The organism is Rhizobium leucaenae USDA 9039 (assembly GCF_000426285.1).
GTDB classification, from domain to species: Bacteria; Pseudomonadota; Alphaproteobacteria; order Rhizobiales; family Rhizobiaceae; genus Rhizobium; species Rhizobium leucaenae.
The window spans coordinates 114648-172318 of the sequence record NZ_AUFB01000001.1; the positions used below are offsets into that span (position 1 = coordinate 114648).

The 57671-nt window shown below is 59.8% G+C and carries 37 protein-coding genes and 1 pseudogene (1 of these 38 only partly in view); 18 read left to right on the forward strand and 20 right to left on the reverse strand.

Annotation, left to right across the window (positions count from 1 at the left end; all coding sequences use genetic code 11):
- Positions 1-126: 126 nt before the first annotated feature.
- Together K290_RS0100545 and K290_RS0100550 are read right to left on the reverse strand one after the other, a co-directional pair.
- On the reverse strand, positions 127-1146 hold the full coding sequence (locus K290_RS0100545) for an aldo/keto reductase (RefSeq protein WP_028750066.1): 1020 nt from the start codon (positions 1144-1146) through the stop codon (positions 127-129).
- Between the two features lie 33 nt (positions 1147-1179).
- Positions 1180-2685, reverse strand: coding sequence for a UxaA family hydrolase (locus K290_RS0100550; protein ID WP_028750067.1), 1506 nt, complete (start codon positions 2683-2685; stop codon positions 1180-1182).
- Between the two features lie 241 nt (positions 2686-2926).
- On the opposite strand from K290_RS0100550, the gene K290_RS0100555 reads away from it, so the two are divergent.
- On the forward strand, positions 2927-3853 hold the full coding sequence (locus K290_RS0100555; RefSeq protein WP_028750068.1) for a GntR family transcriptional regulator: 927 nt from the start codon (positions 2927-2929) through the stop codon (positions 3851-3853).
- 62 nt (positions 3854-3915) lie between these two features.
- On the opposite strand, the gene K290_RS0100560 is transcribed toward K290_RS0100555, so the two are convergent.
- From K290_RS0100560 to K290_RS33570, 4 genes are all read right to left on the reverse strand, one after another.
- A complete protein-coding gene (locus tag K290_RS0100560; RefSeq protein ID WP_028750069.1) occupies positions 3916-4683 on the reverse strand; it encodes a response regulator transcription factor in 768 nt (255 codons plus the stop codon).
- A gap of 279 nt (positions 4684-4962) precedes the next feature.
- A complete protein-coding gene (locus tag K290_RS0100565; protein WP_028750070.1) occupies positions 4963-5670 on the reverse strand; it encodes a Crp/Fnr family transcriptional regulator in 708 nt (235 codons plus the stop codon).
- Positions 5671-5902: 232 nt separating this feature from the next.
- On the reverse strand, positions 5903-7165 hold the full coding sequence (locus tag K290_RS33565) for a polysaccharide pyruvyl transferase family protein (RefSeq protein WP_051263897.1): 1263 nt from the start codon (positions 7163-7165) through the stop codon (positions 5903-5905).
- Positions 7162-8598, reverse strand: coding sequence for an O-antigen ligase family protein (locus tag K290_RS33570; RefSeq protein ID WP_065091422.1), 1437 nt, complete (start codon positions 8596-8598; stop codon positions 7162-7164). The genes K290_RS33565 and K290_RS33570 overlap by 4 nt, the downstream gene beginning before the upstream one ends.
- 156 nt (positions 8599-8754) lie before the next feature.
- Here K290_RS33570 and K290_RS33575 point away from each other — a divergent pair, with 156 nt between their 5' ends.
- The 5 genes from K290_RS33575 (at position 8755) to K290_RS0100600 (ending at position 24076) form a co-directional block, all read left to right on the forward strand.
- Positions 8755-9597: a glycoside hydrolase family 16 protein gene (locus tag K290_RS33575; protein ID WP_081670153.1), complete on the forward strand. Its 843-nt coding sequence runs from the start codon at positions 8755-8757 to the stop codon at positions 9595-9597.
- A 336-nt stretch (positions 9598-9933) separates the two neighbouring features.
- On the forward strand, positions 9934-11844 hold the full coding sequence (locus tag K290_RS0100585) for a non-ribosomal peptide synthetase (RefSeq protein WP_028750071.1): 1911 nt from the start codon (positions 9934-9936) through the stop codon (positions 11842-11844).
- Positions 11841-19952: a hybrid non-ribosomal peptide synthetase/type I polyketide synthase gene (locus K290_RS0100590; protein ID WP_028750072.1), complete on the forward strand. Its 8112-nt coding sequence runs from the start codon at positions 11841-11843 to the stop codon at positions 19950-19952. The genes K290_RS0100585 and K290_RS0100590 overlap by 4 nt, the downstream gene beginning before the upstream one ends.
- Positions 19949-22426, forward strand: a complete 2478-nt coding sequence (locus K290_RS0100595; protein ID WP_028750073.1) for a condensation domain-containing protein — start codon at positions 19949-19951, stop codon at positions 22424-22426. Before K290_RS0100590 ends, K290_RS0100595 begins: the two co-directional genes overlap by 4 nt.
- 48 nt (positions 22427-22474) lie before the next feature.
- Positions 22475-24076: a glucosamine inositolphosphorylceramide transferase family protein gene (locus K290_RS0100600; RefSeq protein WP_028750074.1), complete on the forward strand. Its 1602-nt coding sequence runs from the start codon at positions 22475-22477 to the stop codon at positions 24074-24076.
- Positions 24077-24136: 60 nt separating this feature from the next.
- Here the strand turns inward: K290_RS0100600 and K290_RS33580 are convergent, their stop codons facing one another.
- The 8 genes from K290_RS33580 to K290_RS0100660 form a co-directional block, all read right to left on the reverse strand.
- Positions 24137-24907 (reverse strand): 4'-phosphopantetheinyl transferase family protein, encoded by a 771-nt coding sequence (locus K290_RS33580; protein WP_051263898.1) that lies wholly within the window; start codon positions 24905-24907, stop codon positions 24137-24139.
- Positions 24894-26078 (reverse strand): DegT/DnrJ/EryC1/StrS family aminotransferase, encoded by a 1185-nt coding sequence (locus K290_RS0100610; RefSeq protein WP_028750075.1) that lies wholly within the window; start codon positions 26076-26078, stop codon positions 24894-24896. Before K290_RS0100610 ends, K290_RS33580 begins: the two co-directional genes overlap by 14 nt.
- A gap of 336 nt (positions 26079-26414) precedes the next feature.
- A complete protein-coding gene (locus K290_RS0100625) occupies positions 26415-27236 on the reverse strand; it encodes a methyltransferase, TIGR04325 family (RefSeq protein WP_028750076.1) in 822 nt (273 codons plus the stop codon).
- Between the two features lie 51 nt (positions 27237-27287).
- Entirely contained in the window at positions 27288-28706 is a 1419-nt protein-coding gene (locus K290_RS33585; RefSeq protein WP_161631233.1) for an oligosaccharide flippase family protein, read from the reverse strand.
- 538 nt (positions 28707-29244) lie between these two features.
- Complete coding sequence (locus K290_RS0100640) at positions 29245-29937, reverse strand: sugar transferase (RefSeq protein ID WP_028750077.1); 693 nt, start codon at positions 29935-29937, stop codon at positions 29245-29247.
- A 148-nt stretch (positions 29938-30085) separates the two neighbouring features.
- Positions 30086-31372, reverse strand: a complete 1287-nt coding sequence (locus tag K290_RS33590) for a glycosyltransferase family 4 protein (protein WP_065091421.1) — start codon at positions 31370-31372, stop codon at positions 30086-30088.
- Positions 31373-31376: 4 nt separating this feature from the next.
- Positions 31377-34643: a nucleotide-binding protein gene (locus K290_RS33595; protein ID WP_245276442.1), complete on the reverse strand. Its 3267-nt coding sequence runs from the start codon at positions 34641-34643 to the stop codon at positions 31377-31379.
- Between the two features lie 32 nt (positions 34644-34675).
- A complete protein-coding gene (locus K290_RS0100660) occupies positions 34676-36019 on the reverse strand; it encodes a polysaccharide biosynthesis/export family protein (RefSeq protein WP_081670156.1) in 1344 nt (447 codons plus the stop codon).
- 317 nt (positions 36020-36336) lie between these two features.
- On the opposite strand from K290_RS0100660, the gene K290_RS33600 reads away from it, so the two are divergent.
- The 3 genes from K290_RS33600 to K290_RS0100675 all read left to right on the forward strand — a co-directional run bounded on the left by K290_RS33600 (position 36337) and on the right by K290_RS0100675 (position 38877).
- Positions 36337-37566 carry a glycosyltransferase gene (locus K290_RS33600; protein ID WP_081670158.1) on the forward strand — a complete coding sequence of 410 codons (1230 nt, stop codon included), beginning with the start codon at positions 36337-36339 and terminating at the stop codon, positions 37564-37566.
- 69 nt (positions 37567-37635) lie between these two features.
- Entirely contained in the window at positions 37636-37944 is a 309-nt protein-coding gene (locus K290_RS0100670) for a type II toxin-antitoxin system RelB/DinJ family antitoxin (RefSeq protein WP_028750079.1), read from the forward strand.
- 123 nt (positions 37945-38067) lie between these two features.
- Positions 38068-38877, forward strand: coding sequence for a phosphate/phosphite/phosphonate ABC transporter substrate-binding protein (locus K290_RS0100675; RefSeq protein WP_028750080.1), 810 nt, complete (start codon positions 38068-38070; stop codon positions 38875-38877).
- A 17-nt stretch (positions 38878-38894) separates the two neighbouring features.
- On the opposite strand, the gene K290_RS0100680 is transcribed toward K290_RS0100675, so the two are convergent.
- Positions 38895-41138, reverse strand: coding sequence for a glycoside hydrolase family 2 protein (locus tag K290_RS0100680; protein WP_028750081.1), 2244 nt, complete (start codon positions 41136-41138; stop codon positions 38895-38897).
- 225 nt (positions 41139-41363) lie between these two features.
- Between K290_RS0100680 and K290_RS0100685 the strand changes: the two genes are divergently transcribed.
- On the forward strand, positions 41364-42770 hold the full coding sequence (locus K290_RS0100685) for an aminotransferase-like domain-containing protein (protein ID WP_028750082.1): 1407 nt from the start codon (positions 41364-41366) through the stop codon (positions 42768-42770).
- A gap of 223 nt (positions 42771-42993) precedes the next feature.
- The gene (locus K290_RS0100695; RefSeq protein WP_028750083.1) at positions 42994-43413 is read left to right on the forward strand and encodes a DUF983 domain-containing protein; all 420 of its coding nucleotides are present in this window, start codon (positions 42994-42996) and stop codon (positions 43411-43413) included.
- Between the two features lie 6 nt (positions 43414-43419).
- Here the strand turns inward: K290_RS0100695 and K290_RS0100700 are convergent, their stop codons facing one another.
- Positions 43420-44289 (reverse strand): AraC family transcriptional regulator, encoded by an 870-nt coding sequence (locus tag K290_RS0100700; RefSeq protein WP_210311403.1) that lies wholly within the window; start codon positions 44287-44289, stop codon positions 43420-43422.
- A 246-nt stretch (positions 44290-44535) separates the two neighbouring features.
- Between K290_RS0100700 and melA (K290_RS0100705) the strand changes: the two genes are divergently transcribed.
- From melA (K290_RS0100705) to K290_RS0100735, 7 genes are all read left to right on the forward strand, one after another.
- Entirely contained in the window at positions 44536-46002 is a 1467-nt protein-coding gene (melA, locus tag K290_RS0100705) for an alpha-glucosidase/alpha-galactosidase (RefSeq protein ID WP_028750085.1), read from the forward strand.
- A gap of 134 nt (positions 46003-46136) precedes the next feature.
- Positions 46137-48224 (forward strand): ABC transporter substrate-binding protein, encoded by a 2088-nt coding sequence (locus tag K290_RS0100710; RefSeq protein ID WP_028750086.1) that lies wholly within the window; start codon positions 46137-46139, stop codon positions 48222-48224.
- Positions 48225-48378: 154 nt separating this feature from the next.
- Positions 48379-49389 (forward strand): ABC transporter permease, encoded by a 1011-nt coding sequence (locus K290_RS0100715; protein WP_028750087.1) that lies wholly within the window; start codon positions 48379-48381, stop codon positions 49387-49389.
- Positions 49389-50519: an ABC transporter permease gene (locus K290_RS0100720; RefSeq protein ID WP_028750088.1), complete on the forward strand. Its 1131-nt coding sequence runs from the start codon at positions 49389-49391 to the stop codon at positions 50517-50519. Before K290_RS0100715 ends, K290_RS0100720 begins: the two co-directional genes overlap by 1 nt.
- 13 nt (positions 50520-50532) lie before the next feature.
- Entirely contained in the window at positions 50533-52203 is a 1671-nt protein-coding gene (locus K290_RS0100725; protein ID WP_028750089.1) for an ABC transporter ATP-binding protein, read from the forward strand.
- A gap of 19 nt (positions 52204-52222) precedes the next feature.
- Entirely contained in the window at positions 52223-53593 is a 1371-nt protein-coding gene (melA, locus tag K290_RS0100730) for an alpha-glucosidase/alpha-galactosidase (protein ID WP_028750090.1), read from the forward strand.
- 177 nt (positions 53594-53770) lie between these two features.
- Positions 53771-54916, forward strand: a complete 1146-nt coding sequence (locus tag K290_RS0100735; RefSeq protein WP_028750091.1) for a fumarylacetoacetate hydrolase family protein — start codon at positions 53771-53773, stop codon at positions 54914-54916.
- A 37-nt stretch (positions 54917-54953) separates the two neighbouring features.
- Here K290_RS0100735 and K290_RS38910 read toward each other — a convergent pair whose 3' ends face one another.
- The 4 genes and pseudogenes from K290_RS38910 to K290_RS0100755 form a co-directional block, all read right to left on the reverse strand.
- On the reverse strand, positions 54954-55412 hold the full coding sequence (locus tag K290_RS38910) for a P-loop nucleotide/nucleoside kinase family protein (protein WP_028750092.1): 459 nt from the start codon (positions 55410-55412) through the stop codon (positions 54954-54956).
- Positions 55413-55419: 7 nt separating this feature from the next.
- Positions 55420-55548: pseudogene (locus K290_RS37130) on the reverse strand (IS3 family transposase); the annotation flags it as partial.
- Between the two features lie 202 nt (positions 55549-55750).
- Entirely contained in the window at positions 55751-56227 is a 477-nt protein-coding gene (locus tag K290_RS0100750; RefSeq protein WP_028750093.1) for a cyclic nucleotide-binding domain-containing protein, read from the reverse strand.
- Between the two features lie 52 nt (positions 56228-56279).
- A protein-coding gene (locus tag K290_RS0100755) for an ABC transporter ATP-binding protein (RefSeq protein WP_028750094.1) crosses the window boundary here: on the reverse strand, positions 56280-57671 show its 3' portion. 1323 nt of this gene lie beyond the right edge of the window; 1392 of the gene's 2715 nt are visible here — the last part of the coding sequence; its start codon lies off the right edge, out of view; the stop codon is at positions 56280-56282.

Here is a 57671-nt window from a genome sequence, read left to right on the forward strand (position 1 = left end):
CGCATGATCTTATCCGAAACGTTTCACTTGCGTTTCGGGATCATGCCGTAACATCCACGCCAAAACAGGCTTTCCTCCTCTTCGAAGCCGCCTTTCGCGACAGCCCGATAGCTCCTTATTTTCTGTTCAAACCCGGACGGCGTCATCACCCAAGGGCGGCGCGACCAGGGTCAATCCTTCGAATTCTGCGTAAAGGCTGGCCGGAAGCTCAGGCTCCACGAGCTGCATATTGCGGATGAGACTTTCCGGTTTCGCCGTGCCGATCAGCACCGAAGCCACGGCCGAATGGCGAAGCGGAAACTGCATAGCCGGTGCGGCGAGCGGCAGGTCGTGGCGGCGGGCGATATCCTCCATCGCCTGAACCTTGGCCAGAACATCCGCCGTCGCCGGAAGATAATCGAAATGGGCGCCGGGGACGGGACCGGTCGCGAGAATGCCGGAATTGAAGACGCCGCCCACCACAAGCGACGTGCCCTTCTTCTCGCAGAGCGGCAGCAACTCGGCCACCGCCGAACGATCCAGCAGGGTATAGCGACCGGCAAGCAGAATGCAGTCGATGTCTGCCTCACGCATGACGTCGAGGCAGACAGGCACCTCATTGACGCCGAGACCATAGGCCTTGATCGCGCCCGACGATTTCAGCTCCTCCAATGCCTTCAGGCCGGAGCCCAGGAGCTGGCCGAGATGATGGTCATTCAGCGCCTTGCCGTGGGTGTAGCCGCCGATGTCGTGAACATAGAGGATGTCGATCCGATTGAGGCCGAGGCGGGCGTAGCTGAAGTCGACCGACCGCATAATGCCGTCATAGGAATAATCGTAGTCCGCATCGAAGGGCAGGGGATCGACATAGCCGTAGTTCGGCACCTTGTCGCTCGCCACAGGCCGCATCAGCCGGCCGACCTTGGTCGAAAGGACATAGCTGTCTTCCGGCTGGTCGCGCAGGAAATCGCCGACGCGGCGTTCGCCGAGACCGAAGCCATACCAGGGCGCAACATCGAAATAGCGGATGCCGCTATCCCATGCCGCCTGCAGGGTGTTTATGGCCTGGTCGCGAGGGCAGGCGCGGTAAAGACCGCCGAGCGCTGCGGCCCCGAAACTGAATTCGGTGACCTCCAGGCTTGTCCTGCCGATTCTTCTCCTCTTCATCACCTCTCCCTTGTGATGGCATGCATTATTTATCTAAAGCGTCGCGCCGAGATGCCAGGGCACGAATTCGTTGTCGCCATAGCCGAAGACTTCGCTTTTCGTCTTCTTGCCGGATGCGATCTCGATGATCAGTTCGAATATCTCGCGGCCCTTGCCCGATATCGTCGCCTCGCCGGTGACAATGGTACCGCAATCGATATCCATGTCCTCCTCCATAGATCGGTAGAGCGCCGAGTTGCTCGACAGCTTGAACGAAGGCGCCGGGCGAGAGCCGAAACAACTGCCGCGGCCGGTCGTAAAGGCGATCATATTCGCGCCGCCCGCCACCTGGCCGGTTGCCGAAACTGGATCATAACCGGGCGTATCCATAAAGACGAGGCCGTGGTCCGTTACCCGTTCGGCGTAGCTGTAGACAGCAGTCAGCGGCGAGCGCCCGCCCTTGGCAACGGCGCCCAATGATTTTTCCAGAATGGTCGTAAGCCCGCCGCGCTTGTTGCCGGGCGAGGGATTGTTGTCGAGCGAGGCGCCATGCAGGGCGACATATTTTTCCCACCACTCGATTTTTGCGTCGAGCTTGGCCGCGACCGCGTCATTGACCGCACGGCTGCGCAGCAAATGCTCGGCGCCATAGATTTCCGAGGTTTCCGACAGGATCACCGTGCCGCCGGCAGCCGCCAGCAGGTCGGCTGCGGCCCCCAGCGCCGGATTGGCGGTGATGCCGGAGAAACCATCGGAACCGCCGCATTGCAGGCCGACAATGATTTCGCTGATCGGGATCGGCTCGCGGCGGGCCTGTCCCACTTCCTCGGCGATCTCCTTCAGGACACCCATGGCAAGCGCCACGGCGCGGCGCGAACCGCCGGCATCCTGAATGTTGAAGTGCCGTTTGCTGGCGCCGGCGCCACTCTGGCCATAAAGCGTGAGCTGATTGACCTCGCAGCCGAGGCCGATCATCAGCACGCCGCCGAAATTCACATGACGGGTATAGCCGGCAAGCGTGCGATGCAGCGTCTGCATGCCGTCACCGGTCGAACTCATGCCGCAGCCCTGGTCATGGACGATCGGCACGAAACCGTCGATGCCGTCATAATGCGGCAGGAGTGTCCGGTTTGCCTCTTCCGCAATGGCGCGGCAAACCGTGGTGGAACAGTTCACGCTGGCAATGATGCCGATATAGTTGCGCGTTGCCGCCCGGCCGTCGGCACGGCGAAAGCCCATGAACGTGCGAGCCTTGTCGGCCTCTGTTGCTACCTCCGGCGCCGCATTGGCGGTCGCCGCGAGGCGATCGTTTTCGAAGTGCAGGTTATGGCTGTGCACATGATCGCCGGCCTTGACCTCGGCCGTCGTGCGGCCAATCGCCTGGCCGTATTTCACGACAGGCATGCCCGTGGCAATGTCGCGAATAGCGAATTTATGGCCGGCATCGATCTTGTCCCGCGTCGAAATCCCGTCGGCGACCGCCGTTCCAGCCGAAATCGCCGCCGTCGCCACCGCGACGTTGTCGCCTTCCGACAGAAGGATCCAAGGTTGGCTGTTCAACGTTCTCTCCCTGAACAATCTTGTTTTCGGCATTCGCTAGAGGGCCATCGCCGATTGATTTTGTTTTTTATCTACAATAAACATTTTGGTGTCAACGAGGAAATCGTTCACCAATCTGGGAGGAGGTCGCAGGCGACAGGTGTGGGCGGGATCGCGGCGCATCCGGCGAGTTCAACCGCCGTTCGGGCATGGCTCGGATATCGCCGCCGACGCAGAGCTGCGGACTACGAGAGAGGGGGAAATGGCGAGACAAAACACGCTTTTTAAGGACGCGTACAATCGCTACGTCGCCGGCTTGAGGCCGGACGCCGCCTTGCCGACCGAACCTGAAATCGCTGCCGAGCTCGGCATCAGCCGCAGCACGGCGCGGGCCATTCTGCTGCGTCTAAGTGACGCTGGCATTATCCGCTGGAACAAGCGGCAAAAAACTGTGCTGCGGCAGCCGACCGAAGCCGATTTCTTTCCGGAGGAAGAGACCAATTCGCTGCATGACATCATCGAGCGCAGCTTCATGCTGCGCATCCTTTCCGACGAAGCGCAGCCCGGCATGCAGATCAACGAGCTGGAACTGGCGCGCGAAATCGGTACGGGAACGTCGGTCGTGCGCGAATTCCTCATCCGTTTCAGCCGTTTCGGTTTGATCGAAAAGCGGCCGAACAGTCACTGGATCCTGAAGGGTTTTACCAGCGAATTCGCTCTGGAGCTCGCCGAGGTGCGCGAAATGTTCGAACTGCATTCGGCCGCCGAGTTCGGGCGCTTGCCGGCAGGACATTCGGCTTGGGCCGATCTGGCGGCGATCCAGCAGGAGCATTACGACTTGCAGGACGATTTCGACGAGCGTTATCGTGATTTCTCGCAACTCGACGAGCGCTTCCACCTTCTCATCCATCGCGCGTCGAATAACCGCTTCATTGCCGATTTCTACGACGCGATCGCTATCGTCTTTCACTATCATTATCAGTGGAACAAGGCTTTCGCTCGCGAGCGCAATTCGCGCGCCATCGTCGAACATCTCGACTATATCGAGGCATTGCAATCCCGCGATCCGGAGCGGATCGACAGGGCTTGCCGTACGCATCTTGCCTCGGCAAGACAGACGCTTTTGCAATCTATTCCGCAAAATGCAAGCGAGGCTACAAGTTCAAGCGTTCTGAATATTCGGAGTTAAAACGCATTTCGCCAGCGCCGCGTTTAACGGCACCGGCGAAGCTTGCTAATTCAAAGCTCATATTATCTCACGAATTCCCTGATCTTATAGGCGACTTCCGTTCGGTTCGTCGCATTCAGTTTCTTCATGATATTGCGGATGTGGACTTTGACCGTGCTTTCGCAAAGGTCCATTTCATAGGCGATAATCTTGTTAGCCTTGCCGCGGCGAAGAGCTTCGGCAACGACAACTTCACGGGGCGTAAAGAGACTGTCGGCGCAGCGTGTTCCGCTGGTTACGGAGGCGATGACCTCCTTGGCGGCGAGAATGCTGCTGGCCGGCACGAACACGCCGCCTGCACGGGCGAGGGCTACGGCTTCGGCGGCGACATTGATGCCGACGCTGGTCGGAATGTAACCGCGAGCGCCGCATTCCAGCGCTTTGAGAAGCTGCGCAAGTTCATCGCTTTCAGCCCCGACGATGACAGGGCTCGCCTTGAATTTCTCCGCAAGGGCGGAGATTTTTTCGCAGACGTCGGCATCGGAAACCTTGCGTCCGCCGATCATGAAAAGAATTGCAGAGGGTTCGTTCTGCATGCGGCGTTTCTGCCATTCCTCGAATGATCCGACGGTGACGATATTCATGTTCTCGTCATACTCGGTAAGGCTTCGGGACAGGCATTCTCTGTCCAGGGCGCGTGCATCGATTAGCAGAAGATAGTCCTCGCATTCGTCGGTGCTGACCGCGCCTGCCGCGCTGAAAGCCCGCAATGAATCCGATGCGCGGACTGAAATAAGACGGGTTGCAGTTTCTGTCCCAAATTTCTCATTCGCTAAAGACTGCCTGTCCATGGCCGTGACTCCTTACTCCACACGTGGCCTCTATTCTTCAGAATTCATATGAATAGGTATTATTTCAAAGTAACTGAGTAGATACACCGAACCAAACTGATAAATCTCGTGTTGACTCATAGCATTCCCCCTGTCCTTGAAATGTAGTTCACCTGATCACAAGAAGGATAATCGCTGATTCTATTTATGTGGACATTAACATAAGTTAATAAACTCTAAAAATATTCGCCGCACGATTGTTATCAACTTGAAACAACATGAGTGCGCTCGCGCCGCACTTTAAATCATATGGGGCGCGAAATAGGTTTCATCGAAGTCGACGAGTTCTGCGAGCTTATGGCGGTCCAGAAATTCGACGATGCCATTGCGGAACGCCAAAAGGCCACCCACTCTCATATCCCTGAGGACGCGGTTGATATGTACCGTCGACAGACCGACCGCATCGCCGATATCGGCTTGAGTGAGCGGGCATTCGAAACCGTCGAAATTAGGTTTTAGGCGAGACGGACCCAGCCTCGTGGCCAGCTCGAGCAGCAGGTGACCGGTGCGCTCCAGCGCATCGCGGCGGCCGATATTGGCAAGTCGCTCGGACATGCGTGCCTGCCGCCGCATCATCTCCGTGAGCACGATGCGATAAAGCCGCGAAGAAACGTCCAGGCTCGCATGTGAGGTGAAATCAGGGAATTCCATGACGGTGACTTTGGAGAGAGCCTGTACCGTCTCGCGCGCCATTTCCACGGAAGGCGTGGAGATCATGTCGCCGCGCAGGGCAAACTCGACCACGATGCGCGTACCGTTCGGCAGCATCTTGCTGGAAACGGCCCATCCGCTGACGAGAAAAAGAAGACGGGGGGTATCGCCGTCATAGTCGTAGATGGTTTCACCGGGAGCATATGTGCGTGGAATGCCGCCCGTCAGCTCCGACTTCTGACGATACAGATCAGGACTCAAAGCCTGCAGACGCCCTATGGAAACTTGCGTTGTCATACATGCCCCCGAACCACATACCATATCGGGACGGTCACAATTAACCTGTCCTGGAAGGTATATCACGTTACGTATGGCAAGTATATAGCACGCAACCTTCGATGTGGCTCGTAGTCTATATTGCTTATGTGGATTCTTTTTGAAATCGTGCGGCGATTAATTTGATTGCCATGTGATTAAATTGTCTAGCATCGGTCATTATACATGGTAATTACCCCGGAATTTCTTGGTATTAATTCGTGGCTGCCGCACGCTGATCCTTTCGTATTACGGATGACATTTCGGCGACATTATTCTGATCCCTCTGGGTGAGATTCCGACGCATATCGACAATTCCCGCTTCAGCCTCGGCGAGGATCACCCGATGGCGAAATGATTCGATTCCTTCCGAATGAGCCGCCTTTAACAATCCGGCAATATCGGACACCGACGTTCCGCTGCCGTTGGCGAAATAGGATTGCCGGCCAACCGAGCGGAAGAACCCCTCGACCTTTTTGTCCCAGCCCAGGCCGACATGGGGAATCCCCAGGGAATAGGCGGCAATGCACGCATGCAGCCTGTGAGCGAGAATGACATCGGTCGATCTGAGTATGCGGATCAGCTCTTCCGGCACGCGCGGGCGCGGAGCGAGTTGCAGCGCACCGGATTTAGCGAGACGCTGCATCGAGGCCTCATCCATTATTCGCTGGGCGAATATCTGGTCCTCGCTGGCACCGTTGCAGAACAAGCTGATGCGGTATCCATCCTGGACCAGCAGTCGAATGAGATCCCGATATTCTGCAATGTCCTGCAGCGGAATGGCGGAGGCCTTCTGACTGGCGTGTCGCTGCAGGATAACAGGCTCGGTCACGCAGAGGCCGACGGTTGGCTGCCTCGACGGCACCGAGTCGGGATCATCGCTGTCGAGCGCGCGGGTCAGCAATCCCGGGTCGTGAACGATCTTCGCTTCCGGTCCGTCAGGAAAGTGCTGGCGCCAACTGTCTTGGGCAAAGCTGTCACGCACCGAGAGGTGCACGCAATTGGTCTGCTTCAGTCGTTCGAAGAGGCGCGACGCCGGCGCGGACCAATGACTGCTCACGCCGACGGCATAGATCGCCAAGGGCCGATTATGGCGCCGGACGCAGTCAAGCACCGTGCCGACTTTCAAGGGAAAGTTCAGATCGTCGTCCTGAAAAAGATTGCCGCCGCCAATCACCACTGCATCCGCGGCAGCGATCTTGGCATCCCATTGGCCCCTCAATTTCCGCAGCGTGCGCCCGAGGACATGGGCGACCGCCCAGCGTCGTGCGAAGGGGGGCAGCCGGTGCAGCACCTTCAACGCCTGCTGACGCCGGCCGCTGCTTCCGCCCATGCCGAAACCTTCCCGTCCGGCGAGATCGATCGTCTCCACCTCTATGTGGCCCGCATCTTTGGTGAGGCCTGCCTCGACGCACCGCGCCAGGAGACCGTCTCCGAGATTTTCGCTGTATTTGACATTGAATACGACGATCTTCACTGCATTCTCCCCACAACACCGATTTGCCGCATGCGCGCCGCCGGCGCGTCGTTCACGCGAACCGGAGATGGAACAGTGAGAGCAGAGACGCTGCCTGCGAGAATGTAGAACATCAATCCGAGATCATAGACGGTACCTGACGTGGCCGCGGACACCAGCACGGTGATGAATCCGGCCTTGGCGGCCCTGGCGACGGCCGCCGCCTCCCGGAGCGGCAGACGCCCGGGTCGTGTATCGGCTTTCAGAATCAGCAGCACGAAGAGCGCAAAGATCAGCGTGCCAGGGATGCCAAGATTGGACAGCAGCACGAGGCCGAAGCTCGAAGCGCGCGCGCTGCCCAATCCAGCGCCGAAGCCCTGCGTGTCGATAAACGTCTGGTAGGCCATGGAATTCCACATGAAGCGTTCGCGCCCGGACTGGCTGTCGGCCTTCGAGAACAGCATCTCGTCGAGAAAGTCGTGCAAGCCGCTGGCAAGATCGGGCATGGCGATCAAGACGAAGAGAATGACAAGCGGCATTGCAGCCATGATGGCGACGATCATGACAGGACGCCCGGAGCCCGGCTCACTGCGCGAGGCCAGGAAGGATTGCAGACAAAGGACCGGCAAGACCACGCCGAGACCGACGAGCGCCGTCGCCGATGTCGAAAGGATCAGCGCCACCAGAAGCAGGGCGGCTACGATGCCGGTGGCGCGGGATCGGACGCCGCTGAGCCAAAGGCTTGCGATCATCGCAAAGAGTACCAGCGTGAAATCGGCAAAGGCCGACGCTTCCGGAAATGTCCCGGAAATCCGCTTCAATCCGCCTTTTTCGGCGTTGGTCAGCAGCGCGTAGTTGGCGGTTCGCACGAAACCGAGAAGGAATTCCGTGTGGCTGAAGTAAGTAATAATGTCTGCAAGGGCGAAGCCGAGATTGACGCTGGCGACCACCAGCATTCCGTTGATCAAATTGGTGGGTGTGCCGCCTTTCCGGATGAAGGCGAAAGTGGTTGCGAAGCAGACGAGGCCACCGACCGCATAGACGGATTGAGTGATGTTGTTCGACGAGAACTTCAACGGCACCAGCGAAATGAAGTTGCGACCGCCGACCGACCGCTCGACGGTCATCGTCTCCGTCATGCCCTGAAACAGACGCGGGAAGAAGAGCGCGGTTGCGAGGCCGAAGATGGTCAGCACCAGAAGGCAGAAACCGGGGCGCGGCGGCGCCAGGGCGGCAAAGAGCGGCCCTTCGCCGTAGGCCAGGAACAGGCGTATTGCGAAGAACAGCAAGAAAAGGCTCGGCACCAGCACCGATGCGCCGCCAAGGCCCGGCACGCTGAAGGCAGCCGCGGCACCGAACACGGTGGATAGGATCATGACGGTAAACGACCATCGAACGGGCGCGGCCAGCATGGCCATGCCGACGACAAACGTGAGTGCACCCATGAAATTCATAAGCCGTCCGCTCCGAAATATGGTCTATTTCACCAGAGCGAAAACTATCATGGCGCTGGCTGGCTTGTATTTCCGCCACGCTTAAGCCCTTTGGGGTACTGCATAAACCGAAATGGGTTCTGTACCGGATAGACGTTGCCGCGGTAGCGTCAGAGTATGGATCACACCTCGTTCAAACATGGACCATTATGGTCGGTCGGCCGCCGCGGGTTTCTCTGCGCCGGCTTCGGCGCGACGCTTGCGCTGCTCGGCAGCGGCGCGGCTGCGCAAGCGGGCGACACGGGGGACACGCTCGACACCAGCAAGATGACGCTGACCTTCGAGGATAACTTCGATAGTCTCAGCGTCTCACCCTGGGGGCCGGGCACCCGCTGGATCGCGCACACGCCCTGGAACGGCGATTTCGGCGGTGCGCGCTTTACCGACCCCAAGGGTGATTTCCCCTTCAAGACCGAAGACGGCATGTTGCGCATCACGGCGGCACGCGACGGCAAGGGCGAGTGGCGCTCGGGTCTGCTCGCTTCGGTCGATGCGAAGGGCAACGGCTTTTCGCAGCAATACGGCTATTTCGAAATGCGCGCCCGGTTGCCGGACGGCCCCGGCGTCTGGCCGGCCTTCTGGCTGATCGGTAAGGACCGCTCGAAATCCACCGCCGAAATCGACGCCATGGAATATTATGGCGACAAGCCGGGCGCCTATTCCGCCACCGTGCATGTCTGGCATCGCGGCGGCAAACACGATTCCGATTTTTCGCGCATCAACGTCTTCGAAACGGCAAGCCCAACGGACCTGCACACTTACGGCGTAAAAATCGATACGGATTTCATCCGCATGTATTTCGACGGCAAATTCGTTTGGAAGACCAAAGTCCTGCCGGAACATCGTCAGCCGATGTATATTCTTTTGAATCTCGGCATCGTCGACAGCGTCACCAAAATGGTGGCGCCGGATCCGTGCTTTATGTTCGTCGACTATGTCAGGGCCTATCAGTTCAAATAGGCGCCTGACGATAAGGCCTCGTGCCTGCAGCGACACTCTTGGCCTGCATTCCTTCATAAGCGCAGAATGACACCTTCTTCTTTGGGACGCGGGGGATTTTTCGCCTGCGACGCGCTGGGATTCCTTTGTTCGTAATGCTTTTGGCCAGATCGGGGCTGCCCTGGCGGTCTCTTCCGACGAAATGTCTACGTCGGCTAAGGCTTAAGACTTTCGTTGAGGACGGCAGTCATCCCAATGATCAACTGGTGATTTTCCGACAGCGTGAAATTCTGCTGACGACGATGAGGCACAGATGTCGTGCCGTCGCAGGCAGCAAACGTAGCCCGGAGCACAGCGATGATCGATTACGATGAAGAGAAAACCAATTTTGCCGTAGCCATGCACTACGACCGAGACCGCTGCCTTCACGACATGGTGCGTGAACAGGCCCAGGCTGCGCCGCACGCGACGGCTGTCGTTTTCGGGGATACGGCTCTCAACTACCGCGAGCTTGATCGGCTTTCCGACGCATTGGCGGCCTACCTCGTAAAGCTCGGTATCCGCAGGGCTGACATCGTCGGCCTGTTCCTGCCGCGTAGTCTCAACGCCATCGTCTGCAAGCTTGCCATTCTCAAGGCCGGCGGCGCCTACCTTCCGCTCGATCCCGCCTTTCCGATCGAACATCTCGACTATGTCATCGGCGAATGCGAGCCGAAGGTGGTCTTCGTCGATTCGGCCTATGGCGATAAGATCAGCGTTGTTCCCAGCATGCGCGGCCGGGTTATCGAGGCCAGCGCGATCATCGCGGAAATGACGATCAGCCCACCGCAGCCGAGGCCTTCCGTCAAGATCGGCGGCGACGATCTGGCCTATGTCATGTACACCTCCGGTTCGACCGGCCGGCCGAAAGGCACCGCAATCGCGCATCGCAGCATCGCCCGAGTCGTCCTCGATCAGACCTATGTCGATTTCCAACCGGATGATGTGGTCCTTCATACCGCAACGATCGCCTTTGACGCGGCGACCCTCGAGATCTGGGGCGCGTTGCTCAACGGCTCCATGCTTGTCGGCATGCCGGACACGAGCTTCTCCGTCGCTCGGCTCAGCAACCTGATACGCGAAGCCGGCATCAGCATCATGTTCCTGACGACGGGGCTCTTCAACGTGTTTGCCGACCACGCCGACGGCGATCTGCCGAAGCTTCGGCATGTCCTGTTCGGCGGCGATGTCGGATCGGCGGTTCATGCGCGCCGCTTCCTCGACCGTCATCCCGGCTGCAAGCTCACGAACGCCTATGGACCGACCGAAACGACGGTTTTTGCCACGGCCTTCGAAGTGCCTGCGAACTTTTCCGAGCCGGAATTGCCGATCGGCAGGGCAATCGCCCATACCGGCATTGCCGTTCTCGACGAGGAATTGCGGGAGGTTCCGCACGGAACCGAGGGGCAGTTGGCAATAACGGGCGACGGACTGGCCATCGGCTATTTCAAACGCCCGGAAATGACCGGCGAGAAATTCGTGACGATCAGCACCAACGGCGGCCAAAAGCGGTACTATCTGACGGGCGATCTTGCCGTTCTGCATGCGGACGGCATGGTGGCCTTCAAGGGACGCCGCGACCGGCAGGTCAAGATCAACGGCAAGCGCATCGAACTCGATGAAATCGAAGCGACGCTGAGACGCGATCCGCGCCTTGCCGACGGTATCGTCCTCTGCCACGTCCAAAGCCCGACACTGAAGCGCATTGTCGCCTACCTGTGCCCTCGTCAGGGGAGCGCAGGTCCCGATTTCGTGCCGAGCGTCATGGCGGGGCTGCGGGCAGCACTTCCAGCCTACATGATCCCGAGTGCCGCAGTGGTCGTCGATGCATTCCCGCTGACGCCGGCCGGCAAGGTCGACCGCTCGAAGCTTCAGCCGCCGCCGATGGAGCAGATCGAGATCGCACCGGACGCTGTCGCCAAGAGCCAGACGGAGACACTTCTGACAAGGCTTTGGCAGGATGCGCTGGGCACGGCCAAGATCGATCTCGACAGAAACTTCTTCGACCTCGGCGGAACCTCGCTTCAGCTCATGGAAATCCATGCGGGCCTTGAGTCCGAGCTCGAACGCTCCGTCGACGTCGTTGCCTTGTTCAAGCACCCGACCATCCGCGAACTGGCGCGCTACGTCGACGGCAAGGCTTCGGGTTCGCCGCGGGCGATCGCCGCCGCCCAGCGTGCCGCTCTCCAGAGAAAGACCATGTCCCAATTCCGCAGGAGTTCTTCATGACGAAAGATTTCGACACCGGTCATGCCAATGGCGATGAGAGTGATTTCGATAGCAATCAGGATTGGGACAATCAGGATTCGGGCGGTATCGCAATCATCGGCATGTCCGGTCGCTTCCCGGGAGCGCCTTCGGTAGAGGCGCTTTGGCAAATGATTTGCGAGGGGCGCAATGCCTTCTCGCAATTCTCGCCGGAAGAACTCGAAGATGCCTTTACCGATGAGGAGCGCGCGCAGCCGAATTTTGTTCCGGCCCGCCCGCATCTTCGCGATGTCGAGATGTTCGATGCCGATTTCTTCGGCATGTATCCGCGCGAGGCGGCGCTGACCGATCCGCAGCATAGGGTCTTCCTCGAAATCTGCTGGGAAGCGCTCGAAAATGGCGGCTATGATCCGCAGCGCTACCCGGGAATGATCGGCGTCTTCGCCGGCTCCTCGATGCCGACTTATCTCATCAACAACGTTCTCGGCGATCGCGCCAAGGCGGAGGAATTCACCTCCAACTATCAGATCGGCTGTTTCCAACAGCTTGTCGGCGCGCTCAACGACACGCTTGCCACACGAATCGCCTATAAATTCAATCTGCGTGGTCCCGCCTTCACAGTACAATCGGCCTGCTCGACCTCGCTGCTCGCCGTATCACAGGCCTGCCAGAACCTCCTCACCTATAGCTGCGATATGGCGCTTGCCGGCGGTGTCTCGATCACCATTCCGCAAAGGCGCGGCTACATCTATCAGGAAGGCGGCATGGCCTCGCCGGATGGCACCTGCCGTCCCTTCGACGCGAACGCCGCCGGGACGGTCTTCGCCAGCGGCGCCGGCGTCGTCCTTCTGAAGCGCCAGGAGGATGCAATCCGGGATGGCGACCATATCTATGCGGTCATCCGCGGCTACGGCGTCAACAATGATGGTTCCGACAAGATCGGCTTCGTCGCTCCCAGCGTCGAGGGCCAGGCAGAAGCGATTTCGGCAGCCTTTGCGAATGCCGCCGTCTCGCCCGCGACAATCGGCTATGTCGAATGCCACGGCACCGCGACGCCGCTCGGCGATCCCATCGAATTCAGCGGCCTCAAGGGTGCTTTCTCGGAAGATCCGCCGGGGCCGGCAAGTTGTGCCCTGGGATCAGTGAAAGGCAATATCGGTCATACCGACGCCGCCGCCGGCGTTACCGGCCTCATCAAGACGGCACTGGCATTGGGCAGGGCGAAGATCCCGCCGATGCCCAACTACGAAAAGCCGAACCCACGCATCGATCTTGATCGCAGCCCCTTTTACATTCCGACCGAAATGATCGACTGGCCTGAAACGGACGGGCCGCGCCGCGCCGGTGTCAGTGCATTCGGCGTCGGCGGTACGAACATTCACGTTATCGTCGAGGAAGCGCCGGTGCGTCGCGCCGAGCCCGCGGATGAGCAGGATGAGCCATATCTTCTGCCTCTTTCGGCATCCAATCCTGCCGCCCTGTCAGCGATGCGGACCAATCTCGCCGACCATCTTGCCAACAATCCTGGGCTGCCTTTGGCGCAATTGGCGCACACGCTGCAGGCCGGCCGGCGTGAGTTCAATCATCGCCTTGCCATCGCCGCCAGCACCGTGGAGGAAGTGATCGATCGCCTTGGGGCGGAGCGCTACCAGTCGCTCGTTGCTGCGGATCAACCCCCGGTCGCCTTCATGTTTCCGGGGCAGGGCGCTCAATACCCCGGCATGGGCGCCGGTCTCTACAACTCGGAGCCGGAATTCGCCCGCTGGATCGATCGTGGCGCCGAGATCCTGAAGATGACGCTCGGCGTCGATCTGCGCGATTACATCTGCCACACCGGCCCGGTCACGCAGTCAATGGCCGACGAGCAGCGCGAAACGCGCATCGCCCAGCCCTGCCTCTATCTCGTCGAATATGCGCTGGCGCGGCTATGGTTGAGCCGCGGCGTCAAGCCCTATGCGATGATCGGCCATAGCGTCGGCGAATTCGTCGCCGCAACGCTTGCCAATGTCATCTCCTTCGAAGACGGCTTACGGCTGGTCGCCAATCGCGGGCGGCTGATGCAGAACCAGCCGCACGGTGCAATGGTGTCCGTTCGCGCCGATGCCGAAACCGTCGCGATGCATCTGCGCGGCAAGGTCGAAATCGCCGCGATCAATGCGCCGAAACTCTCCGTTATCTCCGGGCCATTCGAGGATATCGATACGGTCTGCACCATTCTCGAATCCGCCGGCATCGCCTTCAGCCGGCTGCATACCTCGCATGCCTTCCATTCAGCGATGATGGATGACGCCGTCATTGCCCTGCGTGAAGAGACGGCGAAGACTACCTACGGCACGGCCACCGTGCCGTATATTTCCTGCGTCACCGGCGACTGGCAGACCGGTGAACGTGGAACTTCGCCGGACTATTGGGCGAGCCATTGCCGCGATGCGGTTCATTTCGCCGATGGTCTGATGACGCTCTGCCGTGGCCGGAAACCGGTGCTTCTGGAAGTCGGTCCCGGTCGAACGCTCTCAGTCTTTGCCGCACAGACGATTGCCCGCGACGCCCTTGCCGCCGTCGTGCAGTCCTTGCCCGAGCATGATCGTGCCTTTGCCGCTTCCGAGACCCTGGCGGAAGCACATGGCAAACTCTGGATGGCCGGCTACCCGCTGGAATGGCCGGCTCTGCCTGCCAGCGCCCAGCATCGCCTCGCTCTGCCGACCTATCCGTTCCAGCGCCAGCGCCACTGGATCGACGCGCCGCAATCCTCCCGCCGTGCGTCGAGCCAACCGGCTCTGCCCACTGAAATTCCTGAGCCCGCTGCCTCTTTCGCAGCCGATGTCAACCTTGTCGATGAGAACAACGCCATGAACGTCGTAACACCACTTTCCCTTTCCGATCGCGTCCTCACACTTGAAACATCCCTGTTGACCTTGCTCAGCGAAATGTCAGGGGAGACGTTGGGGGTTACCGAGCGGGCCGTGACTTTCCTCGAACTCGGTTTCGACTCGCTGTTCGTAGGCCAGTTCGCGCAGCGCATCGAGAAGGAATACAAGGTCAAACTCTCCTTCCGCGAGCTGCTCAGCAACATTCCCTCCGTCGCCGATCTGGCTCTGCATCTTGACCAGCAGATGCCGCCGGATGCAGTGAAGCCAGCCGCTGCACCGCCGGTGGCGCCGGTTGTCGCTTCTGCCGCGCCCGTTGCCACGGCACCGTCCCCGGTCGCAATTCCGATGGCGCTTCCAGTCGCCCCGATGCCGATGGTATCAGGCGCTTCGCCCGATTTGGCTGCCGTGCTGCAATCGCAGATCCAGTTGGCGCAGTCCTTGTTTGCCCAGCAGTTGCTGATCCTGCAGGGCGGCACGGCGCTTGTCCCGCCCGCTGCTGCAATAGCGGCCGCCCCGCAATCGGTACCGGCGGTCGTGGCCACTCCCGCGCCTGTCATTGCAGCAGCCGCCAAGCCGGCGACGGAGGCAGCGGAAACCGAATTCGGCACGGAACGCATCAAGCTCTATCGCCCCGGCGCAAAGAGCCTCGCGCCGGAAATATCCAACGCGAAACGCGCCTTCATCGCCGACCTGACTGCCGCGTATGAAGCGAAAAATGCCAAGTCCAAGGCCTTCACCAAGGACAATCGCCATTGGCTCGCAGACCCGCGCACGGCCTCCGGCTTCCGCGCCGACTGGAAGGAAATGGTCTTCCCGATCGTCTGCGATCATTCCAAAGGCGCACACATCTGGGATGTCGACGGCAACAAATACGTCGATCTGGTCAATGGCTTCGGGCAGACTGCATTCGGTCACGCCCCGGATTTCGTCATCGAGGCGATCAAGGCGCAGGCCGATATCGGCTTCGCCATCGGCCCGCAGACGCCGCTTGCCGGCGATGTCGCGGGCATGATCGCCGAGGTGACCGGCCATGAGCGGGTTACCTTCTGCAACACCGGCTCGGAAGCCGTCATGGCCGCCATGCGTCTTGCCCGCGCAGTTACCGGCCGTGACCGCATCGTGGTCTTCGCCAATGACTATCACGGCCAGTTCGACGAAGTACTGGTCAAAGGCCGCAACCGAGCTGACAGGCCGATCGCCTTGCCGATCGCGTCCGGCATTCCGATGGCGTCGGTATCCAACATGACGGTGCTGCGCTACGGCGCACCGGAAAGCCTCGACTTCATCCGCAACAATGCCGATGAGATTGCGGCCGTTATCATTGAACCTATCCAGAGCCGCCATCCCGAATTGCAGCCGATCGAATTTGTTCGTGAACTGCGTGATGTCGCCACCAAGTCTGAATTTGCCCTGGTCTTCGATGAAGTCGTCACCGGTTTCCGCGTCGATCCCGGCGGCATGCAGGCGATTTGGGGCATCAAGGGCGATATGGCGACTTATGGCAAAGTTGTCGGCGGCGGCATGCCGATCGGAGTTCTGGTTGGAAGCGCGCGTTTCATGGATGCTCTCGACGGCGGCCATTGGAATTATGGCGATGACTCCGTTCCCATGACCGCCCCGACTTTTTTTGCCGGCACATTCGTGCGCCACCCGCTGGTGCTCGCCGCGGCAAATGCCGTCCTGCATCACATTAAGGGCGAGGGTGCGGAACTTTATGGACGAGTCGCCGAACGAACCCAGGCGCTGGTCGCCGAGATGAAGGCGGAGCTTGCTAAACGGGGCATCGCCGATGTCGTTCACGGCTATAAGAGCTGGTTCGCCGCCGACTTCAGCAGCCAGGATTCGCTGGGGTCGTTGTTCTACGCTCAGATGCGCCTGAACGGCGTCCACATCCAGGAAGGCTATCCATGCTTCCTGACAACGGCCCATAGCGAAGAGAATTTCCAGACGATTGCCAAGGCCTTCCGCGACAGTCTAGATGCCCTGCAGTCGGTAGGCATTCTCGCGCCTGCCGAAGATAGGTCAATCCCAGCCGTCGAAACGAAGGTGCCCGTCGTAGCGCGCGCTCCGCGGCCTCAATCCGCACCGCTGACCGAGGCGCAGACGGAAATCTGGCTGGCGGCGCAGGCCGGCGACGAGGCCTCGTGCTCTTTCAATGAGTCCTTTTCATTGAAGCTCGAAGGCGCTTTCGACGAGAAAGCGTTCCGCAAAGCCGTCGACACGGTCGTTGACCGCCACGACGCCTTCCACATCCGTTTTGACCGTGGCGGCCAGTTCTTCCACTTCATTCCGGATTTCAAGCTCGACCTGCCGCTAATCGACGGCGCCAGCGAAGCAGATCTGCGGCAGATCGTCGAAGACGAGGCGCTGACACCCTTCGACCTGGTAAACGGTCCTCTGGCTCGGGCCAGCATCGTGAAGCTTAGTGACGACAAGCATGTTTTCGTCTTCACCGGTCACCACATTGTCTGCGACGGCTGGTCGATCAACGTCTTCGTGGACGAGTTGTCGACCGCCTATGCCGCCTATCAACAGGGCGACACGCCGAGCTTCGAACCGGCTCTGTCCTTCGCCACCTATTCGACCGACTTCGCGCCGAAGCCGGAGAAATCAGGTGCAACGGAACAATTCTGGCTCGATCAATTCAAGACGGTTCCCGATCTGCCGGAAGTGCCGCTTGACCGGCCGCGCCCGGAATATCGCAGCTTTGCCGGGGGAACCTGCACCGGCTTCATCGGCGAAGAGGTCTACAAGACGCTGAAGAAGGCAGGGGCAAAATCGGGTGCGACGCTGTTCTCCACCCTACTTGCCACCCTGCAGGTGACAATCTCCAGGCTTTCCGGCCAGGATGACATCGTCATCGCCATCCCGTCGGCCGGGCAGAGCCTGATCGGCGACCAGATTCTTGTCGGCCACTGCGTCAATCTGCTGCCGCTGCGCCAGACCGTGACGCAGGCGGAATCCTTCGTGACGCACCTGAAGGCAACGCAGCAGTTGGTGTTCCAGGCGTTCGAGCATCAGGACTACACCTACGGCACGCTGGTGCGCAAACTCGGCATCAAGCGCGACTCACGGCGCCTGCCACTCACCGAGATTCAGTTCAATCTCGAGCGGATGGCCGGTGGCTCCGCCTTCGGCAACCTCAAGCCCACGATCGAGCCGAATGCGAAGGCCTTCTCCAACTTCGATATGTTCTTCAACATGATCGAGGCAACGGATCATATTCGCATCGACGTCGACTACAATGCCGACGTCTTCGACCGCGCTACCATCGAGCGCTGGATCGGCCATTTCGCGACGCTGGCTGCAACACTGGCGAAGGATATGGATCACAAGGTCTCCGACCTGTCGCTGCTGACAGCGGACGAGAAATCCTGGCTGATCGACAGCCTGAATCACACGGCGATGGACTATAATCATGACGAGTTTGCCTTCTCGCTCTTCGCCCGCAAGGCAGCCGAAAACCCGAATGCTGTCGCCGCCGAACATGACGGCCACACCATCACCTACGGTGAACTTGAAACCCGCTCCAACCAGCTCGCCCTCTATCTGCAGATGGCGATCCCCGAACCCGGCGAGCGCATCGCGCTTCTCGTCGAGCGCTCGCTGGAAATGATCGTTGCTCTCATGGCCATCATGAAGTCCGGGCACACCTATGTGCCGATGGACCCGGCCCATCCTGAGCCGCGGTTGCGTCAAACGCTGGATGTCGCTCGCGTTGGCGGCGTGATCTGCGACAGCGACGAAATGGCAAGGCTTGCAGCCTCGGGCACGCCCGTCATCCGTATCGACAAGGACGCCAAGGCGATCGGCTCGATGACGGGGGCTACCCTGAAGAGCCTGCCGACCGACACCACCGCTCCGGCCTACATCATCTTTACCTCGGGCTCGACCGGTATGCCGAAAGGCGTCGAAGTGTCCCATCGGGCGCTGACGAACTTCCTCCTCTCCATGGCGAAGGAGCCGGGATTCACCGCCAGCGACACGCTGATTGCCGTGACGACCATCTCCTTCGATATTGCCGGGCTGGAAATATACCTGCCACTGATATCGGGCGGAAAGGTCGTCATCGCCAGCCGCACGCAGGTACAGGACGGTTTCGCGCTGGTGAAATTGGTCAACGAGCACAATGCCACGGTGCTGCAGGCAACTCCGACGCTCTGGCAGATGTTGACGGAGGCTGGCCTCAAGGAACGGCCGAACCTGAAAATGCTTTGCGGCGGCGAACCGTTGCCGAAGGAGCTGGCGAAATCGCTGCTGACAATCGGGGGTGAACTCTGGAACATGTATGGCCCGACCGAGACGACGATCTGGTCTTCGTTGCAGCGGATCACCGATGCGGATCAGCCGATCACCATCGGCCACCCGATCGCCAATACCCAGCTCTATATCCTCGACCAGAACAACCGCATCGCGCCGATCGGCGTGACCGGCGAACTGCATATCGGCGGCGACGGCCTGGCGAACGGTTATTTCGACCGGCTTGACCTGACCGAGAAAGCCTTCGTGCCGTTCTGCTTCGCTACCGGCAGGCCGAAGCGGCTCTACAAGACGGGCGATGTCGGCCGGCGTCTGGCCGACGGTTCGCTGCAACTGCTCGGCCGGCGCGACCAGCAGATCAAGCTTCGCGGTTTCCGCATCGAACTCGGTGACATCGAAGCCGTCGTTTCCAAAGCCGAAGGCATTCGCCAATGCGCCGTCGTTGCGGCGGAAAACCAGAAGGGTGACCGCTCTCTGGTCTGCTATGTCATACCCACCGTCAGCGGCACCGAACTTTCGCCAGCCAATCTCGCGGCGTATGCCAAGGCCAATCTGCCTGGCCATATGGTGCCGAGCTTCTGGGTAACAGAAAGCGAGCTGCCGCAGACCGCCAACGGCAAGCTCGACCGCAAGACCCTGCAGTTGCGCGGCGTGCCGCAGCGCGAGGCTGTAACCGTCAAGGTCGAACCCAAGACGGAGACGGAGCGGCGGTTGCTGACGATCTGGCAGGAGGTGTTGAACCTCGGCGAGATCAGCGTTGACGACAATCTCTACGCGCTGGGTGCCGACTCGCTGACCATCTTCCGCATCGCCGCCCGCATGCTTGATACCGGCCTGCCGCTGGAGGCGAAGCATCTGCTGCGTCATCCGTCGGTGGCCGAGCTGGCGGCCTTCGCCGACAGCCAAGGCGAGATCAAGGCTGATCCGGCTCAATACCACGTTCCATCATTGAGAGATTTCCGTAACGGCGCACGCCGCGGATTGGAGAGGGCAATATGAGTACTGTTGAAAACAGCCCCGTAGGCCACGTTGCCGATCTGGAGATCATCGGCGAGTTTCCCTGCACGCAGACGCAATTGCGCTGCTGGATTCTCGACCAGTTGCTCCCCGGCAATCCAGCCCTCAATGTTGCGGTTCGCTGGGAAATTCGCGGTGCATTCAAAGCCGCCACCATCGAGCAGGCCTTTCGCAAGGTGATCCAGCGTCACGAGATCCTGCGGACGCGGTTCATCGAAAGGGAGGGCCGCCCCTATCAGCAGGCGGTCGACAGGATCGATTTCAAAATGTCGGTGATCGACCTGCGCAGCATGGCGGCCGATCAGCGTCAGGCAAGAATTATGTCGATCGGCGAGGAGACGGCGCAGGCTCCTTTCGACCTTAGCAAGCCCGGGCTCTTTCGCGTCTCCTTGCTGATGGCCGAAAATGACCGCGGGGTTCTCCTCATCACCGCCCATCAGAGCTGCTTCGACGGTTGGTCGATCCGCGTGCTCGGACGCGAAGTCGGAGAAATCGCCGCCGCAATCGATGCTGGCCGGCAGCCGGTGCTGCCGGAATTGCCCCTGCAATATGGCGACTATGCCCTTTGGCAGCAGGAATATCTGCAGAGCTACGGTTTCGAGACGGAAAAGACCTTCTGGAAGGAAAAACTCACCGGTGCGCCTTACTTCGAAGTCACACCGGATCATCCCCGCGGCCGCGTGAAGACCAATCACGGCAATATTCTCTCCATCGCGCAGCCTCTCGCCTTCAGCGAGCGCATGGACGCCGCTGCGCGCGCTCACCGCGTTTCGCAATATAGCTATGGCGCTGCCATCATCAGCGCCATGCTGCATCGGCTGACGAACGCTCAGACCGTGATGTTCGGTTCGCAGGTCGCAGGCCGCGAACATTCCGATCTCGAAGACCTAATCGGCGTCTTCATCAACAACCTCGTACTACGCTTCAATTTCTCTTCCGACATCTCGTTCGCGCAGCATATCCATTCGGTCAGCGAGACGGTGGAGGGGGCGCTGAACCACCAGCGCATGCCGTTCAACAAGCTTGTGGAGCTGATCAACCCGGTCCGCGATCCCTCGCGCAATCCGCTGATCTCCGTGAACTTCAATCTGCAAAAGGCATTTTTGGAGGATCACCGCTATGGCGGCTTCGAGCTGATCAGCTCACCCTCGCAATCGCCAGGCGTCATTTACGATCTGAGTTTCATCATGATCGGGCGGCCGACGGGCTGGCGCATGTCGATCGAATATAACGCCGATCTCTTCGACGCACGCACGATCGAAAGCCTATTGCAGCTATGGCAGAAGGCCTACGAGATCGCCCTCGACCATCCCGAGGCGTTATTGTCTTCGCTGACCGTGCCCGAACGGCAGGCGATCGCTGCCGCCAAGGACGCGGCGGCCGAACTTTCCGCAAGCCATGCTTTGACCGATACGCCGGTGGCGAAGAAGACGGCGGCGCTCGCGGCCCTCTGGCAGGACATTCTCCAGGTTCCGCAGGTACGGCCGCAGGATGATTTCTTCGCGCTTGGCGGTCATTCCCTGCTGGCGCTGCGGCTGCTATCGGCAGTGCGGGATAAATTCAACGTCAAACCGACGCTCGAACTTTTGTTCAAGGAGCCGACGCTCGAAGGTTTTGCCGCTGCAATCTTCGATGCGCCGAAGACGCAGGAGCCCGCCACCGGGATCGTCAACCCTTGGGAGTTGCTCACCTGCAAACACGGCACAGGTCCGGCCTCGCTTTATACGCTGAACCACCCCTTGCTATTTTACCGCCTGGCAAACGCATTGCCGGATACGATATCGGTTCATAATATCAACATGTTCAATCCCGATCTCAGAAAGGGTCTGGCTGATCTGCGTCTCGAAGACATCGCTCGCTATGCGGTCGACGCCATGCAGATCGACGTCAACGCCGGACCTATCGCCCTCGCCGGGCTCTGCGTCAACGGCACGCTGGCCATGGAGGTGACCAGACAGTTGCGGGAGAAGGGGGCTGATGTCAGCTTCACCGCCATTATTGACACATGGGCGCCCGGATACTTCGCCTCGTTGCCGAAAAAGGAGCAAAAGCGCTGGAACAGGGAGCGGCGCGTCAAACGCCTTGCTTATTTCACCAAGAAGGTATTGTCGGGCAGGATGCCGTTGATCGTCTACCTCAAGGAGTTCAACTTCTCGCTGGCACTTCTGAAAATGTTCGGCGTCAAAGCTGGGCAATATTCACCTGACGAAGAGGCCAATGCGGCGGTGACGGATCTGCTGGTGGCGGCTGCGCGCAGCTACAAGCCGGTGCAGAACAAGGATCCTTCTGTGATACTGCTGCGCAGCCAGGCCAATCATCCCCGCGCTCGCAAACTGCTGTTCGGCTGGGGCGACGCGGTGGCGGCAGATACGACTGTTGTCGACATTAAAGGCTGGCATGAGGACTCGGTGGCCGAACTGGCATCGGTCGTCTCCAAGAAGTTCGGCGGCGCTTAAGGCGCCGCTTCGAAAACTATCCGGCGAAACCGCATAGGAAACGCGATCATGGATATGACCAGACCTTTGAGGATCGGTATTCTTGCCGGGCATGAGGACCGATTCGAAAATTGGGAGCTGATGGTCCTCGACCGGATTGTCGCCGATCCGCATTTCGAACTCGTCACGCTGATCATCCACCCGCGTGCGTTCGGCAACCGGAAGACATCGCCTTTGTTTGCTTTGGGAGCGCGTTTGGAAGGCAAACTTCTGGCCCGGCAGCCTGCCTATACTCCGAAGCATTTCGATGTCGGCCGGCAGCGGCTCGATTATCTCGAAGCCATTGGCGGCCGCAACACCACCAATGGCACCGTCGCACCCGCATCGTTCAAGCGTCTCGATCTCGATCTGGTCATACGCACCACGCCGGAAGGTTTGCCCGACGATGCGATACAGGCGCTTCCCTTCGGAGAATGGGCCTTCAACTTCTCCGACCAGCGATCGGAACATACCGATTGGTTCAGCTACGGCAGCATCATCGCCAATGCGCCGACGACGGAGCTGATGCTTTATGCCAAGCGTGGCGGCGAAATGCCCGTCGCCGAAATTGCCACCTCATCATTCAACATCAAGTTCAGCGCGGCCCGCAATGCCGCCTTTGTGCGAGAGCGGGGCGTGACGCTTCTGATGCGCGAGCTCGCGCGTCTGGCAGATACCCGCAGGCTTGATGCTCCCCCGATGGCGCGCCTCGGGGCGACATCGGCCCCATCGTCCGGCGATCTCATCCGCTATGCGGGAGCTTTATCAGGTTATCTCTCAGCAAAGTCGCTCAAAGCATTGAAAACAAAACTGCGTTTTGGATCGTCAATCTGGACGCTTTACACCGGTCGCGGCCGGATCGATGATTTCGATCCCAAGCAGGCGATCGAAATTCCCCCGACCAACGGCGATATCAAGGCCGACCCATTCCTCTTCCAGCACGATGGCGAATGCTACCTGTTTTATGAAGCCTATGCCGATGGCGACCGAAAGGCGCATATCGCCGTCGGCCGCTTCAACGGCGACACGGTGGAGCGGATCGGCGTGGCACTGGACCGCCCGCACCATCTTTCCTATCCGTTCGTCTTTCGCGAAGGCGACGACATCTTCATGATGCCGGAGACGCATCAGTCGGGGCGGCTCGAGATCTGGCGCTGCACCGAATTTCCGCTCAAATGGGAGCTTTATTCGACCGCCCTCGAGGGCCAGTCGGCCGCCGACAGCATTCTGATGCGTCACGACGGCAAATGGTGGCTCTTCACCAATCTCTCGGATCATCACGCTTACGAGGATCACTGCAGCGAACTCTATATCTTCGAGGTCGACGGTCCCGAGCTGAAGCGCGTCGTGCCACACAAGCGCAATCCTGTCGTCATCGGCAGCACCGTGGCCCGCAATGCCGGCCGCATCTTCGAGCGCGACGGCAAGATTTACAGGCCATCCCAGCACAATGCCTACGGAATCTATGGCTACGGGCTGAACATCATGGAAATCGAGCAACTCACGCTCGATGACTATAGGGAGCGCTGCATCCGCACGATCACACCGGACTTCAAGACCGGACTTCTCGGCTGCCATCATTTCGATGCCGCCGGTGGACGCTATATTATGGATGCGAGATTGAGCATCTAAAGCATGTCGCGCAAAAATGCGCAGCGGTTTTGCGATAACGACACGCGCAAAATCAACAAGCTAAAGGGCTTGGCGCGAATCCCGGAGATCGCAATGCGCTTTGGGCGTCTCATCCTCATTGCTGCGATAGCGCAGGCTGACCGGGCGGCCCTTTGTCAAAGCGAGGACGGCGCCGGCGAACGTCACCGGCGTTTCGACCTCAAGAATCCGCCAGTTGAAAGGCGCCTCTGGATCGCCGTCCAGTCGCTCCAGTCTTGGTTCGTTTGCCCAATCGAAGGTCACGTCGAAACTGTCGAGCGCCAGCGAGAGCCCCTCGCCATGCGCCTTGACGAAGGCCTCCTTGCGCGTCCAGCAGCGATAGAAACCCTCAAGATAGGCCTCCGGCGGCAGGGCCCGCAGGGTCAGACACTCCTTATGGGAAAAGAAGCGCCCGGCGATATCCTCCTTGAGAAAGCGGATTTCCTCGATATCGATGCCGAGTTCATAGTGGTCTGAGATGGCGAGCGCCGCGAGATCGGCGCTGTGGCTGAGATTGAAGTGGAATGGGGTGCCGCCAGAGAGGGCTACGGCGGGCTTGCCGTAGTCGTTATAGGCGAAGCGCACATTCTGTGGCGGCAGGCCCAGATACTGCCCCAGGATCGACCGCAACCGTCCTCTTCCGACGATGAACCTTTGTCCGTCACGCTCGCGCACGAAGCGCTGAGCTCGTGCCAGCTCCTCGGCGGATAGCAGTGCCGCGAATTCCTCAACAGAAGACGGCGGCGCATCGAGGCTCCAGGTCCAGACGTCGATGAGGTCAGGGCCGATGACTTCGAAATTAGGTCGTTGCATAGGACAGCTTGCCGCTGGCGGTCGGCCCTTGGCGAACCATACGCCGTGCCAGATAGGCCATCAGCGCTGCCGGATAGTTCTCGCCGAGACTGATGCGGCAGGTGCGCTTTAGGATATCCAACGTTTGTGAGCACATATCAGGCGTATACTCGATCTTCCGATCGGTCCAATTGTAGGGGTTCATCGCCGGGTGCCCGCTGCGCTGCTGCAGCACCGGCTGCCAATTGGTGTAGACATGGCGGCTGGAATCAAAGAGCCGGTAGACGCCGCGCTTGTTCTCCTCGGCAAACTGCCTGGCGTCATCAGGCGTTTCGAAGATGACATGCAGGCCAGCGGCATTGGCGACATCATTGTGCGGACCGATGCGCATCCTGTTGCTCTTCGACAGGATCCCGGTCATCAGGTCGTAGCGCTTGCGCATGCGCTCAATCATCGGATCGAGCCGCTTGAGCTGTACGTTCAGCATGGCACCCTGGATCTGGCTCGCCTTGAAATTCACGCCGAGCATCGGCGGCTCGTTGGCATTGTCTAGATGACCGCGAAACAGCGAGCCGATGTCGTGATACATGCGCGCCCGGGCGAAAAGCTGCGGATCATTGGTGACGACGGCACCGCCTTCGCCGATATTCATGTTCTTGAATTGGTTGAAGCTATAGGCGCCGAGATCGCCGATCGTGCCCGTCCGCTTGTCCTTGTAGCTCAGGCCGACGGCCTGGCAGGCATCCTCGATGACGATGAGACCGTGCTCGCGGGCGATCTGCATGATGCTGTCCATGTCGCAGACCATGTTCGACATGTGCACAGGGATGATTGCCTTCGTCTGAGGGGTGATTTTGCGGACGATATCGGCAGGGTCCATCGTCAGTGTCTGGTCGATGTCGACCAGCACCGGCACGGCGCCGGCGGCCAAGGGCGCGGCGGCGGTTGCGATCCAGGTATAGGCCGGCACCAGCACTTCGTCGCCGGGGCCGATGCCGGCGGCGACCAGCGCCGAAATCAGTGCCCCGGTACCGCTGCTCATCGTCAGCGCGTGCTGAACGCCGAATTTGGCGCAGAAGTCGGCCTCGAACCGCAGGAGGGGACCGCCGGTATCATCGCCGTAGCGCGCCAATTTTCCCGAGGCAAACACCGGCGCAAGCGCCATCCATTCCCGCAATCCGACCTTGGCCATATCTTTCGCTCCCGATAAAATCAGCGGCTCTCGTCTTTGAGCCTAGCGCCCGTTCACCGCATTTTCAGCATGGCTTTCCGGCCAGAAAGGCCGCACGCGCAGCGAAGCGACCTATCCAAAATCGGTAGTTGATATGCTCGTCTATGCCGATTGGACGATTGTCCGCGAAGCAGCGATTCCGATAGAAAAACAAAGAATTGTGGGTGAATGTTATCATGGCGATTCGCGACCTCAGATCGGCCCCCGACGACATGATGTTGCATGCCGATACAGCCATCGTTGACGGCGGCCTCGACTAAAAAGACCGCGCGAAAACTCGCTGCTTGCCTTTCCCTGTTAGTCGAGGCGGAAATAGAAACCGGCGCTTTCGCTTCGTCCCAATTCCGGATGAGTGTCGATGAGGTGAGACAGGGATGGGATCGCCCAGCGGTCGACCTGCCTATAACCGAGCTGCGTCACATCGCTCAGGAAAGTGGCTTCATCCCGCATTTGATAGGGCACATAGGCGCCGCTTATCCGTTCCAGCGTCACAACCATGCCCCTCTTGTGAAGAGCGACCTTGTTGAGGATCAGATGCCGAGGCAAAGCGGGCAGGCGCTGCAACAGTCTGGAGAGCGGCACGTCCAGATATTGCATCAGACCGGACCCGAGGAAAAGCGGTATGCCGCCCGCGTCCTCGATCCGGTCGACGAAGCTGAGGCCGGCCAGGCCGTCGCGCTCCGCCAGACGCCGCCCGACTCGGATGATGGAGGGAAGGTCGTAAACGACCCAGCGGAAGGATTCATCGATCGGGAGCAACGGACGGAAAGCTCTGTATTTCGTCCCCATATGGCCGCCGGCATCGATCACGCCATCTACCTCCTGCATCAGGTTGCGCATCCAAAACATCACCGGATAGTCCCACGGTAAGACTTGGCACATGAGGGAGAAGCCGGCATTGGCGATTTCCTCATGGTCGTAACCGGCCATTGGCATGGCCTTGGCGGCGGCAAAGGCAGCCTCATAGGAGCTATAGGCTCCGGTAAATCGCCGCGGAAAGGGCGATAGGTAGCGCAGGCGTCCGCCGGCGGCGCGCAGCGGTGATAAAGACCGGCCAAGGCTTCGAACCGTCCCGCCAAGGAATGAGCGCGTGTTCTCTGACAAGGATGCAGTCGCCATTATTGTTTCCTCAACTGGCCCAAACGGCCTATCTCAGTTGAAAAATCACGCCTATCGCCGGCCGACTGCAAAGATCGGGATCGGGATGCCGATCACCTTTTGAAGGACCGCAAGAGTGAGAACGTAGGTCGCTCCGCCGGAGACGACTTGTATCGCCAGCGTCACCAGATGCCGCAGCGCGGACGCTTCGGCGAGATAACCGAGCGAATAGACCGTCGCTGCCATAGCTGCGATGGCGACGGCGACGTAGGCGCAGTCGCTGATCACTCGCTTCCATGCAAGGCCCCCATAGTTGCGTTGCAGATGCATCGATATCGCAAAAGAAATCAGCGACGCCAGGCATTGGCCCAAAGCCGCCGCCTCGACGCCGAAGGGGGCGAGGAGGACGATCAGGCCGACCGAGATGGCGCCGTTGAGCAGGAGTGCTGCAGGCATATGCCTGATATTGCCGGACAGCGACAGCAACGGCTCGGTGACGTAGCCGGGCGTCAGCAGCACCTGCTTGGCCGACAGGATCGTGACGAGAATCGCCGCCGGCGCCCATTTGTTTCCGAGCACCACGTCGATCAAGCCGGATGAGATCAGCGACAGGCCGAGATAGATCGGCGCCGAGATCGCCATCAGCAGGGTCATGAAGGTGGTTGCGGAGGCGCCGACATCGCGGGTCGTTTTGCCGTTGGCATCGATCTTGACGGTCGCCCGGCGGAACAACGTCCAGGCAAGCATGCGCGCCGGCTCGCCGATGAGTTCGGAGAAGGCGGCGATGATCCGCTCGGCGACGCGGTAATAACCGGCTTCGGCGAGGCCGAGAAAGCTGCCGATCGCAAGCGTGCCGGAATAGGAACGCAGGAAGATGATCAGCCGGTTTGCCAGGATATGACGAGAAAATTCGAGGATTTCACGCGCGAACGGCAGGGTCAGGCGTAGTTTTGGATACCAGCGTGCGACGACGGCGGAAGCGAATACGCCGACGAGCAGTGTTGCAAGCCGTCCCGCCACGAGCGAGAAGATGTTCCAGCCGATCCACAAGCCGAGCATGGTGACGGCAAGCCCGGTCAGTTCGGATGCGACACGGATAGCCGCCTGTTTGCGCAACTGCCCCCTTGCGACCAGCAGTCCGTCATAGACGACCGAAAGCGACGAGGGCAGGAACCAGCAACTGAAGAGGCAAAGCAGTATGCCTTCCCAGGGCTGATGAAAGACAAACCAGACGACCGCGGCAATCGAGAAACCGACGATCGTTATCAGGATCCCGGAGATGATCGAGATCGTGCCGACCTGGTCGAGTTCGTCCTCAGTGCACTCCGTTTTCATGATGAACTCGCCCCATCCGCCCTCGGCAACGACGACGAGCAGGATCACGATAGCGGAACTATAGGCGTAGAGGCCGAATTCCGCCGATTCCAGCACGCGCGCCGCGACGAGGAAAACGACGAGCTGCACGACCTGGGAGACGATTTTCGAACCCAAGGTCGAAGCACCGTCGCCGATAACGGACGGCAAGCGCAGGCGGAGCCATCGCGGCAAGCCGAATCGACCCGTAGGTGAGGGGGGGTGGGGCAATCCGTCCATCAGCACACCGCCTGAGTCGGACGAAAGGACGGCGGGATCCCCTCGTTTTTCCACAGCCAATCCGTTGCAACCCCACAATATTGAGTGGGATTCTTTAAGAAAAACCAGATTTTCTTAAGAGGACTCATGTATTGTTCCCATTCGGAACACAATCTTGCGCCAAGGGGGACACTCCAAAAACCAAGCAAATTGGCGCTGAACGGCCTGACGTTACGTAAGTTGCGGCCTGGGCCTGTAAGGATGTTTTTGGTTGGTATTCGCCCAACAGAGGGTTTTTCGTAAACTGTCATGAGACAACATGCAGAACAGGTTATGAAGGACGTCGATCCCGATCGCACCACAGCCGGGCGGCGGCGCTTTCCGCGCCGGAAATTCGTGCTTCGCTGGTTGCTGATATTGTTTTGTCTCGCTGTCTGGGCTGCGGTCGCCATCTTCTTCATTTGGTGAGCCGTTCCTTTTCATTGCGGGCAAGCAGCACGACGCCGACGGTCTTCCAGAGAATGTTGGCGTCCGTCCAGAACGAGCATGTGTGGTAGTAATCGACATCGAACTGTACCCGTTCCTCATAGGAGGTGTCGGCGCAGCGGTTGACCTGCCATAGGCCGGTGATGCCGGGCTGCAGCGCCAGGTAGCAGTAGAGTTGCGATCCGTAGCGCTCCAGTTCTGCGGCCACCACCGGCCGCGGCCCGACCAGGCTCATCTCGCCACGCAGCACGTTGAGGAGCTGCGGCAGCTCATCGGCGCTGCTCATGCGCAGATATTTGCCAAGCCAATGCACGCGCGGATCGTTCATCAGCTTCTGAGTGGCCAACCATTCCCTCTTCCGCTCCGGCTCACGCTCCAGCAGTTCGGCCAGGCGCCTGTCGGCATCCCTGCGCATCGAGCGGAATTTCAAGCAATGAAACGTGCGGCCTTCGCGACCGACACGGGTGTGACGGTAGATGATGGGGCGGCCATCGACCAACAATAGCGCGATGGCGATTACGAGAAGGACAGGGGCAAGAAACAGCAAGCCCGCGGCCGAAAGCAATATATCGACGGCACGCTTAGCGCGGCTGCGCCTTGCTGTCTGTTTCAAATCATGAAGCGATTGCTCGTCATGAGCAAAGCCATCAAAAGCCGACAGCATCTCTTAGAACCTCTCGACGTTCCGAACCGTTCCACAAAGCTGCCAGTTGCATCGAAACTTGACAATTGACCCTGCGGGTATTGCCCTAGTCCCATTGACGTAAAGCCGGGAAAGCACGGCTAGGTCAGCGGGTAATTCGTCTACTCGACTACCCGATTGGTGACTGTTCTGCAGCTTCCGGATATTCATCTGTGACGGCGGAGGAGGCTGCCGTGCGCTCAAGAATGCGTTTGTAGAGGGTCATCAGCGCATCCCGCCAGGAAGCCGGCGTATGGGCAAGCCCACTCGACCGGCGCATGCAGTTGACGCTCATCAGGCGGATCAGCATGTTGTCGCCAGCAAGCCGGCGCATCGCGCCGGCAAGCGTTTCCACCTTGCCGCTTTGAAAAGTCAGTCCGCAGCCAAGCTCGGCAATCTCGTCGCCGAGTAGGGCCGCGTCGGGAAGGATGACCGGAATGCCGCTGGTCACCGCCTCCAGCGCCGCAAGCCCGAAAGGTTCCGGAACACGCGAGGAGACAACGAGTGCGCGGGCGTTGCCGATGATGCTGCGCATCTCATCTTTGGATTTCCAGCCATGGATGACCACCTCGGGGTAGTCGCGCTCCAGCAGCGCACGGCCCGCGCCGTCTCCGATGATGTGGAGGCTTATGCCGGCAAGCCGGGCTGCCATGGCGGCATCCTCGAAACCCTTTTCCGGTTCGAGCCGACCGACGAAGAAGAAATCGCGATTGTTCCACGGACTCATCGGCTGCTTCAGAAAGGGTTCGACCGGATTGCGGATGATCTCGATATTGTCTGTTTCGATACCGCTGCGGTCGAAATAGTCCCGCATGCGCTGATGCACGATGATGATGTTGGCAGGTGTTTGGCGCGTGGGGTAAAAATGTTCGCGCAATACATGCCGCGCCGATCGCCAGACCTTTTCATGGTAGCCGCGTTTGTCGCACTGCGTCGTCAGGCACTGCATGGACATCGGCGTGAGACGGCACACATCGTTTTTCCGATAATTCGCAAAACCGCCATTCGGGCAGGACAGGAAATAGTCGTGCGCATGCAGAACGACGCGCTCGCGCACTGGCCACAGCGCTCGAAAAATCGACGGTGACAGGATCTTCGACCACCCATGAACATGGTAGATCGTGGCTGTCGTGTCCTTTCGGGCGATGAGATCCTGCAGCGCGGTATAGGCGCTCTTGCTGTAAAGCCCGGCGGTGAGGGCGCTGATACGACCTTGTTGCGTCAGGGGCAGGCCATCGAGATTGATGGTGTCGAATGCTGGCGGATCTTCGCCGGCGGTGTCGCCGGCGAAATAGGTGACTGGAATTCCAGCGCTTTGCAAAAGATTGGCAGAAAGGATCGCCAGATTTGACGCTCCGCCAACTTTGACGGAGCGATCATTGATGATGACGACCCGATCGGGACGGGGTGGGCTCACGAGATTACTCCAGCGCTTCGACGTTTTGCGGCGCAAGCTTGCCCTTCAGCAGGTCGAGACAGGCCATTGCATTGCCCTTCAGCCGACCCTTGCGGTCCACCCACGGCTCGGGACGCCAAGCTTTGATGAAATTGGCGAGCAGGTTGCGGCTGATCTGGATCGAGGCGTGACGGAAACTCATGGTCCGCTTGCGCATGAGGTAGACGGGATTGGCAATCTGCGAATAGCCGAGCCGGATACCCGCCGTGCGGCCGACCTTCGTGCCGAGGTGCACGCCTTGCAACTGCTTGGCGCTGACCACCTGGCCGTAGCGGGCGACGATCCGGCTGAAATCGACATCCTCGAGCCAACCATAGAAGGGCAGGTTCTCGTCGAAGCGTAGATTGCCGGCTTTGATGATCGTGGTGCGGACCGCCATGTTGCAGCCATAGGCGTTGTAGACGGATTGGAACTGCGCCGTCGTTTCCGACCGCCGCCGGCCCTTCGATTCGACCATTCGCAGCCCGTCGCGGACGGAGATACCGGGGCCGGTGATCCCGTCGGCGAGCACCGTGCCGGTGCACATGACGATGTCGGGATGGAACTGGAACAACCGTTCCGTCTCCTCGAGATAGTTGGGCGTCATGAGGAAATCATCATCGACGAAGAGCACGACGTCTGCATCCGGGATGTTGTCGAGGATACGGTTGCGCTGGCGGCAGAGCCCCCGTTCCGAGATCAGCACGCGAACCGGAAAATCGAGGTCGCGCAGGCAGCTCGGATCGATGTCTTCGGGCGAGGCGAGGCAGACGACCACTTCGTCCGGCTTGCGAGTCTGGCGTGCGATGTGCGGCAGGATCGAGGACAGGATGTCCCGCCGGCCGGCACTGGCGATGCCGACGGCCAGCTTGAGCGGACGGCTGGGCGGACGGCCTTCGAGGCGCTTGGCGGAAAAGCGGGTTTCGCGAGCCTGCGGCTTTCGCCACCAGTGACGGCGCTCGTTATGCCTGCGCTTTTCGCTGCTGCGATTGGCGATGATGCCGAGGATGTTGATCGGCGTGGTGCCGAAACTTGCAAGTGCGTCGGACAGCCGCTCCACCGTCATCTTGTTGGTATGGCCGACGACGACGATGATGCCTTCGAGATAGCTGCAGATGACGCGTGTATCGGCCGAATCTTCGAAGGCCGACATGTCGACGATGACCACCTTGTATCGCCGGCGCAGCAGCTCGATTTCCGCCTTCAACGCCGGCAGATGGCCATAGCGCTGGTACGCGGTAACGGATTTTTCCGTCTCGTCGACCGTGACGACGGGAATGCCGTTGCCATAGGACTGCGACGCCAATCTGTCGGTCTCCGGATCATGGTCGATCGTCGCGACGGAGAGGCCGTTTTCATGCGCAACGGAATAACGTCGCGGCACCTCGTTCATGCGCAGCAGTTCCATGCCGAAGTCCGAGCCTGCTTCCATTGCCACGCCGCTGAGGCGGGAATTGAGGAAATCGGCGTCGACCAGCACCACGGACGCGCCCTCGTTTTGATAAAGCTGAGCGAGATTGGTCGCGATCGTCGTCTTGCCTTCGCCCGTGCCGACCGAAGTGATGCCGATCACCATCGGAGCATTCGGCTGGAAGGCGGAGTCGACCGAATGTTTTACCCCGCGCAAAGCTTCGGAGAATTGCGAATAGGGCGTGTCGAGCACGGATCTTAGCGGCGACATGGTTCGTCGCCATGTCGCGCCGCCCCCTACGATATGGCCGGGCACGAAGGATGGGCCGGCATAGACGGGCACATGGCCGAGCGAGGTGATGCCGAGTTCGCGCCGGAGCTTTTCGCTGGAGCTGACGCGCCGATCCATGCCGTCACGCAGCAGCGCCATTCCAAGCCCTAAGGCAAGGCCCAGCATGGCGGAGAAGGGAATGACGATCGATGATTTCGGCCAGCTCTTCGTCAGCGGCACGGCGGCGGCCGTAACGACGCGGGCATTGCCGAGCGGGAAAGATTCTTTCTGCAGCGCGCCGATCAATTGCTGCAGGATGCTTTCATACATGCGGCGATAGGTGGTCGCGCGGCTCTCCATCTCGGAGAGCTCGACACGCGCCAGGTTCTTGTCGGTGCCAGTTTCCGTCAGCGAGGCCAGCTCGTCGTTGAGCAGTTTCTCGCGTGTTTGCGCCACTTCCAGATTGGAGCGATAGACGGCCTGGATGCGGGCAAACTCCTTCTGCATTTCGCCCTTCAGCCGATCGATCTCGTCCTGCGCGGCCGCAATTGCCGGGTTGCCGGCATCGTAGCGGCTGCTCAGGTTGTTGAGCTTGGTCGTCGCGACGCCGAGATCTTCCTGCAGTTTCTGTATGCGCGGATTGTTGATCGTCTCGTCGACGTCACCCTCGACCTTCTCTCCGGCCATCAACCGGTTGAGGGTCGCAAGCTTGGCGGATTCGGCCGCCGTCTGCGCCCGGGCTGCCAGCGCCTGGCTGCTGATTTCGGACAATTGCTGCTGGTCGAGCGAGGAGGAGGTGCTGATCTCCATGATGCCGTTCTTGGCGCGAAATTCTTCGACGCTCATTGCAGCTTCACGTGCCTGCCGTCCGACCTCGATCAGCCGGGTTTCCAGCCATTTCGCGCCGCTCTGTGCGGCGGAAGCGCGCTCGGTGAGCCCCGTACGAATATAGGCGGCAGCAATCGCGTTAGCCGCCAGTGCCGCCTTGCGCGGATCGGTGGAACTATACCCGATTTCCAGAATGTAGGACTGGCCCACCCGGTTTACGGAGACCCTGGAGAGGAAAGACGCCATGGTGCGGCGCATCAGATCGTCTTCGGTCGGGATGGGTTTTACTTCTTCGTCATGGGTGTGGGTGAAATAGGCGCTAATGCTATGCAGCGAGTCGCGCAGAGCTCCCTGCCACGACGCGCCCCCGACGATTTCGGGGTCCTCGCTGAGATTGAGCTTCTCGATCACTGCGCGGGCGATCGCCTCCGATTTGACGATCTCGACCTGGCTGGCGATCTCGGCGGCCTCGATGATGACCGTGCCGCTGAAGGCATCCTGAGATGCAATGCGCCCCTGTTCCGGATCCATGACCAGACGGGTCGTTGCTTGATAGATCGGCTTGGTGGTCGTGACGTAGAATGCGCCAATGCCGAGTCCGATCGCCGTAAAGATGATGAAAATCAGCATATGCCGCTGCAGGAACCGCCAAATATCGCGAAAGGAGATATATTCGCTTCCGTTTGATCGCTTGGCCTCGGATTGAGCACCGGGTACGCTTTTACCAATCTCGTGAACTGCCATGATATATCCGCCCGACCTTGCTTCGATGGTGGTTATTGGGATTGTGATTGCGTGGGATCGGCCGAGGACAGCATTGCGCTGTCCAGGCTGCTGGAAACGTTGTAGCGAACGTCCAGCACATCACCCGGCTGCAACGCCGCCGTTTCCGGTATCTCGCTTGTGGTGCCTCCATCGCCGCCGCGGGTAACCCAATATTCGAGCGGCTGGAGATCGATCGCCTTCATACTCTCGGAGCGAGACAGAGAAGCGCCGGCGATCTGCAGCAGTTGCAGCGTTGTGTTGCGCTTCAGCTTGGTGTCTTCGATTTCGCTTTCGGTCGTCTGCAATTGCTGCCCGGCTTCGGTCTTGCGCTGCCCTTTCAGGTTCAGAGCATCGCGTTCGGTCTCGCTCAATTTTTGCTTGGCCTGCATGGAGGCGACGACGAGATCGAGCTTGCCGCTCTGCATGTCGGCGACGACACGCTCCAAGGACGTCTTGCGTGAGGTGGTGAGGATCTTCGTGTCGACCAGCTTGGAAATATCTTGCAATTCATCCTGTGCGATCTTCACCTGCTCGTCCTGCGATGCCATCTTCTCATCGAGAATGTCGATCTCATTGCGCAGCAAGGTTTCGAGTTCGGCGGCAGATTGGAGTTGTTGGCGGAGCGCCTCGGCCCGGGCATTGAACACATCGATCTCGCTGGTCATGATCTGTTTGATCGCGGAGCCTTCGGGTGCCGCCTTGATTTCCGGCGGAAAGTCGACGGTCGTTTGATCGTTCATCTCAGCCATTAAACGGGCGCGCCGGGCGCCGAGCTGCTTCAACTGCAGCTCCATGCGGTTGATCTCGCCGGCATAGCTGATCTGTTGCGCGTTGTTATATTCGCCGGTCGGATTGGAGCGGCGTTCGCGGCCGCCCGCCATCGCGACAGCCTGCTTGACCGTCAGGCCCGGCCGGAATTCCAGCTCGCTCGGCTTCTCGACCGAACCGGTGACATAGATCATCGGATATTTCACCACTTCGACAGACGCCGTGGGAGCGGTGGCGAGACCAGTGATCTGTTTCAGCCGATCACCGATTTCCGTAGAGACATCCGCGGTGGTCTTGTCGATGACCGGCATTTCACCGATCATCGGAATGGAGATCGTGCCGGATTGGGAAACGACGTATTCGCCGTTCAGCGCCGTCCACTCCTTATATTCCCCTGTCGAGGCGACCCATTCGACGATTGCTACCTTCATCCGCGTCTGAGGCTTGATGTGATAGATCTCATCCGAGGCAGCATTGGCTTTGTCGATAAAGGCGGTTCCCGAAAATGCCAGGGCGAGGAACAGGCCGAGGATGGTGCCCGGTGTTTTCCGGCGGGCATGTGCGTGAAGAGCAGAAACTGTCAACATGAGGCGCGATCTCGGTTTCGTTTCGGTCGCGCCGCCGCCAACTTGCCGCAGCGCTATGGACTGAGATCATCCCTTGAACGCATTTCGAGTAAATCCCCTGCCGTAGGGTTACGGCTAATCCCTTCTGAGGAAGGAATGAGTGGTGCTCGGCGTTCGGGTAACAGCGAATATACCATTGAGTTTAAACTGTTTTCGGCCGCTTAGACCTTTTGGTCATGACCTTCAGCCATTTGGATGCGAAAGAGGACCGATGTGGGTTCTGTCCCATCGCCCGCCGCCCGCACAATGATGTTTCGATCAACGGCGGAGGAAGAGGGATGCGGGTAGCGATCGTTCATTATTGGCTGGTGTCGATGCGGGGCGGCGAGAAAGTGGTCGAAGCGCTCTGCGACATGTATCCGGACGCCGATATCTTCACGCTCGTCTACGATGAGAGCCGCGTTTCCGAAAAGATCAAGAGACACAAGGTCACGACATCGTTCCTGCAGCGCATCCCCGGCGCCATCAAAGGCTACCAGTCGCTGCTGCCGCTGATGCCCTTTGCGCTGGAGAGCTTCGATCTCAGTGGCTACGACCTCATCATCTCCAGCGAATCAGGCCCTGCGAAAGGCATTATCCCCCCGCCGCAAGCGACGCACGTCTGCTACTGCCACTCGCCGATGCGCTATCTTTGGGATCACTACCATTTCTATCGCTCCAATGCCGGCCTCGCCTCGCGGCTGATGCTGCCGGTGCTGGCGCCATTGCTGCGGTCCTGGGATGTCAATACCAGCATGCGCGTCGACCGATTCATTGCCAATTCCCATCACGTCAGTGCCCGCATCGGCAAATATTATCGTCGCCCGGCGACGGTGCTCTACCCGCCGGTCTCCGTGGACGATTTCACCCCGGCGGCGGCAACCGAGGACTTCTATCTCTGCGCCGGCCAGCTTATTCCCTACAAGCGGATCGACCTTGCCGTCCGGGCTTTTACCACGATGAACCGCAACCTGGTCGTCATCGGCGAGGGCAAGGAAATGGAAAAACTCAGACGTTTGGCCGGCCCGACCATTACCTTTCTCGGCCGTGCGCCATTCTCGGTGCTGAAGGAGAAGCTGGCGCGCTGCCGCGCACTGATTTTCCCAGGCGAGGAGGATTTTGGCATCGTTCCGGTCGAGGCTATGGCCAGCGGTCGTCCTGTCATCGCCTTCGGCAGCGGCGGCGCGCTGGAAACGGTCGTTCCAGGCGTCAGCGGCATATTGTTCGAAGAGCAATCCGAAAAGGCGCTGATCGACGCGGTGCATGATTTCGAAGACCATGAGAATGCGTTCCGCCCGGACGTGCTGCGCGCGCATGCGGCTCAATTCAGCCTATGCAATTTCACGACCGGCATGCAGGCGATCATCGATGAAGAATTGCTGGCACACAAAGCGGTCTTGCCGCGCAACGACCGGAGCACTGCCGCCATCCAACGCCTGTTCGAGGGACAGTTCCCGGCGCCGGCGGTCGAAACGCAGCAACGTGTTGCCACTACCGAACCAGTGACGGTGCACGCACCGACTTTTTGAATGCATGTTCGGCCACTGGGATATGTCATTCAAAGGCATTACACTGTCCCGCAGCCAAAGGAGGCTGAAATGGCACCGAATGCATTGATTCAGATCCGAATCGACGCCGAGATCAAAGAACGCGCAACGGCCGTTCTTGAGGATATCGGATTAACGGTATCGGATGCCATCCGTATCCTGCTGACCCGCACTGCAAATGAGGGCGCCCTGCCGCTCGAACCTGCGGGTAACAGCGATGCCCGCGATGCGCGGTTCCGTGCGAAAGTTCTACAGACGCTCGAAGATGTCAGACCCGATATTAATGATGCCGATGAAGAGAGACATTTCGCGCAACGGCGAGCCATCGCACTTGGCAGGGCTGTTGTGAGCGAGCATTGAACCTCGTTTGGGTGCAACGCGCTCGCGGATCGCAGATGACATCTGCACTTTCCTGGATGCGCCAGCATCCGGAGCGGTGTAAGGGATCGGCAGGACCTGCCGATCTTCAGAGATTTTTCCCTTATGCGCCTCAGCAACATCGCCATGTACACCGGTCAACCGCCGCTCGTTGCCGCGACGGAGGCTCTCTGGGCCTATATCCGCGACCGGCTGCGCAAGGCAGGCGTAGCCGATGTTCCCGAGAGTTTGGAGAAGGGCATCACGCATGACGAGGCCTGGGTGCGGCCCGGCCTTCTGCTCGCGCAGACCTGCGGTTTTCCCTATGTCAAACACCTGCGAAGCAAGGTGCAGCTTGTGGCAACGCCGGTCTATGAGTTGCCGGGCTGTGATGGCCCGTCGATGCGAAGCTTCATCATCGTCCGCACGGATTCGCCGGCGGAGGCGCTTGCCGATCTTCGTGGCCTGACCGCTGCCATCAACGATCCCGGCAGCAATTCCGGCACAAATCTTTTCCGTGCCGCTGTCGCGCCGCTTGCTGAAAACGGTCGGTTCTTCGGCCGCGTCATCGAAACCGGCGGACATCTGCTCAGCATCGATGCCGTTACCGTGGGCAGGGCCGATGTCGCTGCCATCGACTGTATTACCTTCGGAAACGCCCAACGCTTCGATCCCGACCGCGTTGCTGGCCTCCGCATTCTGGCGGAAACGATCAGTGGGCCGGGCTTGCCGTTCATCACAGGCTCGGAAACTTCTGCCGAAGAATTGGCGCTGCTGCGGCAAATTCTCACCGACATCGCAAGCGAACCCACGCTTGCGGATGTCCGCGATATCTTATCGTGGCGGCGCTTTGAGGTGCTTGGCGATGCCGGTTATGAGCCGCTGGCTGAGTTGGAGCGGCAGGCGATTGCATTGGGTTATCCGGTCATCGCCTGAGCCGCTCGCTCAGCGCGTCACTCCGCCGCCAGCGTTATTGTTTGCGCCGCAAAGCGCGGGGACGAGATGTCGACGGTGATTGCCCCAGCTTCGCCGGTCGCCTGTAGCCAGAAGCCAGTGGTGCCTCCCTGGAAGGCCATCGTTTTCGGGCCGATGACCTTTGCTGGGCCGGTGACCTCCACCGTCGCGATGTCATTGAGGAAGGGCAGACGGGAGCCCGCCTGGTCGAGCGCACGGATGATGACGCGCGTCGTATCGCGGTCGTCGGCGCGAAGCGTCAGGCTGTCGGCCTTCACCTCCAGCGTCGTTGGAAGGGGGTCCGCGACCATATGCAGCGTTGTGACCGCCTTGCCGCCAATGAGCCCGGTGAAATGCGCGTCCTCCCATTCCATGCCCCAGACACCCAGTTCGTCCTTCGTGAAATGGCGATGGTCGAAGACGACGGGTGGATGCGGCAAATGCGGGAAATTCTCGCGGTCCGGGCCGATACGTTTGACGAGCGAGCCGTAGCGCAGTTCGATTTCATCGCAATTCGTGAGCACAATCAGCGGCAGCACGCCGCCGATATTACGCTCGCCGCGCGCCCATTGGGTCACCGGCTTCATCACGACCTCGTCGGAAGGCTCGCACTGGCTGATATAGGCATAGGCCGCGAATTTCGGCTCGCGGAACATGTCCATGACGCCGTGGTAGCAAATGCGGTCGCCGGAGCCGAAGTCGCTGTGGGTGTTGTAGTCGAACATGCACCAGCCGATGGCGCCTGATATCGACGGATCGCCATAGGCAGCATTCAGTACGTCCAGATGCCGGCGCACATGCTCGGCCTGGCGCTGTTCCTGATCGTAGATCTTCGTCGGATACATGTGACCGCCGAACTCGGTGATCAGATAGGGCACATTCTGTGAGAGGCCGGTATTCTCCTGCTGTGGCCTAAGGGGTGTGCGCGGACGGTTGACGCCCGGCAGTTCCTCGTTGCCGAGAATGAAGTCGTTCATCGTATAAACGTCTTCGAGCAGTTCGCTCTCGGTGATGTAGCGCACGCCGCCGGTCTGACGGGTCGGATCGAGTTCGCGTGCAAGCCTGTTGGTCTCGACGTAGAAATCGTGGGAATCCTGCGATTCGTTGATGCGCACGCCCCAGATGATGATCGAGGGATGGTTCCAGTCGCGTTCGATCATGCGGCGGACGTTGCGAATCGATTCCTGTTTCCACGCTTCGCCGCCGATATGCTGCCAACCGGGGATTTCTTCGAAGACCAGAAGGCCAATTCGGTCGCAATGGTCGAGGAACCAGGGCGATTGCGGATAGTGCGACGTGCGCACGACGTTGCACTTCAACGTATGCTTCATGATCTCGGCGTCACGCTCCTGCGCAGAGCGGCCCACGGCATAGCCGGCATAGGGGAAAGCCTGGTGACGGTTGAGGCCGCGCAGCTTCAGCTTGCGGCCGTTCAGCAGGAAACCTTCTGCGGTGAACGCGGCGGTGCGGAAGCCGAAATTCGCTGTGTACCTGTCCGACCCGTGGTCGGTCTTCAGTTCGGCATCAATGGTGTAGAGCGCGGGATTGTCGAGTTCCCACAGTGAGATGCCGGTCAGATTATCGAAGGCGAAGGTGAGGCTGCTGCCCGAGGTCTCGGCGACGGCCGAGGTCAGCACGGTGCCGTCAGGCGCGCGAAGGCTCGCCGCCACAGAACCGTTGAAGGCGAGACCTTGCGGGTTGGCGATATCGCAGCGAACGTTGACGGATTTTGCAGCGGCAAGCACATTGCCGGTCTCGACCTTGATGTTGGCGATCGAGACGGGTGCTGCGACCTTCAGCCAGACATCGCGGTAGATGCCGGCATAGGTGAGATAGTCGATACGGCCACCGAAGGGTGGGATTTCCGGATTTTCGCTGCCGTCGATCTTGACGGTGAGGAGGTTGTCGCCCTCCTTCAGGCGGCCCGTCAGGCGCGCTTCGAAGGGCGTATAGCCATCCTTGTGGGCGACGATTTCCTCGCCGTTGAGATAGACGACCGCGTCGGCCATGGCGGCATCGAACACTAGCGACACTTCACGTCCGGCGAAATCGGCGCTCCAGGGCAGGATCTTCTGGTAGGTGAAGGCGCGCTGATAGGATTTCTCGTCGAAATAGTTGAACGGCAGCTCGACCGCTGTGTGCGGCAGGGTGACCGGCTGTCCCTCCTGACGGCGGCCAACTTCGGCAAGCGAGAACCCTTCCTGAAAGGTCCAGGATTCGTTGAAAGCGACAACAGAGCGCATGTTCATTCCTATCGATGGAGCCCGTCGCAGCCTCGACGAACGCGTATTGTTTGGAAAAAGGCACGGTTGCGATGCCAAGCATGGTCGCAGCCGGGCGATATCTATACAGGCCTCTCGCAATGGTGCAACGAAATCGGATATCGGATCGACATTTCCCGGCGGCCTCCCCCTTGCTTGCGGTTCGAAAACCATACAATATGCATACATTCCTCTGGAGATACCCGCATGAGCGATGATCAGACAACGTCCTTCTGGACCCCCTCCATCAGCAGGGCGGCCGGGCCGGTCTATCTGGCGATCGCCGATGCCTTGCAGGCCGACATCCGCGCGGGCCGTCTAGCGACCGGCACGCGCCTGCCGCCGCAACGGGCGCTGGCAGAGGCGCTCGGCATCGATTTCACCACCGTCACCCGCGCATATGCCGAAGCGCGCAAACGCGGGCTCGTGGAGGGGCGGATCGGGCAAGGGACCTACGTCAGCCAGGGCCGGGCAGCGCCGCCGCAGCGACCCAAACCTATGCCCAGCGGGCTGGTCGATATGAGCATGAACCTGCCGCCGCGCTTCGACGACGAAGCCCTGACAGCGCGGATGTGGCAGGGGATCAGCGGGCTGGAAACCAGCGATGGGCTGGACCTGTTGCTGCACTACCAGCAGCCTGGCGGCGCTGCCCGTGATCGCGAGGCCGGAGCGGAATGGCTCGCAAGCCGGCTGCCTGATATCGGGCCAGAACGCATTCTCGTCTGCCCGGGCGCCCAAGGCGCGTTGCTCGCGATCACCCGCATGCTGACGGCTCCGGGCGACACAGTCTGCGCCGAGACCTTGACGTATCCGGGCTTTCCCTCTGTCGCCGCGCATTCGCGGCTGACCGTTGCAGGTGTAGAAACTGACGGTAGTGGCTTGATTCCAGAGGCTTTTGAGCAAATCTGCGCGAGCAGGCGGCCCAAGGCGCTTTATTGCAATCCCACCCTCAGCAATCCAACAACGATCACGCTGCCGCTGTCGCGGCGCAAGGCCATCCTCGACATCGCCGCCCGTTACGATGTCGCTGTCATCGAGGACGATGCCTATGGCGCGCTGCCGATGCAACCGGTCGCGCCGCTGGCGGCGCTTGCGCCGGAGCGGGTCTATCATATCGCCGGGCTTGCCAAATGCCTGTCGCCCGCGCTGCGCATCGCCTATCTTGCCGTGCCGGATTTGCGCGCGGCGACCAGGCTTGCCGGTGTCATCCGGGCGACCGCCGCCATGGCCTCGCCGCTATCGGCCGCGATCGCCAGCCAGTGGATCGAAGACGGTACGGCGGAGGCGGTGCTGACGGCGATCCGGCGGGAGACCAAGGCGCGGCAGGCGATAGCGGCGGAGTTGCTGCCCGCCGCCGATCTTCTCGCCGATCCCGAGGCTTTTCATGCCTGGCTGCGGCTGTCGCCCGCATGGTCGCGCGGCGAATTCACGGCGCGATTGCGCTCTGCGGGCATCGGCGTCGTCGCGAGCGATGCCTTTGCCGTCGGTCCGGCGCCGGAAGCGGTTCGCCTTGGGCTCGGCGTCGCGGAAGATCGCGAACATCTGCGCCAGAGCCTCGGCATTGTGGCCGATCTGCTGGCGGAAACGCCGGCAGCTTCGGCGATTGTCATCTGATCGGACAAATTGCCGCGCCTGCATGCTGTGCTTGAACAATATACATACAATAATTGACAATGTATGCATTGCGTGCCATACATCTTTCAACGGACGGCCAGCGGCTTGAAAGTCGCCGACAGTGCCGCCCAAGCTTCGGGACGACCCGCATGGGGCGCTTCGCCTGCGAGGCTCTCGGGCAACGATTTCCAAGCGAATGCCCGGTTCTTGAAAGGGACAAACAATGTCATCCGAAGATGCATGGCCGCCGCTTCCTCCGCTCCAGACCGGTTTGCGCGGCCACTGCCCGCGTTGCGGGCAAGGTCATATGTTCAAGGGTTTCCTGACGCTCCGGCCGTCCTGCGAAGTTTGCGGCCTTGACTATTCCTTTGCCGATCCGGCCGATGGCCCTGCCTTCTTCGTCATCTGCTTTGCCTGCATCCCAAGCGTCGCTCTTGCCGTGTGGCTGGAAGTCGCCTTCGAGGCTCCCTATTGGGTGCATGCCTTTACGACGCTGCCGTTCATGCTGCTCACCTGCATCCCGCCGCTGCGTCCGTTGAAGGGCTGGCTGGTCGCGAGCCAATATTTCTACAAGGCGGAAGAAGGGAAGCTGGTGCGGCTGGAAACGCCCGGTAATGACGACCTGCATCCGCATTCCGCATAGCCGGACCTATCTGGCTCGCGCGTTCTTGGTTTCCTCCCCAGGGCTCCGCACTGCCGCGTACATGCCGGTGGTGCGGAACTCCGTAGGGTTGATGCCGTAGGTACGCCGGAAAGCCTTCGAGAAATAATTGGCGTCGTCGAAGCCTGACATGATCGCCACCTCCTTGACCGGAATGAAGGCCGCCTTGGTCAAGAGCTTGGCGGCCCGTTGCATGCGCTGCTGCAGGACGAATTCCGCCGGCGGCAGGCCTTCGCTGTCGGCAAAGACGCGGGAGAAATGAGCACGGCTGAGGCCGCTGACCCTGGCAAGATCGCTCACCGGCAAGGGCTTGTCGAGATTGGCGTCGATATAGTCGATCACCGTCTGCATGGCGGATCGGTCGGCGGCGACGGCATGCGAACCGAAGACATCATCGTAAAGCGCCATCGCGGATTCATAGGCCAGCGCCGAGGCAGAGGCTGGCGTTGTAGCGCCCCGGACGAGCCGGAGGCTGCAATCGGCGAGGTGATCGATCGTCGATTGCTGCAGTTTCAAGAGTGGCCCCGCGGCATCCAGAATCAGGCGATGGATACGCAGCGCTTCCTCGCCGTTCATCGAGATCCAGAAATATTCCCAGCGCTCACCTTTTTCCAACCAGTAACGGTGATTGTGCGGGACCAGCACCATCAGCGTATCACCGGCGCCGAGACGGTAGTTGCGGTTTTCATAGCGTAGCCGGCCGCTGCCGCCGATCGTATGCTGCAGCACCGTGAACGGCGTTTGGCCGCGCCTGCGCCCATCCCAGTCGTAAGGCTCGTTGTCCCTTATTTCGTAGCCGGCGCTGGTCGGCATGGCGTGCAGCCGGTGGCGTCCGCGCGGCAATGAGACAGTCCGCATCGTCTGTCCGTTGGCGATCAAATCTTGCAGCACAAAATTACCCTTGAAAGCATAATAGTTCTCTGGTCGGCCCGATGATTATAGGCATAATTCCGCCCAGAAAACAGCATGCACCTGCCGATGAGGACCGGCAGGAGGAGGAGAAAGTGTTGATTTTACTATGTCGCGCCGTCTGTGCGATCATGGGATGAAAACACCATCCTCTTCTCCGCTGCTGATTGTTCGACCGACTTCAAGGTGAGGATCATGAGTTTCAAAATCGCCATTATCGGCGCAGGCAGCGTCGGCTTTACGAAAAAACTGTTCACCGACATTCTCTGCGTGCCGGAGTTCCGGGATGTCGAATTCGCGCTGACCGATGTCAGCGAGCACAATCTCACCATGATCAAGGCGATCCTCGACCGGATCGTCGAGGCGAACAAGTTGCCGACCAAGGTGACTGCTACGACGGAACGGCGCAAGGCGCTGAATGGTGCGCGCTACGTCATCAGTTGCGTGCGCGTCGGCGGGCTGGAAGCCTATGCCGAAGATATCCGCATCCCCTTGAAATACGGTATCGACCAATGCGTCGGCGACACGATCTGCGCCGGGGGCATTCTTTACGGCCAGCGCAACATCCCCGTCATTCTCGACTTCTGCAAGGACATTCGCGAGGTCGCTGAAAGCGGCGCGAAGTTCCTGAATTATGCCAACCCGATGGCGATGAACACCTGGGCGGCGATTGAATACGGCAAGGTCGATACGATCGGCCTCTGCCATGGCGTCCAGCATGGGGCTGAGCAGATCGCCGAAGTTCTCGGCGCCAAGGACAAGTCGGAGCTCGACTACATCTGCTCGGGCATCAATCACCAGACCTGGTTCGTCGATCTGCGTCTTAATGGCCGTAAGATCGGCAAGGATGAGCTGGTCGCCGCTTTCGAAGCGCATCCGATCTATTCGCAGCAGGAGAAATTGCGCATCGACGTGCTGAAGCGCTTCGGCGTCTATTCCACCGAAAGCAATGGACATCTCTCGGAATACCTACCCTGGTATCGCAAGCGGCCGGACGAGATCAACAAGTGGATCGACATGTCCGACTGGATCCACGGCGAGACGGGCGGCTATCTCCGCCATTCGACCGAGACTCGCAACTGGTTCGAGACGGAATTTCCGCAGATCCTCGAAAGCGCCTCCAAGCCCATCGACCCGGCCAAGCGCTCGAATGAGCATGCGAGCCATATTCTCGAGGCGCTGGAGACCAATCGCGTCTATCGCGGCCATTTCAACGTTAAGAACAATGGCGTCATCACCAATCTGCCTGCGGACGCCATCATCGAATCGCCTGGCTTCGTCGATCGCTTCGGCATCAACATGGTGGCAGGCATCACGCTGCCGGAAGCCTGTGCCGCGACCTGCATTTCCTCGATCAACGTCCAGCGGATGTCGGTTCATGCCGCCATCAGCGGCGATATCGATTTGCTGAAGCTCGCTGTTCTGCATGATCCGCTGGTCGGTGCCGTATCGACGCCGGAAGAGGTCTGGCAGATGGTCGACGAAATGATCGTGGCCGAGGCTCGCTGGCTGCCGCAATATGCACATGCGGTCGAAGGAGCGAAGGATCGTTTGTCGCGCAGCAATGTAAAGACCCGCGACTGGAAGGGTGCGGCCAGCCGCAACGTCCGCTCGATCGAGGAGCTGAGAGCGGAAAAAGCAGCCATGAAGCAGGCTGGTTAAGGACTGGGCATTCGGGACTGGTTGGCTACGGCGGGGCTTTCAGGAGGAGACCCGTCAGTACGCCAGCCGGTACCGCTGAATGGAGGAGTGCGGCGCACCCGCGGGGCGCTCGCGACAATGGGAGAGAGAAAACGATGAGACATTTTCGACCGATAAGCATTCTTGCGGCGTTGACGATTGCCACATCGGCGATCGCCATGAGCGCCTATGCATCCGAACCGACGGTGCCGCCTGTACCGCCCGTCTTCCCGGCCGAAGGCAAGATCAAATATGTGGCACGCGACTCCATCCTGGAGTTCAAGGCGCTGCCGGAATACCACGAGCCGGCCTGGGTTACCGACAAATTCGTGAAGACCGGCAAGTTGCCGCCTGTCAAGGATCGCCTGCCGAAGGAGCCGCTCGTTTTCAAAACCGGCAACATGCCTGACGGCATCGGTGTCTATGGCGACACGTTGCGTCATGTCATCGGCGGACGGCCTGAAGGATGGAACTACGGCGCTGGTCAGACTCAAGGCTGGGGCGGCATCGATATCGGCCTCTCCGAGTGCCTGACGCGCACCGCGCCGCTGTTCCAGGTCGAGGCGAAGGATACCGAACCTCTGCCGAACCTTGCCAAGAGCTGGGATTGGTCGGCGGATGGCCATAAGCTCACCATGCATCTCATCGAAGGCGCGAAATGGTCCGATGGCGTGCCCTTCAATGCCGACGACATCATGTTCTACTGGGAAGACGAAGTCATCGATCCGAACGTCTCGCCGCTCGGTGGCGGCGCGTCGCCGGAAGCTTTCGGCGAGGGGACGACCCTCAAGAAGATCGACGACTACACGATCGAGTGGACCTTCAAGGATGCCTTCCCGAAACAATATCTCTACACGATGGCCTATCCGAATTTCTGCCCAGGCCCGTCGCACATTCTGAAGCCGCAGCATCCGAAATATTCGAAGAACACCTACGACCAGTTCAAGAATGCATTCCCGCCGGAATATATGAATATGCCGGTCATGGGTGCCTGGGTGCCGGTTGAGTACCGATCCGATGACATTATCGTCCTGCGCCGCAATCCCTATTACTGGAAGGTGGACGAGAAGGGCAATCAACTGCCTTATCTCAACGAGCTGCACTATAAGCTTTCGACCTGGGCGGACCGCGACGTGCAGGCGGTTGCCGGTTCCGGCGACCTCTCCAATCTGGAGCAGCCGGAAAACTTCGTCGCTTCGCTGAAGCGTGCGGCCCAGCCTGACGCCCCGGCGCGTCTCGCCTTCGGTCCGCGCCTCATCGGCTATAACCTGCAGATGAATTTCTCCGCCAACGGCTGGGGCAACCCGGACCCACGCGGTCAGGCCATTCGTGAGCTGAACCGCAACGAGGATTTCCGTAAGGCGGTGACTATGGCGCTTGACCGCAAGGCGATCGGTGACTCCCTGGTCAAGGGACCGTTCACGGCGATCTATCCGGGCGGCCTGTCCTCGGGCACCAGCTTCTATGATCGTAACTCGACGGTCTATTATCCATTTGACCTCAAGGGCGCCAAGGAACTGCTTGCCAAGGCGGGCCTCAAGGACACCGATGGAGACGGTATCGTCAACTTCCCGGCCGGCACAGCGGATGGCAAGGACGTCGAGATCACGCTGTTGGTCAATAATGACTACACCACGGATAAGAGCCTTGCCGAGGGTGTCGTCGGCCAGATGGAAAAGCTCGGGCTTCGCGTGATCATCAATGCACTCGACGGACCGAAGCGCGATGATGCCAATTATAGCGGTCGCTTTGATTGGATGGTCCGGCGCAACACCACGGAGCTGGCGTCCGTCGTGCAGAACACCGAACAGCTCGCTCCTGTCGGCCCGCGCACGAGTTGGAACCATCGCGCGCCCGAAAGTGGCCAGTTGGACCTGATGCCCTTCGAAAAGGAGATGGTCGATGTCGTCAACAAGTTCACGACGTCGCAGAATAGCGACGAGCGTGTGGCTTTGATGAAGCAGTACCAGAAACTCTCGACCGAGCATCTCTACAATATCGGTCTGACGGAATATCCGGGCGCGCTCATCATCAACAAGCGCTTCTCGAACGTTCCTCCGGGCACGCCGATCTTCATGTTCAACTGGGCTGAAGACTCCATCATTCGCGAACGCCTGTGGGTGGCGGCCGACAAGCAGGGCAAATATGAGCTGTTCCCGCAGCAGCTCCCGGGCGCGCCGGGCAGCGCCGGCCCGATCAACTAACGGAGAATGGCAGCCGGCCCTAGGCCGGCTGCCAGCTAACCAGCCAAAATTCCGGCTGCATCGCGGTGCAGCCGGGCAACGGTGAACCCAGCCGGTCCGTGCTATCCTAAGGGGATGCAGACCACCGGCGGCAAGAAGAGAAGCGAACCGTCCCATGTTGCGATTCCTGCTCGTGCGCATAGCCTCAGCCATACCCGTGCTCGTCATTCTGAGCGTGGTGACTTTTGCCATCATCCAGGCGCCGCCTGGGGATTATGCAGACTTCATCCGCTCGCAGTTGATGAACCAGGGGGGCGCGTCCTTCGCCCAGGCCGATGAGCAGGCGCAAATCTACCGTCGCGAACACGGGCTCGATAAGCCGCTGGTCGTGCAATATTTCAACTGGATCGGCGGCATCGTTACCAAGGGTGATTTCGGCTACAGCATGTTCTACAACAAGCCGGTTGCTGACGTCGTCGGCGAGCGCCTGCCGCGGACCCTGGCACTTGCGCTTGTTTGCCATCTCTTCGCTTCCGTCCTGGGCATCGGCTTCGGTATCTGGGCCGCAACCAGACAATATAGCTGGATCGACAGCCTGCTTTCCGGCATTTCATTTCTCGGCATGACGGTGCCGCGCTTCCTGATGGCGCTGATCATCGTCTATATCCTTGTCTTCCAACTCAACGTCTCAGAAATCGGCAGCTTCTATTCACCGCAATATGGCGGTGCGCCGTGGTCCTGGGCTAAGTTCGTCGACCTGGTCAAGCATGTCTGGCCGGTCGTGGCGATCGCCACCTTCGGCGGACTTGCCTATAATATGCGCGTCATGCGCGGCAATCTGCTCGACACGTTGAATGCGCAATATGTCGAGACCGCGCGTGCCAAAGGCCTCTCCGGCGGCGCTGTCGTCATGCGCCATGCCGTCCCGAACGCCTTACATCCGCTCGTCATGTATCAAGGCGTCGTGCTGCCTTACATGCTGACCGGCGAGATCGAAACCGCCATCATTTTCGCGCTGCCGACCGTAGGGCCGGCGATCGTCGGCTCGATGGCGATTGGCGACGTCTATGTCACCGCCACCTTCATGATGGTGCTGTCGGGGACGCTGATCGTCGGCAATATCATCGCGGACATGCTGCTTGCCCTGCTCGATCCCCGCGTTCGCCAACAGGGAGGGATCCACTGATGCTCGCCTTCAGCACATCCGCGCCACCGCTCGATGACAACAAGATCAAGCCGAAAAGCGGCAATGAGAGCTACATCGCACTTGTCTGGCGTCGCCTGAAGCGCTCCTGGACAGGCATGGGCGGCCTGATTCTCGTGATCCTCTTGCTGCTGATGTCGCTCTTCGCAGAATTCGTCGCCCCCGACGATCCCAAGGCGACCGATACCGGCTTTGCGCCGCCGCAGGTGATCAGCTTCCACGACAAAGATGGCAATTTGGTCTTCCAGCCGCGCGTTTATGCGCTGGCCGAAACCGATGAGCTCGATCCCGTCACGTTTCAGCCAATAGTCGGACCGGACTACAACAATCCGCGTCTGGTCGGCTTTTTCGTCAAGGGCGCGCCCTATGACTTGTTTGGCCTGATCCCCGGCAACCGTCACCTCTTCGGCTCGATCGATGGCCAGCCGGTGCATTTCCTCGGTACTGACAAATTCGGCCGTGATGTGCTGTCGCGCGCCATCTACGGCTCTCGCATCTCATTGATGATCGCGCTGACTGTGGTTGCCATTGTCACCATCGTCGGCACCACCGTCGGTATGGTCTCAGGCTATTTCGGCGGCACGCTCGACGCCTGGATCCAGCGTTTTGTCGAGCTGGTGCTGGCCTTTCCGCAACTGCCGCTTTATCTGGCGCTGACCTCGTTGATCCCCGTGACCGCGCCGACCAATGTCTTCCTCGCCTTCGTCATCATCGTCATGTCGGCGCTCGGCTGGGCGCAGATGTCGCGCGAAGTGCGGGGCAAGACTTTGGCCTTGGCGCGGATCGACTATGTGCGCGCCGCCATGGCGGTCGGAGCGACCGATTGGCGCATCATCCTGCAGCACATTTTTCCGAACGTGATGAGCCATGTCATCGTCACCGTGACGCTGGCAATTCCGAGCGTCGTGCTGCTCGAATCCTTCCTTGGTTTCCTTGGTTTCGCGGTCAAGCCGCCGCTGATCTCCTGGGGGTTGATGCTGCAGGATACGTCCACCTATTCGGTAATCGGCTCCTATCCCTGGATCCTATCGCCCGTCGCTTTCGTGCTTATCACCGTCTTCGCGTTCAATGCGCTAGGCGACGGTCTGCGCGATGCCATCGATCCCTATTGAGAGGAGGCGGACCATGGCTCTCGCACTCGTCAATCCTTTTGCCCCCGATATCAGGCTCGACGCTGCCGACAAGACCGTGCCGCCTGTCATTGATGCCCGCAACGTCGCCGTCAAATTCAAGGTGGAAGACGGCATCGTTGACGCCGTCAAGGATATCTCGTTCCAGCTCTACCGTGGCGAAACCATCGCGATTGTCGGCGAATCCGGCTCGGGCAAGTCGGTGACCGCCCGCACGGTGATGGGCCTGCTTACCAAACGCGCCGTCGTGTCGGAGAAATCCACCGTCAGCTATGACGGCAAGAATGTGCTGAAATTTTCCGAGCGCGCCCGCCGGCAACTGCGTGGCGATCGTATCTCGATGATTTTCCAGGAGCCGATGAGCTCGCTGAACCCGATCTATACGATCGGTAGCCAGATCGTCGAAGCGATCCGCGTCCATCGCAAGATCGGCCGCCGGGAGGCGGAGAGGCGGGCTTTGGCGCTGTTGCAGCAGGTGCAGATTCCTGATCCGGAGGCGCGGCTGAAGCAATATCCGCACCAGCTTTCCGGTGGTCAGCGCCAGCGCGTGATGATTGCCATGGCGCTTGCCAATGACCCGGATGTGCTGATCGCCGACGAGCCGACGACAGCGCTCGATGTTACCGTGCAGGCGCAGATCCTGAATCTGATCCGCAACCTGCAGAAACAGCTCGGCATGGCGGTGATCCTGATCACCCATGACCTGACGGTGGTGCGGCAGTTTTCCGACTATGTCTACGTCATGCAACATGGCGAGATGCGCGAGCACAATACGACGGAAGAGCTCTTTGCCCGTCCGCAACATCCCTATACGCAGCACTTGCTTGCCTCCGAGCCGCGGGGCCAGGCAAAGCCATTGCCGCCGGACTGCGACACCATTCTTGAGGGCAAATCCGTCAAGGTCGCCTTCATGCTGCGCCACGGCACCTTCCTTAAGCCGGACATGCGCGAGCTGGTCGCCGTCGATGGTCTGAGCCTTGAGCTTCGCCGGCATGAGACATTGGGGCTCGTCGGCGAATCCGGCTCCGGCAAGACCACCTTCGGCCAGGCGCTGCTGCGGCTGATCGATGCCGACAGCGGCGAAATCTATTTCGACCGGCAAGCGATCCACGGCCGCTCGCGGGCCGAGATGCGACCTCTGCGCTCGCGCATGCAGATCGTTTTCCAGGACCCTTTCTCCTCGCTCAACCCGCGCATGCCGGTCGGCCAGATCATCGCCGAAGGGCTGGTGGTCAACAATATCGGCGCCAACAGGGCGGAGCGGCTAGAGCGGGTGAAGGAAGCACTTGTCAGTGCCGGCATGCCCTCGAATATCCTGTCGCGCTTTCCGCATGAATTCTCCGGCGGCCAGCGCCAGCGCATCGCCATTGCGCGGGCCATCGCGCTTGAACCGGAATTCATCCTGCTGGACGAACCGACCTCGGCGCTCGATCTCTCTGTCCAGGCGCAGATCATCGATCTCCTGCGCAAGCTGCAGGACGAACGGGGTCTGAGTTATCTTTTCATCTCCCACGACCTCAAGGTCGTCCGCGCCCTTTGCCATCGCGTCATTGTCATGCAGCACGGCAAGATCATGGAAGAGGGGCCGGTCGACAACGTTCTTTCCCATCCCAAGACCGCTTACACCGAACGCCTCGTCAAGGCGGCGTTCGAGGTAGCCTCATAAGCATTCAGGAGACTTCTACATGGCAGGCAATCCCAAGATCACCTTCATTGGCGCCGGTTCGACCGTGTTCATGAAGAACATCATCGGCGACGTTTTGCAGCGTCCGGCACTGACGGGTGCGAAAATTGCGCTGATGGATCTCAATCCGCAGCGGCTGGACGAAAGCGCTGTCGTCGCCCGCAAAATGGCTTCTACACTGGGCGCATCGGCAACTGTCGAGACCTTTACCGATCAGCGCCAGGCTCTGGATGGCGCCGATTTCGTCGTCGTCGCCTTCCAGATCGGCGGCTACGAGCCCTGCACGGTGACCGATTTCGAAGTGCCGAAGAAATACGGCTTACGCCAGACGATCGCAGACACGCTCGGCGTCGGCGGCATCATGCGCGGGCTCAGAACCGTGCCGCATCTCTGGAAGATCTGCGAGGACATGCTCGCCGTCTGCCCCGAGGCGGTGATGCTGCAATACGTCAACCCGATGGCGATCAACACCTGGGCGATCGCCGAGAAATTTCCGACGATCAAGCAGGTCGGCCTTTGCCATTCCGTGCAGGGCACGGCGATGGAGCTTGCGAAGGATCTCGACATTCCCTACGAGGAAATCCGCTACCGCTCGGCCGGTATCAACCACATGGCCTTCTACCTGAAATTCGAGCATCGCCAGGCGGACGGTTCCTATCGCGATCTCTATCCCGATCTCGTACGCGCCTATCGCGAGGGTCGGGCACCGAAGCCCGGCTGGAACCCGCGCTGCCCGAACAAGGTTCGCTACGAGATGCTGACCCGGCTCGGCTATTTCGTCACCGAAAGCTCGGAGCATTTCGCTGAATACACACCCTATTTCATCAAGGAAGGCCGGGAAGACCTGATCGAGAAATTCGGCATCCCGCTCGATGAATATCCGAAGCGCTGCATCGAGCAGATCGCGCGCTGGAAGAGCCAGGCCGATGAATATCGCAGCGCCGACAAGATCGAAGTGAGCCAATCGAAGGAATACGCTTCATCGATCATCAATTCGATCTGGACCGGCGAACCTTCGGTTATCTATGGCAACGTCCGCAATAATGGCTGCATCACCTCGCTGCCCTATAATTGCGCGGCCGAGGTTCCCTGCCTGGTCGATGCCTCCGGCATCCAGCCGACCTTCATCGGCGACCTGCCGCCGCAATTGACCGCGCTGATCCGTACCAACATCAACGTGCAGGAACTGACGGTGCAGGCGTTGATGACCGAGAATCGCGAACACATCTACCATGCGGCGATGATGGACCCGCATACCGCTGCCGAACTCGATCTCGACCAGATCTGGTCGTTGGTCGACGAACTGCTGGCCACCCATGGCACATGGCTACCTGAATGGGCGCGCAGCGACCGCAAGGTTCAGGCCGCTTGAAACCCTCTCTCCCGGTTTTGCGGCCGAAGGCCTCGCAGCATCGCTGCGGGGCCTTCCTTTTTGCCGTGACGTTGAAGGTGAAAGTCCAAACCCCGCTATTCTTCCAGCCGATCTAAGGTGGCAAAGCCTTTCCGCCTGCGCTAAAAAATGAGGCGAAGCTGGGGAGAGATCAAACACATGGCTAGTTCAGACACTTTCAGCACGGGAACCTTCGTCGGCCGCATCTGGCGCTCTGACGTGAAGGGCCCCGCTCTTGTCGTTGTCCGCGGTGGTACGCTTTACGACATCACCTCGAAAGACGCGCCGACCATGCGTGACCTCTTGGAGAAAGACGATCCGGTCGGCTTTGTCCGTGCACAAAAGGGCGAGGTTGTTGTTGCCAATCTCGACAATCTGCTCGCCGCCAAAGCTGACATATCGGCGGTCCATCTTCTTGCCCCCATCGACCTGCAGGCGATCAAGGCCTGCGGCGTGACCTTCGCCCGCTCGATGCTTGAGCGCGTCATCGAGGAGCGCGCCGCCGGCAATCCGGATCTTGCAGAAGCGATCCGCGGCAAGGTCACGGCCCTCATCGGCGACAGCCTGCGCAATTTGAAGGCCGGTTCGCCGGAAGCCGCCAAAGTGAAGGCGGCGCTGATCGAAGAGGGCGTCTGGTCGCAATATCTCGAAGTTGGCATCGGCCCGGATGCCGAGGTTTTCTCCAAGTCGCAGGTCATGTCCTCCGTAGGCGCGGGCGCCGATGTCGGCCTCCACCCGATCTCGAAGTGGAACAATCCCGAGCCTGAAATCGTGCTGGCCGTCGACAGCCGGGGCCGCGTCAGAGGTGCTACGCTCGGCAATGACGTCAACCTGCGCGATGTCGAGGGACGCTCGGCACTGCTGCTCGGCAAGGCGAAGGACAACAACGCCTCCTGCTCGATCGGTCCTTTCATCCGCCTGTTTGATGAGACCTATACGCTCGACGACGTGCGCACCGCCGATCTCGACCTCAAGGTCGAGGGCGAGGACGGCTATGTCCTGCACGGGCGCTCGTCGATGAGGGAAATCAGCCGCGATCCCCTCGATCTCGTCTCCCAGACCATCGGCCGCCATCACCAGTACCCGGACGGCTTCGTCCTCTTCATGGGCACGCTCTTTGCGCCTGTCGAAGACCGCGATACGCCCGGCCAGGGCTTCACCCATAAGGTTGGCGATATCGTCACTATTTCCAACGACAAGCTCGGCGCATTGAAAAACCGGGTGCTGTTGTCGACGGAATGCCCACCGTGGACGTTCGGAACGTCGCATTTGATGCGCAATTTGGCTGGGCGAGGGTTGATTTAGGGGGCTGAATTGTAGCTGGAGCGCTTAGGTGCCGGCGTTAATGATATATGGAAGCTTCCTCCTCGGGTAGCGGCCTCTCAAGCCACGTGGCGCATAGTTCGAGGTGCTCCCGCGTTACAGAAAATGTGTCGGGCGGCAAGTCTTGGTTACGCGCCTCAACACGGTTAACCAGTTCCTCAAAAGGCGGGTCTAGGAAGATTAGTTGAGTCTCGGCGCCTGCCTTTGACGCCACCGTTCGTGCGACGTCTCGCTCTACTCGACGGAAAAATCCAAATTCCAAGACCACATCACGCCCCAGACGAAGGACCCTATCGGCCAACTCCAACTGCAATTGCTGTACCGCACGTCGTCTGTCGGCATCGTAGCCGTTTCTAACAACTCGCGCCATCCATACGTCTGGAGACAGCAGCAATGCAGGGCATTCCCGTTCAAGGCGTTTGCCAATTGTTGTCTTCCCCGACCCTGGCAGCCCCATTAACATGTATAATGTTGCCATACATTATCCTTCCAGAGCAGAAGCCTTCCCGCTTCAATTGCCGCCAGTTCTTGCAGTGTCCATAGACGCCGAAATTGGCCGCGAACACACGCCTGATCTCCACTTTCAACGTCGCATCGGGCCGCGCCCGCACTGAGCGCCGGTCCCCTGACCGGATACGTACGACAAAACGGCCGGAAGGCCTTCATTGGGAAAGGAGAGGCCTGACCTGACGGCTCTTGCTGATCGGCTGGATCAATATCGCGCTGCTGTTCGCAACCTTCTTCATCGCCGCCTCGGCCACAACACGTTCGGCGCCCGCGTGTTGCTCAAAGGCACGGGCACCCAATATCTCGACCTCAATGCGTCGACATCGACTGCTGTTGGTTTTGGCGGCTGCGGGCGGCGGTGAGCTCGGAGGTGGTGTGATTGAGGCGGTCGGCGAGGACGCGCATGATTTCGACGGCCATTTCGGGAAAATCGCTGAGCAGTTTCAGGAAATGCTCCTTGCTGATCTTCAGTGCCTCCAACCGGGACGTGGCCTTGACGGTGGCGGTGCGGGATACGTCGCAGAGAATGGCGATTTCGCCAACGATCGAGTTGATATCGACCTCGGCGACCTTGATCTCTCCAGCCGGGCTATCGACAAGAATATCAGCAGTTCCGGAAAGAACAACATAAGCTGCATCGCCCTGATCGCCCTGATGAAACAGAACTTGACCGGCATTGTAGCTGACGCGATCCGACGTGAATGCCAAAAGCTTCAACTTTGCAGGTGCGATGCGCGAAAAAATCGGCACCCGCTTTAGCATTTCAACTTCGTCTTTCAGAAGCATGAGCTTCAAACCCCCAATGTCGGGCCCCAGATACCACCGCTGCAATAGGATATTACGATAACAGTTCTTTGAACATACCGTTTTTCTCTAAAAGATCGGTGGTTGTACCGCTTTCAACCAGGCTGCCGCGATCGAAAACCAGAACACGATCGAACAGCTCCGCAAAGCCCGGATTGGAGAGCACCCAGATAACGGCAGGCGCATATTCGCTCCTGTCGAGACCGGTCAGGATCGCACGGGCGATCTGGTCCTGAACGCGATGGTCGAGCGCCGGCAGGGGGCGATTGCAGATGAGGTAATCCGCCTGCTTCAGCAAGGCGCGGCCAAGATTGAGCTTCTGCCGCTGCACATTGGTCAGACGCTTGCCGCCGGAACCGACGTCGAAGTCGAGGCCGATCGACAGGACGCTATCCTGCATGCCCAGCCGTTCGAAGACGTCGTACATGATGGTGTGGATACGCTCCGGCGCATCGGCCTGCTGGTGCGCAATCCGGCCGAACAGCACGTTGTCCATCAATGTCGCCGAGGCGGTGAAGCGCTCGGGGTCGTAGCGCTCGATCACGCGTGCCAGATCGGCCGGGATATGTTCGTGAAACTTGGCGCGCGCCCTGACGATCTTGTCCATCAGCGTCTGCGTCAGAAGGCCGAAGCGGTGACGGGGTTCGATATAGGAGAAGCTGAGGCGGATGATGGCCACTCGTTCTTCCGGCGTCGCGGCGCCGAAGCCCTTGCCGTTCAGCTTTTGCAGCAACGCTTCGTAGGTCGGGATATCCTCCGCCGTCATGAAGGTAAGCTGCTGGAAGAAAGGATGATCCGGCGGCAGATCGGTAAAGAGTTCGACGGCGTTCTCGGCAATTTCCAGACCCATATCGTAGAGATCGACGTCGAGGCCGGTCTCTGTGAAGAGTTGCTGGAAATAAGGGTGGGCGGCAAGCTTGCGGTTGGTCATCAACGGCCGCTTCAGCGTGCCGAACAACAGGTTTTCGCCGACCGTCGCCTGCGGATTATAGGCGTCGAATTCGAAAGGCACGACAAGCCCGTCGAGATTCTCCTCCTGCAGTCTGAGACGCAGCGCCTGGCGCAACTCTACGATGCGCGAGGTAAGATCGTCATGCGCAGCCGTGTCGACATTCGAGCGCAGCGCCATGTCGAGAATGTCCTGGGACATAGCGACAGCATCGAGAACAGGGCGGATGACCGAGTAGATATCATGCGGGCCAGTGGCGCCGGCGGCGGCATAATCGACCCAGTCGCTGTTGAGATCCAGTTCCGGATTGGCGGCGCGGCGCGCTTCTATCATCTGCCATTTGAGCTTATTGGCAGCCTGGTCGTCATATTCCGCAGGGATCAGCGGCGCGTGTTTCAGGCCGTAGAGAAGATTGCTGCGCAACGTGCCGTGGAAGAAGAACGTATCCGACGAAGCGTAGGCGATGCGCCGCCCCGT

What these genes read in the sequence shown, in the direction of transcription:
- K290_RS0100545 (WP_028750066.1), bottom strand. Translation starts at nt 1,146, where the DNA reads ATGAAGAGGAGAAGAATCGGCAGGACAAGCCTGGAGGTCACCGAATTC.
- K290_RS0100555 (WP_028750068.1), top strand. Translation starts at nt 2,927, where the DNA reads ATGGCGAGACAAAACACGCTTTTTAAGGACGCGTACAATCGCTACGTC.
- K290_RS0100560 (WP_028750069.1), bottom strand. Translation starts at nt 4,683, where the DNA reads ATGGACAGGCAGTCTTTAGCGAATGAGAAATTTGGGACAGAAACTGCA.
- K290_RS0100565 (WP_028750070.1), bottom strand. Translation starts at nt 5,670, where the DNA reads ATGACAACGCAAGTTTCCATAGGGCGTCTGCAGGCTTTGAGTCCTGAT.
- K290_RS33570 (WP_065091422.1), bottom strand. Translation starts at nt 8,598, where the DNA reads ATGAATTTCATGGGTGCACTCACGTTTGTCGTCGGCATGGCCATGCTG.
- K290_RS33575 (WP_081670153.1), top strand. Translation starts at nt 8,755, where the DNA reads ATGGATCACACCTCGTTCAAACATGGACCATTATGGTCGGTCGGCCGC.
- K290_RS0100585 (WP_028750071.1), top strand. Translation starts at nt 9,934, where the DNA reads ATGATCGATTACGATGAAGAGAAAACCAATTTTGCCGTAGCCATGCAC.
- K290_RS0100590 (WP_028750072.1), top strand. Translation starts at nt 11,841, where the DNA reads ATGACGAAAGATTTCGACACCGGTCATGCCAATGGCGATGAGAGTGAT.
- K290_RS0100595 (WP_028750073.1), top strand. Translation starts at nt 19,949, where the DNA reads ATGAGTACTGTTGAAAACAGCCCCGTAGGCCACGTTGCCGATCTGGAG.
- K290_RS0100600 (WP_028750074.1), top strand. Translation starts at nt 22,475, where the DNA reads ATGGATATGACCAGACCTTTGAGGATCGGTATTCTTGCCGGGCATGAG.
- K290_RS33580 (WP_051263898.1), bottom strand. Translation starts at nt 24,907, where the DNA reads ATGCAACGACCTAATTTCGAAGTCATCGGCCCTGACCTCATCGACGTC.
- K290_RS0100610 (WP_028750075.1), bottom strand. Translation starts at nt 26,078, where the DNA reads ATGGCCAAGGTCGGATTGCGGGAATGGATGGCGCTTGCGCCGGTGTTT.
- K290_RS0100625 (WP_028750076.1), bottom strand. Translation starts at nt 27,236, where the DNA reads ATGGCGACTGCATCCTTGTCAGAGAACACGCGCTCATTCCTTGGCGGG.
- K290_RS0100640 (WP_028750077.1), bottom strand. Translation starts at nt 29,937, where the DNA reads ATGCTGTCGGCTTTTGATGGCTTTGCTCATGACGAGCAATCGCTTCAT.
- K290_RS33595 (WP_245276442.1), bottom strand. Translation starts at nt 34,643, where the DNA reads ATGGCAGTTCACGAGATTGGTAAAAGCGTACCCGGTGCTCAATCCGAG.
- K290_RS0100660 (WP_081670156.1), bottom strand. Translation starts at nt 36,019, where the DNA reads ATGTTGACAGTTTCTGCTCTTCACGCACATGCCCGCCGGAAAACACCG.
- K290_RS33600 (WP_081670158.1), top strand. Translation starts at nt 36,337, where the DNA reads ATGCGGGTAGCGATCGTTCATTATTGGCTGGTGTCGATGCGGGGCGGC.
- K290_RS0100670 (WP_028750079.1), top strand. Translation starts at nt 37,636, where the DNA reads ATGGCACCGAATGCATTGATTCAGATCCGAATCGACGCCGAGATCAAA.
- K290_RS0100675 (WP_028750080.1), top strand. Translation starts at nt 38,068, where the DNA reads ATGCGCCTCAGCAACATCGCCATGTACACCGGTCAACCGCCGCTCGTT.
- K290_RS0100680 (WP_028750081.1), bottom strand. Translation starts at nt 41,138, where the DNA reads ATGCGCTCTGTTGTCGCTTTCAACGAATCCTGGACCTTTCAGGAAGGG.
- K290_RS0100685 (WP_028750082.1), top strand. Translation starts at nt 41,364, where the DNA reads ATGAGCGATGATCAGACAACGTCCTTCTGGACCCCCTCCATCAGCAGG.
- K290_RS0100695 (WP_028750083.1), top strand. Translation starts at nt 42,994, where the DNA reads ATGTCATCCGAAGATGCATGGCCGCCGCTTCCTCCGCTCCAGACCGGT.
- K290_RS0100700 (WP_210311403.1), bottom strand. Translation starts at nt 44,289, where the DNA reads ATGCGGACTGTCTCATTGCCGCGCGGACGCCACCGGCTGCACGCCATG.
- melA (WP_028750085.1), top strand. Translation starts at nt 44,536, where the DNA reads ATGAGTTTCAAAATCGCCATTATCGGCGCAGGCAGCGTCGGCTTTACG.
- K290_RS0100710 (WP_028750086.1), top strand. Translation starts at nt 46,137, where the DNA reads ATGAGACATTTTCGACCGATAAGCATTCTTGCGGCGTTGACGATTGCC.
- K290_RS0100715 (WP_028750087.1), top strand. Translation starts at nt 48,379, where the DNA reads ATGTTGCGATTCCTGCTCGTGCGCATAGCCTCAGCCATACCCGTGCTC.
- K290_RS0100720 (WP_028750088.1), top strand. Translation starts at nt 49,389, where the DNA reads ATGCTCGCCTTCAGCACATCCGCGCCACCGCTCGATGACAACAAGATC.
- K290_RS0100725 (WP_028750089.1), top strand. Translation starts at nt 50,533, where the DNA reads ATGGCTCTCGCACTCGTCAATCCTTTTGCCCCCGATATCAGGCTCGAC.
- melA (WP_028750090.1), top strand. Translation starts at nt 52,223, where the DNA reads ATGGCAGGCAATCCCAAGATCACCTTCATTGGCGCCGGTTCGACCGTG.
- K290_RS0100735 (WP_028750091.1), top strand. Translation starts at nt 53,771, where the DNA reads ATGGCTAGTTCAGACACTTTCAGCACGGGAACCTTCGTCGGCCGCATC.
- K290_RS38910 (WP_028750092.1), bottom strand. Translation starts at nt 55,412, where the DNA reads ATGGCAACATTATACATGTTAATGGGGCTGCCAGGGTCGGGGAAGACA.
- K290_RS0100750 (WP_028750093.1), bottom strand. Translation starts at nt 56,227, where the DNA reads ATGCTTCTGAAAGACGAAGTTGAAATGCTAAAGCGGGTGCCGATTTTT.